Source organism: Pandoraea sp. SD6-2 (assembly GCF_000389825.1).
Lineage (GTDB): Bacteria > Pseudomonadota > Gammaproteobacteria > Burkholderiales > Burkholderiaceae > Pandoraea > Pandoraea communis.
In genome coordinates this window covers 57672-115342 of the sequence record NZ_KB944424.1, presented here as the reverse complement: position 1 = coordinate 115342, position 57671 = coordinate 57672, and the positions used below count along the sequence as shown (strand labels likewise).

Sequence of the window (57671 nt, the reverse complement as noted above, 5' to 3'; positions counted from 1 at the left end):
TAGATCATGATCGTCTCGATCATGTGGATGTAATACGGATTGCCGACGGCCATCGGAAAACCGAACAGCGCGGCGACGCCCACGATTGCCGCCAGCTTCGCGGTCACGCCCAGGCCGCCGAGATCGCCGGCCCTGCGGGCGGTAGAGGTCTGTGCGGTCATGGTCACACCTTCTTGATGGCGGTCTTGCCGAACAGGCCCGCCGGCTTCACGGCAAGCACGAGCAGCAACAGCACGAGACCCGGCACGTCTTTGTAGCCGGTCGAAATGTAGAACGCGGTCGTCGTCTCGGCCACGCCCAGGATCACACCGCCCACGAGCACGCCCATGCCGCTCGACAACCCGCCGATGATCGCCACGGCGAAGGCTTTGAGCCCGAGCACAGCGCCCATCGTGGCGCCGGTAAGCGTCAACGGCGCCACGAGCACACCTGCGAAGGCTGCCGCCATGGACGACAACGCATACGAGAAGGTAATCACCAGACTGGTGTTGATGCCCATGAGTCCGGCGGCGTCGCGGTCGTTGGCCGTGGCCACGACGGCTTTGCCGTAGATCGTGCGGCGGTTGAAGAATTCGACAGCGGCCATCATGAGCAGCGCGCCCGCCACGACAAGCAGTTCCATCGGCAGCACGTTCGCCCCCATCAGGCTGATGGGCGACTCAGGCAGCGGCGACGGGAATTTCAGGTCGTCGCGTCCCCAGACGTTTTCCGCGACGTTACGGAAGATGATGCCCAACGCAATGGTGGACATGATCCAGCCGAACTCCGATTTGATCCGCAAGGCGGGCTTCACGCCGATACGTTCGACGAAGGCGCCCTGCACGAGACCGAACAGGCACACGATGGGGATCATCAGCCAATAGTTCAGACCGAGGGTGTCGACCAGGGTCAGGCCGACCAGTGCGCCAAGCATCAGCGCTTCGCCTTGGCCGAAGTTCAGGGTGCCGGACGTCGCGAACGTCAGTTGGTAACCGAAGGCGATCACGGCGTAGATCATCCCCAGCGCGATACCGCTGTAGATGAGTTGAATCAGGATGGTCATGCGGTCCTCTCTCGCGAGTGCGAGCCTACGAGTGATGCACGGGAGGCATTCGATGCGGGTTGCCTCGCGCCGGTCCCGAGTGCCGGCGTCTGGCCCAGGTGTGGCGACGGCGCGCGTGCTGTGCCCGGACACCCCGTTGCCGGGGGCCGGGGCACCAGCGACGCACGCCGTCGTTCACCTGTCATGGCTGCAAAACGCAACCGGAATGCTGCGTTGGGAGGCAGCGCGGCTTACTTCGCAGGTGCCTTTTCGCGCACCTTGCTGCCGGCCTTCAGATCCGCGTCGTAGCCGTACACGACACGGCCGCCCTTCACTTCGCCGATCACAGGAATGTTGGCGGTGATGGCGTCGTGATCGTCATGCGTGAACGGGTGCTCGTAAGTCGTGACCACGCCTTCCACCGGCGTCTTCAGGTCTTCAAGTGCTGCACGCACCTTCGGGCCGTCCGTGCTGCCGGCCTGCTTGATGGCCGCGGCCAGCAGGTAGATCGAGTCGTAGCCCTGCGCTGCAGAGACCGCCGAGTCGATGCGATTGTTCTTCGGCTTGAACATGGCCAGATAGGCGTCGATGAACGCCTTGCGCTTGGGCGTATTCGGTTCCTGAATGAACGTCTGCGGCATACGGGCGCCCTCGCCGTTCGCGCCCGAGTTGTCGATGTAGTTCGCCATCGCGAGCGTCCAGCTACCGACGATCGGCAGCTTCCATCCGAGCTTGCCCATGCCGTTGGCAATCTGCGCCAGTTCCGGGCCGATACCGTACGTGAGGATTACGTCCGCGCCGGCTTGCTTGGCCTTGAGCAACTGGGCCGTCATGTCGACGTCCTTGATGTTGAACTTCTCGACAGCGACCGGCGTAATGCCCTTCGCCTTGAGTGCCTTTTCCAGGTCCTCGCGGCCGAGCTGGCCATAGTTCGTCGAGTCCGCGAGAATCGCAGGCTTCTTGAAGCCGCGACGCGTGATGGCTTCTTCCACGATCATCGGCGCCTGAATACTATCCTTGGCCGAGTTGCGGAAGACATAGTTGTCGGGATACTGGGGCGGTTTGAACTGTTCGGTAATGACCGTGCCCGTGGCCACGTTATTGAACACCGGAATCTTGGCGTCCTGGTAGAAACGCTGCGAAGCGAGTGCCACACCGGTGTTGATGTAGCCGACGGTGGCAACCACCTTTTCCTTATTGATGAGTTCCTGCGCCACTTGCACGCCGCGTTCGTTCTTGGCTTCTTCGTCGCGCTCGACCAGCAAGATCTGACGGCCCAGCACACCGCCCGACTTGTTGATTTCCGACGCCGCGAGACGCACGCCATCACGCATGGAAACGCCCATCGACGATGAGCCGCCGGTGAATGGGCCAGACACGCCAATCTTGATCGGATCGGCCGCAACGGCCATCGAGGCGGACAGGGCGAACGCGACAGCGCCGGCCATGAGCTTGAATCGGAATTGCATAAGGGTCTCCTTCGGTGCGATGCGTTTCGATATGACGCTTTTGTGCTGCGATTTCCTGATGCCGCAGGCCCTGCCGTGGAATGCGCGAATCACGAGTTGTCTCTCTCCCGCCGCACCGCCCCGGTCTTGTAATTCGTGTCAGGGCGATACCGTAAAGCACGCTTCGAACGACTAACCTAGCGCGCCGATTATGTGATCGCTGAGTTTCGCCCGCAAAGGCGGGAATACCCCTACGGGGGCGCGGGTTTGCGCCCCGTTATCGCCATTTGACGCGGGTTTTCAAGGGGTTTTGCGGCGCGCGCCATGTATGGCGCGTGTCGGGACATCGGCACGGAGTGCGAAAGAGTTCGACTCGGGAGACAGGTCGTAAGGCAGATGTAAGCGACGGCGATTAGTCGCCCGGCGCAACCACTTCGCGTGTGCCGTTCCGCCCCATCGGGCTGACCAGTCCAGCGGCCTCCATCTGCTCGATGAGGCGTGCTGCGCGGTTGTAGCCGATGCGCAATTGCCGTTGCACCGCCGAGATCGACGCCCGGCGCGAGTTCAGCACGAATGCCGCCGCCTCGTCGTAGAGCGGGTCGGCCTCGGCATCGCCTGCCGACTCGCCGAACAGGTCGGCCGAGGCCGCATCGCCCGGGTCACCCGCGAGAATCGTTTCGTCATATTCGGGCTCGCCGTACTGCTGCCAATGCTGGACGACACGGTGCACCTCGTCGTCGGCGACGAACGCGCCGTGCACGCGCTGCGGATAGCCCGTGCCCGGCGGCAGGAACAGCATATCGCCCTGCCCCAACAACGATTCCGCCCCCATCTGGTCGAGAATCGTGCGCGAATCGATCTTCGACGACACCTGAAACGCGACACGCGTCGGAATGTTCGCTTTGATGAGGCCCGTAATGACGTCGACCGAAGGCCGCTGGGTAGCGAGAATCAGATGAATTCCCGCCGCCCGCGCCTTCTGCGCAAGCCGGGCGATCAGCTCTTCGATCTTCTTGCCCGCGACCATCATGAGATCCGCCAACTCGTCGATAACCACCACGATGAACGGCAGACGGTCCAGCGGCTCCGGTGCGTCGGGGGTCAGCGAGAACGGATTGCTGACCTTCTTGCCCGCCGCTTGGGCGGCGTCGATTTTCTCGTTGTAGCCGGCCAGATTGCGCACGCCGAGTGCGGACATCAGGCGGTAGCGCTTTTCCATCTCGCCAACGCACCAATTCAGGGCATGCGCAGCCTGCTTCATGTCGGTGACGACCGGGGCGAGCAAATGCGGAATGCCGCCATAGACGGACAGCTCCAGCATCTTCGGGTCGATCATGATGAGCCGCACGTCGTCCGGCGTCGCCTTGTAGAGCAGCGACAGAATCATCGCGTTGACGGCCACCGATTTGCCCGAGCCGGTCGTGCCCGCCACCAGCAGGTGCGGTGCGCGTGCCAGGTCGGCCACGACGGGCTCGCCCGTGATGTCCTTGCCCATGGCAAGCGCAAGGGACGAGCGATGCGTGTCGAACACCGGGGCCGTCAGGATCTCCGACAGGCGAATCATTTGCCGCCGCGCGTTCGGCAGTTCCAGCCCCATGCAGGTCTTGCCCGGAATCGTTTCGACCACACGGATCGAACTCACGCCCAGCGCACGCGCCAGATCCTTCATGAGACCGACCACCTGCGCGCCGCGCACCCCCACCGCCGGTTCGACTTCGAAGCGCGTGATCACCGGCCCCGCCGATGCGCCAACGACCGTCACCGGCACCTTGAATTCGGCCAGCCGCTGCTCGATCAACTGCCCCACTGCGGCGAGTGCCTCGTCGGAGACGACGTTGGCGACGTCCTGCGCAGTCGCAGGCGACAAAAGATCGAGCGATGGCAGATCGTAATCGATGGCAATGCGCGGGGCCGGCAATGCGTACGGCGTATCGGCCGAGAAGCTGGCGGCTGGCGGCTCAGTCGGACGCGTCACGGCGAACGGCGCCGATGCTGCGAACGTCGGGATGGCAGGCACGGCGACGACGGAAGATACGGATGCCGTCGGTGCGAGAGATGCTGCATCGTCGTGCGCTTGTAACGCCTCGTCAGTGCGCGCCCAAGTGCCATCGGCACGCAAGACGTAATGGGGTTTCGACGACGGTTCCAGCGTCTGCGCAGTGGCCGGTGCATCGACGGGCAGAGAGGCGTCCGCCTGATCTGCCGACACCTCGGACGGCTCGGCGACCGGCGCATTGAGCGACGCATGGATCGGCGCATCGGGCACATCGGGCACTTCGACACTCGCCAGAACATCTGCAAAAATAAATGGGCGCGGTGATGCGGCAGCCACCGAGGCAGGCATCGAGATCGGCTCGACGAGTGCCGCACCGGTCGTGTCCGCGAGCCGTGCCGCCGGTTGCAGTTCGTCCGCGATATCCCGTGCAGGCTGTGCCTCGGCAATGGCGACGGGAGCCTCGGCAGGTGCGCTGGCGTCCATCGCTCCGTCCGCAACACGCTTATCGCTCACGGCGGCACCTTCCTGATGATCGGCAGCGGTCGCAGGCATCACCGGTGCCGGCGTGGGGACATTCACCGCATCGGGCGAATCGGAAGCGGACCATAGACGTAAATCGCGCAGCAAGGCTTGCGCCTCGTCGCGCAACGCCGCGAGGGCAGCGATGCGCGCCTGCTCAGCAGCGCGCGCCGCCTCTTGCTGCGCGAGCATTTCCGGCGTCGGACCGGCCGGCAACACTTCCTCAGGCGCGACGTCAACGTCTTTTGCCGACAGATCGACGGGCGAGAATTCAGAGAGTCCGGCGGACAGCGGTGTCGCCGCATCGCTCGCAGACCACAGCGCGGCGCCACGGATCATCGGCGCGTCGGGACTTGCAGCATCGCCCGGCGGCGCGGCAGACGGTGCTGGCGACGTAGGTGCCGCAGGCGGGCTCATCGGTGCGGCAGCGTCGGCAGAGGTGCGATTGACGGCGGACACGTTAGCCCCCTTCGAGGCCGGCACGACAGGTGGAGCGCCACGCGGTGGAATATCTTCGAGCCCGAGTTGCGGCTTGCGGAAGGGGCTATGCACAATCGTGCCGCGCAAATGCGCCGGTGCCATGCCCACGGGACGGCGATAGCCCGTCGCGCCGGGAATCGACGTCGAGTGCAGCGGATCGAGGGGCGCAGCCGACGATGCAGATGTCACCGGAGCCCTGGACGGCATGGGTGCGGGTCGCGGACCCGCCTGCGATGTCCCGCGCGTCTCACGGGACGGCAGGCCCGGCTCGGCACGTACGAACTCGGTCATGCGCAGCGTATCGCCACGGCTCGGACCGGACGCGTAAGCGCCGCGCGGCAAGACAGGGCGTACCCCAGCCGCCGCACTCCCCGCCGCAGTGGCGGCCACCGTCGCGGCGGCGCCCGCACCTGCTCGCCCCACCGAAGTGCCCTTGCCTGCCGGACGACTTCCCGCGCCACTCGCAAACGAGGGCTCCGTGCGCGGTGCACCGCGTGCCGTCAACGGCGGCGGTTGCATGGCATCGAGACGTGCACGTTCCTCGTCCGAGAGCTTCCAGCGCGGTTGCGCCGCGAGACCACGGCGACGCGGCACCGGTTCTTCCGTCAGGCTGCCGACGTTGTGATGCCCTTGCCCAAGCGTGGGCGTGAAGCGCTCGCCGCGTTCGCTCGTGTCCAACGACATCTGTGACAGCCCCCTCGCGGGCTCACGTCCGCCGCCGTCGAAGCGCGATTCGTAGGTGGGCTCGTCAGCATCGTCATCGGCAGGTTTGCCGCGCGAGAACATCCCCCACCAGGTGGTTCCGAAGACCAGCGGAAGCGAAAAGAGGAGAACGACGCCTGCGACGGCCATCGCAAGCGTGCCGCCCAGCGCGACGTGCAGCGCGTGAGAGAGGGATTGGCCGACGCTGCCGCCGGCAGTGATGTTGTCACCCGTCAGCGCGGCAAGCGTGGCGCTCGACACCATCGCGAGCGGCACGCCGAGCAACATACGGAGTGTGCCGGGGCCGAAGATTCGTATCTCACCGCCAAGCAGACCCCGTACGCCAGGCCAGCACAATGCCAGCAACCAAAACGTCGACAGTCCGAACCAGCCAAACCCCATAATCGCTCATGCTTCAGGAAAACCCGGAGTGCGATTGTAGCAGGTAGACCACCGTGTGGCGGGCCTGCCGGCAGGGTCTTTCGCTCCCGGGCGGCGAATCAGGCGTGGCCGTGCGTGCCCGTCGGACGTGGCGCCAGCGACGCCTCGACGACAAGGCTCCCAACAGAGGCTGCCTGCTCGGCGTTGTCCGGCACGACGAGGCTCAGGTTTCGGCGGCGAAGCGAACGCCAGTCGACCTTCTCGAAGATATCGTCGCCCAGCGCGCTGGCGCGCGACAGGTTCTCGACACGCACACCGCGTGCCCGCAAAACCTCGGCCGCATGACGGAACGACGGCTCGATCAGGCTGGCAAACTCGGCATCCAGCCGCGTCGGTGCACGGGTCTGCATCGTCTCGTAAAAGCGCGGTGTCTGCGAAGCGGCACGCAAATCCACACCATGAAGGTACATCTGGGTAAAGCCTAGCCAGGTGGCGACCTGAAGCGCCAAATACGCCACGGTGCCGCCATGGAAAAACCCGTTATCGATGTCGAAGCTGAATCCCATCCGGCTGTTTGCCCCCAGAAATGCAGCGCTGGCGGCGACTCGCGGGTTCGCTCGCAATGCCTCGGGCGTGCTGGCGGCTTCCATTGCGCGCTTGAAGATGTCGTCCACGAGGTAGAACCGGCAGCCGAAAGCCGACATCGGGAACATCTCCAGCAAACGCGCGAGTACCACCGGCGTGACGAACAACACCAGATCGTGCGCCACGATACGACGCGCCAGATCCGGGCGCTGGCGCACGAAACCGGCGTCGAGAATGCAATAGAAGTTGAATTTGACCGGCGCGGCGTCGGCCAGCGCAATGGCGCCGTTCACACCCATGACGTGATGCATCGGCAGCGCGTCGTAATCGATGTCCGCGACCGAAGGCCCGCTGGCGACGATGTGGCAAGGCAACCGGCGCAGGCGCTGCAATTCGGTGCGCCGGGCAAGCGGCACATGACGTCCGCGCCAGGTAAAGCGTTCGATGACACCCATGGCGTCGCGCTCGACACCTGCATGCGGCCACAACCGTTCGTTGTGCCGCCACGTCGCCGTATGGCTGTGACGGTACACGAGTTTGAGAAGCGTCGAAATCATTGTCGTTGTTCTGGTTAGGCTATCTGATTGCGCCGAGCGCACCTTGTGGATACGTGCGGCCCTAACCCCGTTCATGTCGCGTGTCTGTCCTTACCGAGCGCCGGCGAGCTATATCGAACTCCGCGATTTTCCCCAAGACGCGGAAACGACCCACCGGCGAATGGAGGCATGGCTCCATCACGTCGACAAACCAATTCTGCCACCTCGGCTTCGCCAAGGACAGCATTTATTCCAATTGGAATTCTTACGTCGAGTTACGTCTCGATGACGCAAAAAAAGAAAGTGCCTGACGTCGAAACGCCCTATTCATGCGGGTTTCGAGCGCATCGCGCACGGGAAGACAGGGGATGAAACGAAGTCCGGCGAGAAACGAAGCATTGTGGCAAATGCAGACAATGCACAGCCCCGATCGTCGATTGATGTGGCTTTTGCCGGGTCGTTGGCATGCCGCCGTGAACCCGGCCGGCGGTTCAGTGCAGTGCCGAACGACCGCTTGGGGGCGAGTAAAAGGCCTGCCCCAAGTCGACCAGCAACGACGCCAATTGAGGATCACGAACAAAACTTGCCGCGGAATCGGCGGCGAGAATCGCTTCGGGGGTCTGCGGGCGGGCAATCAGGAAACCCTGCACATAATCGACGCCGAGTTCGGACAGCGCTTCGAGCGTCGCGGCATCCTCCACCCACTCCGCCACGCTGCGAATTCCCAGATTCTTCGCCAGCGCCACAATCGCTTCGACGATCGCCAGATTGGCCGGGTGCGCCGCCATGCTCTTGACGAAGGCCCCGTCGATTTTGATCGCATCGACGGCGAGATCTTTCAGATAGGAAAACGAACTGAACCCCGCGCCGAAATCGTCGAGCGCGATGCGCCCGCCCAATTGATGAATCCTGTCGACAAAACGGCGCGTATTGTCGAGATCGTGAAGCGCGACGGTTTCCGTGATTTCGATACACAGCAAACCGACGGCGCGCTCGTGGGCCGCCAGCGTCGCAAAGATATCCCGCACGAAATGCTCATCGTTGAGCGATGCCCCCGAGAGATTCACACACACGAACCGTGTCTTCGAGAGCTGCTCGCGATGCTGATCGATCCAGGTAAGCGTGTTCGTGAGCACCCATTTGTCGATCATGCCGATACTGCCGTTCTCCTCGGCCGCACCGATGATGCGCGAGGCCGGCACGATATTGCCGTCCGAATCCCGCATGCGCACCAGCACCTCGAAGTTGAGCGACTCGCCGGGCGACGCCATCTCCATGATCGGTTGCATTTCGAGGAACAGCGTGTTGGGCGTGAGTCCGGCATCGAGTGCGTCGATGAGCCGCAACTCGGCCAACCGCTCGCGGAATGCCGCAGCGCCGCGCTCATAGACGACCAGTTCGCGGCGGCCCTTCTTCGCTTCGCGGCAGGCGCGGTCGGCGGACGAAATCGCGTCCGGCACCCGCATGTCGGCCGTCAGCTCGATCACCCCGGCCGACGCACGTACCTGAAATGCGCGATCCCCGATCTGGTAAGGCTCACCGGAAATCGCGTCGACCAGCCGGCGCGCCACTGCGGCGGCTTCCTTGATCGTTGCATCGCGAAAGACAACGATGAACTCGTCGCCACCGGTGCGTCCCACGCTCTGATCCGCCGACAGCCGCGCGCGCATGCGATCGCATGCCTGACGCAGCACTTCATCCCCCGCCGCGTGACCGAACAGGTCGTTGACGAGCTTGAAGCGGTCGAGATCCAGATACGCCAGCGCTGCCGGCCGCGCATCGGACAACGTCCGGATCGCCTCGGCGAGCGACTTCTCGATACCACGCCGGTTCGATACCCCCGTAAGCGGGTCGTTCTCCGCCAGATAACGGAGTTGCTCCATCGTGCGAGCCCGCTCGGTGATGTCCTGAAGCGAGCCTTCGATTCGTCCGCTGGCGAAGATCGCCTTCACGAGGTAGCGGCTCGTGCGGCCATCGTCGCGCGGCAGCGAGAGGATTTCGAGTTCCGATTCTTCGCTGTGCTGGGCGACGTCGAGCAGCATGCGCCATGTGTTCTGGCCGAAGAACTGATCCCACCGGAACGCCCGCCCTTCGGTGTTGGGAATGCCCAGCATCGTGTGCAACGCGGCGTTCCCCCGAACGAAAACGCCCTGATCGTTGAGCGTGAAAAGGCCGACAGGCGTCACATCGTAGGCATTGCGAAGTTCAGCCTGCGCTTCGAGTTTGCCCTGATGCTCCACCCGCATCTGCTCGGCAATCGCCAGCGCCGCCATGAGGCTCGAAAACAGCGCCGCCGTCACACTGTTCAGTGCGGACGACAACGCACGCGCATTGAACGCGGCGGCGATCACTTCGGAAAACGTGGCAAATAGAACGATAGCCAACGAGGCGCTATACCAGATGGCGACGCGCGAGCGCGTCAGCACGAGAATGCGAGCGAGCAGCACCAGGACGATTCCGATGCCCAGCGCAGCGACCATCCAGAGCACCGGGATGAAGTGCGCATACGGCAAGGCAATCGCTGCACAGCACAGCACCACACCGGCCCATTGCAGCACCATCACCATCCATCGGAAGCCGACAAGGCGCAGTTCCCGCTTGAATAGCTGAGTGAAAAGCGAATAGGTGAGCACGTAGTAAATGGCGAATGTCGCTTTGCGCACCAGGGCGTCCCAGTCGGTCGGAATGGCGCGTTCCAGCCACTGTGTGTCCGCGCCGAGCGAGTTCGCCGCGAGCCGCAGATTACCGACCAACCATGCTGCAAAGAGCACATAAAGCCATTCTTTATTGATGATGGCGGTGACCAGCACGAATGCCGAGAGCGTGAGCAGGCCGCCTTCGAGCAGGCCATTGCTGCGGTGGAACTCCCTTTCGGAGATGCGCAATTGAGACGCCGGCCAGGCAACCAGCGAAAGATGAGCCGGCCCCGAGAACGTGCCCTCGCAAAGGAGCGTCACGGGCGCGACGAGATGCCCGAGGTCGATGGCAAAGCCCGCCTTCGACACCTGGATCGCCCCGCTGACCCCGCTTCGATCCGCGCGGCCGATGGCCGCTGCGTCGGGATTGCGCCAACAGGCAAGCGTTTGCGCATGACGCGAAGGGAATTCGAGGACGGTGTTCTGCTCGTCGCCCACCTCCGGTACGGTTACACGAAACCAGACCGGCGCCTCGGACAGATGTGTACTGAATTGCTGAACGACCGGCGCACGCTCGAGCGAGCCCTGCACCAGCGGCGGACCGAACGTTGCGGGAACATCCCCCTGCGCCTGGAAGCTCAACGGCGTAGCGCCGCGCACGGCGTACTGGCTCTCCTGGAACATCAGCACGATGCCCGAGAGCAACATGATTGCCGCAGGAACGGCGTACAGGGAAATACTGCGAAAAAGTTCGTCGACTCGCGCAGTAACGCGCCAACGGCGCCGCGTGCCAGTGAGTTCGGCCAATTCATCGCCGAAATCGTTCTTGGTGCGGCCGTGATCGTCACGCTCGTTGCCGAGTTCCCCCGCCATATGACTCTTGTGCCCTTATCTCGTTGGTCGCCCCCGCCTTGATTTCCGGACAAGGCGTGCATTTCGGCTCACCTTGCCGGCCGGGCCGGCCCTGTCCCGTGCGGCCGGTGTTCCGGCCCGCACGGTCAGGTGTCTCTCGCCCGTCCTGCGCGTTACCGCCGTCGCCGCAAAAATCGCTGCCTGCGCACGACGGGATAACGTTAGTTCGAATAACGGCATTACACCGTCAGGCTAAAGCCTGATGCTACGCATCGTACCTCGTCGGCACCAAAAGATAAATCCCGCAGATGCGCGTCAATACTGGCTTCACCCGGCAGTGCACCCCGTATATCCCCCTCATCGCCCGGCCCCCCCAGCCGCAAGTCCGGGTGATGTGTCAGGCACATGTAGGCAAACAGCGGATGCCCCGCCGCCTGCCAGCGCGTGCGGGCCTGCGCCACGTCCAGCGCCAGCACGCGATGCCCGATGCCGCCCACGTGCGCCATCGGAATCAGGTCTTGCCCCGGAAACACGTCGACGAACATCAGTGCTTCGTACTGCCGATGCAATGGCGGCCGCGCCGTAATCACCATCCAGTCGATGTTGGAGAGCACGCAATACTGGTAGAACGCCTTGAACAGCGCCGTCTTGACAACGCGCCCTACCGGCCCGGCCACCACGCCGAGACGTGTCGCCTCAGCCAGCGCCGCGTTGCCCAACCACGACGGCAATGGCGCCGAGTCCTCCAGATGCAGCGACTGATAACGGTTGGTCTGAATGCGCATCGTTCCAAGCACAGCGCCGTCGAGCCTTGCGCGGGCCACGAGCACGATGGAGCCCGGCTCGCGATCGCTGGCCTCCGGCTCGCTCAATGTGGCAGCGAGTTCGGGGAGATGACGTCCGTACGCGGCCTGACGCATGGCCGCCGCGTCGCGTAATGTCGCTTCGTCCCCCGCGATGGTGACGATGAAGGGCAGTCGCTCTTCACGCATCGCACTGAGATCGGAAACCGGCGAGCGCGCGGCGGCCGGCGGCGGCGTACGAACATTACCGGCCGGCCGGTCGGTTCCGGCGATGGAAAGGACATCTGAAGCTTGTGAAAGATCAAACATGATTGACACTCCTTAAGGTCAAAAAAAGGCTGGTGCCACGCTCGGGCAATCTCCCCGATGCATCGCACCATTCCTTTCTTGATCCGCCGAGGCGAAGTGTCAAGTGCTTATTTCTCTTGGCTTTTTGCGGTTTCCTAAGCGTCTCGCGCCCACCCGGCCTCCCGTTGCGCCAACCACCCAGGGAACCCTCGTCACACCGTATAGAACCACCCCTCCCCCGTTTGACCGGCCAGTTGCTGCGGCATGGGTGTCACCTATTTACTACAGTTGCCGCATTAAGAGAGACTCTGGCAAAATACTAAACGTGTTTACTATCTGATACAGCCGGAGCCGCTCAATCGCTGCGCCGGCTTTTTTTGGCTACGACATGTCGAAGATCGATTGGTCGTCCCGTTTCGGCACGCTGGTGCATGACGTCGCGCGCGTTCACTCGCGCCTGTTCGACCGGCGCGCTCGCGGGAACTTCGATCTCACCCGGGCGCAATGCCGCGTGCTGGTGATGCTGCATCGCTATGGCGTGCAGACGCAGGCAGAACTGGCCGAACGCATGGAGTTGACGCCGATGGCACTCGTCAGACTGCTGGACCGGCTCGGGGAAAAGGGCCTCGTACGTCGCGAGCGCGACCCGAACGACAAACGCGCGCACCTGCTTTACCTGACAGAGGCTTCGGAGGCGAAGATCGACACGATCGTCGCGTTCGCCAATGTGGCGGAGCGCGAGGCGCTGGCCGACCTCACACCGGCCGAGCGTGCCGAGTTGTCGCGATTGCTGGGCAAGGTGCTGACGAACCTCACGCGTGCCGAAGCCGAATGTCCGGCCCCGGCGCGCCATTCCGAGGAGGCCGAGCCGGAGTAAGCCGCAGGGTGCAGGAGGCCACGCGTGCGAAGACAGACCCCTTCGCATCGTCATAACGACAAAAACAACGATCGACCAGAGGAATTACCGTGTCATCCCCGCAAAAGGCTGACGATCCGGGCAAGCACCGCGCGCTCGTCAGTGTGTCTGTCATGCTCGCGACGGTCTTGCAGACCCTCGACAGCACCATTGCCAACGTGGCCCTGCCTCATATGCAGGGTAGTCTTTCGGCCTCGCAGGACTCGATTACGTGGGTGCTGACGTCCTATATCGTGGCGGCCGCCATCGCGACGCCGCTCACCGGCACGCTTTGCGCCCGCTTCGGACGCCGGCGTGTCTTCCTGTGGTCGGTCGCGGGCTTCACGATTGCTTCGGCCCTGTGCGGCATGGCGCAATCGCTCACAGAGATCGTGGCGGCGCGTCTGTTCCAGGGAATTTGCGGCGCGGCGCTTGTGCCGCTTTCGCAGGCGACCATGCTCGACATCAACCCGCCGCACAAGCACGGCTCGGCGATGGCGATCTTCGGCATGGGCGTGATGGTCGGGCCGATTCTTGGACCGTCGCTCGGCGGCTGGCTTACAGACAGCTATAACTGGCGCTGGGTGTTTTACATCAACCTGCCCATCGGCCTGATCGCCTTCCTTGGCATTGCCGCCTATCTGAAAGAGCCGCCGGAGCAGAAAGCCGGTAAGTTCGATGTGCTGGGCTTCGTCACCCTGAGTCTGGCCATCGGCCTGTTGCAATTGCTGCTTGACCGGGGCGAGCAACAGGATTGGCTGAACGCCACGGAAATCTGGCTGGAGATGCTCGGCGCCATCGTCTGCTTCGCGTACTTCATCGTCCACACATGGACGGCCGGCGAGCATTCGTTCTTCGACCGGGCATTGCTGCGCGACCGGAATTTCAACACGGGCGTTATCTATATCTTCGTGGTCGGCATCATCCTTTACGCCACGCGCGCTTTGCTACCGCCGATGCTGCAAAGCCTGTTCGGCTACCCCGCGATTCTCACCGGGCTGGTCACCGCGCCCTCCGGCGCAGGCACCATGGCCGCCATGCTGATCGTCGGACGGATGGTCGGCAAGGTCGACGTTCGCTATCTGCTCGGCTTCGGCTTCGCGCTGACCGCCTATTCGCTGTATCTGATGGCCGGGTACTCGCTCACGCTGCGTCCGTCGGATATCGTCTGGCCAGGGGTCATTCAGGGTTTCGGGCTTGGCTTCGTCTTCGTGCCGCTTACCACGGTCACGTTCGCCACACTGCCTGGCACGCTGCGCGCCGACGGCGCGGCCATTTACAGCCTCTCACGCAATATCGGCAGCAGTATCGGCATCTCGGTCGTACAGACGCTGCTCACGCAGAACACACAGGTCAATCACGCCTCGCTCTCCGAGTACATCACACCGTTCACGCAAGGCGTCGAGAGTTATGCGCAGACGTATGGCGCGGCGGCGATGGCCGCGCTCAACGCCGAAGTCACCCGGCAAGCCGCGATGATCGCCTATCTGAACGATTTCAGACTCATGATGGCGCTCACGCTCGTCGTCATGCCACTGCTGCTCTTCATCCGCGTGAAGAAGAAGACGCCCGGCGAAGTAGAGGAGATGGTGCACGTGGCGGCCGACTGATCCTCTATGACGTCTACGGCGCTACGGCTTGACGCGGCGCGCTGGCGCCGCTTGCTTGCCCGGTTGGCGTGGCTTACGAGGCTTGCGTGGCTTCGGCTCCACCCCGATGCGAGGGTCCCCGGCGAGGACGCGCGCCGTCAGATGCCGCGCGACGGACTCGAACTCGGCCTCGCTTTGCGGCAAATACAGCCACTTCCCCAACACCGGGTGCGGGCGCAACACCGGCATTTCGCCCATCAGAGACGCGTGGTGCTCGCGCGACGTGCAAACGAGCAGTCCGTCCCACGGGGCGTCGCGATCAATGACGGCCAGGCATTGCACGCCGTGCACGTAGGCGACATCGGCACCGAACATTTTCCGGGGAATAAATGTTTCGTCGTTCTCCAAGGGTTCAAAAATCCAAAGCAGTGAATTGCTGATAGTCGACGGCACAGTGTTGAATTCTCGCTAAATACAATAACTAAACGCTTCGCGAAAACCATTCTGTTCGCGAAATACATGGCGAGCCCGCATTACCTGCCAAATGCTGTCGCCCATTGAACATATCGTTGTTCAAATTCCTGGAAATTCGTGAAAAACGTCTGGCCATGGGCGTCATGGCATTCAGGCATCGTTACGTTTCAAAAAAACAACATCGAAAATAATATAGCAATGCTCTCAATTGTCTTTTTTAGAAAGTCATTCTAATTTAGCGCCACGGGGATTACCAATCGTCACGGGAGTGTGCCATGCACGCCTCACCGCTCAAGATTGCGTCTCGCCCAGTTCCGATTCATCGCTGCCCGCTTCCTTTGCGGCCGCTGATTCTAGCGGTCTCGCTTTGCGTGCCTGGACTCGCTAAAGCGGCGTGCGACAACACGGCGCCTACCAGTGGTACGACCGTCACTTGCACCGGCAACGACACGAGCGTCACCGCACAGACGGGCAGCACCAACGTGAGTGTGAACGTGACCGGCGGCAGCAATGTTTCGCTGACGCGGACGCTGCCGAACACCGCCACCCTCTCCGTCGACACTTCCAGCACGATCACCAATGCCGGCACCGTCAATCTGACGGGCTCCACGGCGACCGGCCGCGGCGCGGCCATGCTCGGCACCGGCAATGGCAACACCCTCGTGAATACGTCCACAGGGGTGATTACCACCACCGGCGGACAAAACGACGGCATGGCGATCAACGGCAACAATGGCTCGCTGACCAATAACGGCACCATCACGGTGTCCGGCCCCAGCGCTTATGGCATGACGGCCGCGTGGGGGCAAGCGTCGGGGTTGGGCTTGAGCAACACGTTCGTGAACACTGGCACGGTCACCGCCAACGGTTCGGGCAGCCGCGCGATCAGCGTCGTCGGCGGACAAAGCACGGTAACGAACTCAGGCACGCTGATCACGACTGGCGGCGTGGCGTCGAACCGTTCGTTCACCGTCTTCATGCAAGGCAACAACAACAACCTCGTTAACAGCGGCTACATCGAGGCGCGCGGCGTGAACAGCGACGCCGTCGTGTCGAACACCGCCCAGGGGTTCGTATCGTCCATCGTGAATCAGGCGGGCGGGCAGATCATCAGCCGGCAGGGCTTCGGTGTTCGCACCGTCAATGGCACGATCTCCATCACCAATGCCGGCCTGATCCAGAGCGACGCGGGCACTGCCATCGCCATGAACCCGGCAGCACGCGCCAACACGCTCACCCTGCAAACCGGTTCGCAAATCATCGGCACGGCGGATGGCGGCGCAAGCGCAGTCAGCCGGTTGATCCTGCAAGGCACCGGTACGGCGAGCAACGCTTTCGTCAACTTCGGTACGCTGCTCGCGCAGGGAGACAACTGGACGTGGAGCGGCAGCGGCAACTTCACGTCCGCGCAGCTCCAGAGCGGCATCCTCAATCTGACAGGCACCCTCGGCGGCGCAACAACGTCCATCGCTGCCGGCGCAACGCTGGCCGGCACGGGCACCCTCACGGGCAATGTCACCAATCAGGGAACGATTCATCCGGGCGATGGGGCGGGCAACGCAACGCTGACACTCGTTGGCAACTACACGGGCCAGAACGGAACGCTCGCCATCGACACGGTGCTGGGCGGCGACAATTCGCGCGTGGCACCGCTCACGATCACCGGCGGCGCGATAAGCGGCAACACCACCATCGCCGTGAACAATCTGGGCGGGCTCGGCGGATTGACCACTGGAAACGGCATCCCGATGGTGCTGGCCACGGGCGGTGCGACGTCGAGCGCATCGGCCTTCACGCTCAGGGGCCCCGTCAGTGCAGGCGCCTACTCGTATTACCTGTACAAAGGCGGCACGGCGCCGGGCAGCGAGCAGAGCTGGTACCTGCGCTCGACGGTGCCTGCCAGCACGACGGTCGCCACCGTCGACCCGGTCACCGGCGCAACGGTCACAACGATCGAGGCGCCGGTCGCAGCCGCAGGCAGCCCCGCCGTGGCGCCGCCGGGTAGCGACCCGGTGCCGATCTACCGCGTTGAAGTCCCCGTGTATTCGGTCATGCCGGAACTGGCGCGCACCGCCGGTTTCGCTCAACTGGGGACGTTCCACGAACGGCAGGGACAACAAGGATTGCTCAGCGAGCGCGGTTGGCTGACCGACGGTTGGGTACGTATCTGGGGACAAACGGAGCAACTGCGCAGCAAAGGCGATGTAACACCGCAGTTCGACGGCAATATCGGCGGCGTGCAGCTCGGGCACGACGTCTTCGCCGGTCGCTCCGATAGCGGGCACAGCGATCACGTCGGCATTCTGGGCGGCTGGACCCGCGCGTCGGGCGATGTGCAGGGCCTCGCGCTCGGCGTGCGCGATACGCAAGCCGGATCGCTCGGACTCGATATGTATAGCGCCGGCGTCTACTGGACCCACGTGATGCCCGGTGGCGCGTACACCGATGCGGTGGTGCTCGCATCGGCGTTGCAATATCAGACGCGACCCGCCAGCGGCCTGAACCGCGACGTGAATGGCAAGGGGCTGTCTGCCTCGCTCGAGACCGGATGGCCCATTCCCCTCACCTCGACGCTAGCCCTTGAGCCACAGGCGCAGATCATCTGGCAACACCAGTCGATCAACGACCTCAACGACGGCATTTCCAGCGTGACGTTCGGCAAGACCAACAGTTGGCTCGCACGCCTTGGCGCCCGTCTGGAGGGCAACTACGACGGCGCGCGCGGCCTGCTGCGTCCTTATCTGCTGTTCAATCTGCTGCACGCCTTCGGCAGCGATGGCCGTGTCGTCTTCGGCGGCGCAACGCCAATCGTGACGAGTGCGAACAGCACTTCGGCGCAGTTCGGCATCGGCGTGGCGGGACGCTTCAACAAGTCCGCCAGCGTGTACGCGACGCTCGCCTATCTCACACAGCTCGACAGCACGCGTCAGCAGAGTGTCTCCGCGACGCTCGGGCTGCGCTGGACCTGGTAAGCGTCAGCCCGCCTGGCGCTTGCCGCAAACGCCATTGGCTTTTGCGCTCACCTATCAATCGAAAACCGTCAGATTTCAAACAATGAAACATCGTATTTGACGGACTATCGAATTTCGACTTTCGCCCCTCGACGTTCGCACCCGTGCGTGATGCGGCAAAGAGGCGCTCCAGATATGGCGGCCGCCGCAGAATCCGCGGGCTGACAAGACATCCGGGCGCAGCGCGAAGCCTTACCGGACGAAGCAGGTCAGGGCGAGATCGCCTCGCGATCTTTTGCGGCCTGATATCGCCCCTTCAATTGCCTCCCTCGTCCTGCACCTTTGCAAAAGAAAGACACCAACATTCGATAACTCGCGGAGCCACAATGACGATGTGCAATACCTCAATGAAGCAATCACTTCTGTGTCTCGCGGCCGGGGGGCTGCTGGCTTGTATGTCGACGGCAAATGCACAAACGACAGTCGAAGAAGCGAACAAGAGCAACAATCCGCTCAATCTTGCGCCAGCGTTCAACATCCAGAACTTTTACGCGCCGTCGATCTTCGGAACCAATACGCACACGAACGACTTTATCTTGCGCCCGACGATACCTTTCGGACCGAACCGCTTCGTGCCTGTGCCGCAGATCTTTCGCGCGACGGTGCCGATCAGTACGCGCCCCGATCCGGCGGGCGGCTACCAGACCGGACTCGGTGACATCAACCTGTTCGACATCTTCCTGCTGGACGCAGGCGGGGGGACGCAATTCGGCGTCGGCCCGTTGCTGACGATACCAACGGCGACAGACAAATCCCTGGGGACGGGGAAATGGCAGGCAGGTCTTGCCGCCGTCGGCGTGCATTCGAACAAGTCCGGCGTGTTCGGTGCGCTGGTCCAGTGGCAGCATTCGTTCGCCGGTCAGGGAGATCGTCCGACGGTGGAGTCGCTTACGGCCCAGCCTTTCATCATCTACAACCTGACGGACGGCTGGTATCTGCGCTCCACTGCGACCTGGTCCTTCGATCTGCAGCGCGGCAACTACTACATTCCCCTGGGGCTGGGTGCCGGCAAGACGTGGAAGATCGGTACCACGATCGTCAACGCGTTCCTCGAACCGCAATACTCGGTGGTGCACTCTGGCAGCGTGCCCAGATGGCAGATCCTGGGAGGTGTGAGCTTCACGTTCGGCCACTAACGGCATGTGGGCCCGCGCCGCGAACGCGAACGCCGGCCCGATGGTCGAAAGTGCGTCACCCGCCTGCCGCGGCGCGCAATGCCTGCACTTCGGCGCGAGAATCTGTGGCTGGCATGGCCGTCTCCGGCGTGTATCGCACGCAGCGATTCCGGCCAGCCGCCTTGGCCTGATAGAGCGCGCGATCTGCCCGCTGCACCAGCGACGACAATTCCCCGCGTGAGCGCTCGTCGCAGGCGATCCCGATACTCACGGTCGCGGCGACCGTTTCCCCCTGCACCATGCGGCCGGCTCGCTCGAAGGCTTCCCGCACACGTTCGGCGATCGTCTGAGCCTCGGGCGCGCCCACGCCAGGCAGGAATAGCGCGAACTCCTCGCCGCCGTAGCGTCCGAAAATATCGTCCGAGCGCAGTTGTTGCGACGCCGTGCGGGCGAACAGCAACAGCACCGTGTCGCCAAACGGATGCCCGTACGTATCGTTGATGCGTTTGAAGTGGTCCAGATCGAGCAGCAGCAAGGCCACCGGCGCGCGTGCCGCGCTATGCCGGCGCATCTGCTCGCGCGCAAGGCGCGTGAACTCAAGGCGGTTGAACGCCTGCGTCAGGCCATCGCGCGTGGCGGCGCGGTGCAGTGCGATTTCCGAGCGCTCCTTGCCCAGCGAGACCATCAGGAAGCTCGCCACCACGATCAGCACCAGCATTTCCGTCGTCGACACCTGCGGGCCGAACCACATCAGAAACTGCGGATCGCCCGGACCGAGCCACACCAGCGCCACCGCGCGCACCGCATAGAAAGATCCGTGCAACACGGCAACCACCGCCAACACGATGCTGCTCGGCAGCCGTAATCCCGAGGCCTGCCAGAACTCCTTCGCCGCCATCAGGCTGTAGAACGCCAGCAGGGAGAAGAACAGTACACCGCCGCTCCAGGCATCGAGCGGCCGGGCGAACAACCATGTCCCCCACAACAGCACCGCCGGACCGCCAAACACCGTAACCCATTGCACGCTGCGCGCATAGAAACGTCGCGCACCGCTCCATACCATCGCGAACGCGAGCGTCGCCACGGCATTGCCCAGCGGATAGAGCACCGCGAGCCGGGGGCTTCGTGCAGCAAGCAAATAGAGAATGGGCGAGAACGTCGCGAGCAGGAAAGCCAGACTCCACCAGCGCGGAGACTCGGCTTCGTCGCGACGCAAAGCGTCGAGCATGAACAGGATGCCTGTCGCAATGCTCAACAGGAAAGTCACGAACTGTAATGTCGGCAGATCCAGCGTCGGCAATGACAAACCAAGAGCCATGGCTCCGTCTCCCGTACGCGCCACAAATCCTCGGGCATGACCGCCCGGAACGCGATGCGCAATTTGAAGTACGGGGAAATGAAACCGGTCTGAGAGATCAACGGTTCGATATTCGGGTTGGAAAGTCTGGCAGCGGCTTGCGCACCGTATGCGGCGCACCGTCTGGCCGCCCCGGTCCGGCCATCGGTTTCTCAGAGAGATATCCGGCACATCGTGCCTGATCACGCGTCGTCCCTACGGCACTGTGGGTTGCGTGCCGCTACGCGCGATGCCGGAATTCCCGGAACTCAGCCTTGCTCCATACCCATGGGGCGGGATTTTAGCACGCCATTTTGAGAGGGCAACCGGCCGTCTGGCCGACCACCTGCCGGCGCGCCCGCTTCCCTTACATTTCCTGTCGACGCCGCGCCGACAACGCGCCCGCCGTCTGAATCACGAGATCGGCAAAGCGCCGCTCGTCGCGCTCGGCATTCCAGCGCACGCGGGGCACCGCAATGTTGATCGCCCCGATGGCCCTGCCGTCCTGATTCACTACGGCAGCCGCCGTCGAAATGTCGCCCATGAAGAACTCGTCTTCCGTATGCGAATACCCCTGCTTGCGAATGCGTGCGAGCCGCTCCTTGATTCTGCGCGGCTGCGTCAGGGTGACGGGGGTGAACTGTACGAGATTGGTGCGCGCCAGAATGTCGTCGATCTCGGCATCGTCGAGCGTGGCGAGCATCGCCAGCCCCGGCGCCGTGCAATACGCAGGCAGGCGCGAGCCGACAATGACGTTCGCGTTGAATACGCTGCGGCTCACGATACGCAGAACGAAAACGATGTCCGTATCCAGCCGCACCGTCAGGTTCGTGGCCTCTTCCGTCTCTGCCGCCAATTGCTGAAGATAGGGCGCTGCGCGGCTCACCAGTTCGTTCGAGACGAGATAGTGATACGTGAAATCCAGCAGCTTCGGCGAGAGTTCGTACTTCTTGCTCTGCGGGTCTTTGAGCAGATAGCCCAGCGCCGACAGCGTAAAGGTGAAGCGCTGCGCCGCACTAATGTCCAGGCCCGTGGCCACGGCAATTTCGGAGAGCGAAAGATGGCGCTTCGAGCCGTCGAACGCAGTCAGCACCTTCATCGCCTTTTCGACGGACTGAACGTAGAGTGTGGAGTCGGCTGACGGTGTGCTCGCGGCAGCCGGCGTTTCGGAGGCGCCGGCCGCTTTCGCGCGGGTGCGGGGAGTTTTGGTGGTGGCCACGATCGTTATGGAATGAGGCAGGCAGAGGGCGATTATCTCATAAAAATAACTTTATATCTTATACCGATAACCGATGAATCACCGTCATTGCCTCATCGACGGCACCGCTACCCTGCCCCGCCCCCATCACTTTGTCGCCGTCGTCTCCCACGCATCGCGGGTATCGCGTGAGAGCAGATGCTTGCGAATGCGCTCCGACGGCGTGGTTTCGAAGTGCGCGGTCTCGCGATAGTAGCGTGGCCGCTGGTAGCTGGCGAGTTTATCGGCAGCCCATTGCGAGAGCACCGTCCAGTCGACGGCCTGAGCGTCGCGGAACTGCACGTACAGCATGACATCCTGCTCGCCGATGTCGCTCGCGATACCGATGGCGGCACATGCGGCCACCGCCGGATGCCGCGCGAACACACGCTCGATCTCCCAGGCAGATACGTTCTCGCCGCGTACCCGCATGCTGTCCGTGCGACGGCCGATGAAGACCAGACTGCCGTCAGCACTGCGGCGTGCGCTGTCCCCCGTGAAGAGCTTGCCGTCGCGCAATGCCTTCGACGTGGCTTCGGGATTGTCGAGATAGCCCGGTAAAAATGCCCCTTCCACCTCGCTCGACAGGACGATTTCCCCCGGTTCACCGTCCGCCACCGGCCGTCCCTCGTCGTCGAGCAGTTCCAGCGTCAGCCACGGCAAGGCATGGCCGATGGAACCCGGCATGTCCGCGTCGTTGAGCGTGGCGAAGCTCGAACACTCCGTCATACCGTAGCACTCGCGCAACGTGCATTGCAGACGCGCTTGCGTCGCCTGCCATGCGCTGGCAGACACGCCCGCGCCCCATGCCACGCGCAGGGAATTCTGCGCCGGCTGTGCTTCGCGCGGCAGTTGCATGAGGATATCGAGGATACCGCCGAGGTAATGCAGATGCGTTGCCTGCGCGGCCGCACATTGCTGCCAGAAGCGGCTTGCGGAGAATCGCTCCACGACATGCATCTCGACATCGGCGAGAAACGGCAGCAACAACATTTGTGCGCCGCCGATGTGGCACAACGGCTCCCACAGGAACAGCCGGTCGCCATCGCGAACCTCTGCGACGCGCAGCGCGGCCTCACTGGCGATGCGCATCATGCGGTGCGTGAACAGCACGCCCTTGGGCGCGCCCGTCGTGCCCGACGTGTAGATGATGCACAGCACCGACGCGGGTGTGACGTGTGCAGCCACCGGTCTGGCACCGGCATAAGCGGCGGCTTGTGCGGTCACCTCGGCCAGCAGGCGGCGCACAACGCGCGTCCCGTGATGATCCGGCTGCTGTGCGGCAAGCGCCACACCGGCGTCCAGCACCTCGGCGAAGGCCGGTTCCGCGATGAGCAGCTTCGGCTTGGCATGGCCGAGCAGATATTCGATCCCATCGCCCTTCAGACGCGTATTGACCGGCACCCACACCAGCCCGGACAGCATGAGCGCGTAGATCAGCGCCACCTGCGCCGCGCTGTTGCCCAGCATGACGGCGACCCGGTCGCCCGGCACGAGGCCCTGCGCCGCGAACCACGCCTGAAAGGCACCGACGCGTGCTGCCATCTGCGCACGGCCGATGGCTTCGCCCTCGAACACGACGACGGGTTTGGCCGATGCTCCCTGAAGGCCCGCCATCAGCAGCGGCACGACATCGAGCCGGTCGCCCTCGGCCCGCTGGGGAAAGTACCGCGTATATGGATGCGACGGCGAAGGATGTGAAGACGACTGCGCATTCACCGGCGCAACTCGGGCAACGTTGGACATGGACATACGGAAATCCGCGGATATCAATAGCTCTTGCGTTTGAAGATCGAAGACAGCCAGACGATGAACACCATCAGGAACACCAGCGAGGTCGCGACAGCCGCCAGCGTCGGCGTGACGGCCAACTGGATGTCGTCCCACATCTGCTTGGGCAGCGTGGTGTTGATACCGCCAGAGACGAAGATGGCAATCGTCAGGTCGTCGAACGACACGATGAAAGCAAACAGGAAGGCCGAGCCCAGACTTGCGGCCATCAGCGGCAGCAACACAGTGCGCACGCGCGTGAAGGCCGAAGCGCCGAGCATCTTGGCGGCATCGTCAAGTCGCCAGTCGAAGCGCTTGAAGCTCGCCGACAGCGTGACCACGACATACGGGATCGCGAGCACGGTATGGCCGATGACCAGGCCAGCGTTGGTGCCCGCCAGTTCCCAGCGCGCAAACAGATACAGCAGACCGACGGCTACCACGATGCGCGGCACGATCAGCGGCGCGATGAACACGGCGAACAACGGCTTGCGCCAGCGCGACGGCAACCGCACAAGCGCCAGACTTGCACCGAAACCGAGAACCAGTGCCAGAGCTGCAGTGGCAAAGCCCACCCCGAGCGAGCGCAACAGCGCTGCCTGCCACACGCTCGATTCGAGGAACGCCACGAACCATTTCATCGTGAAGAGCTCAGGCGGAAATGCCACGAACGACTGCTTGGTGAAGGCCAGCGGCACCACGAAGGCGATCGGCAGCACCAGGGCAAGCACGACCGCCCACGTATAGGTCTTCAGGCCAAACCCGCCCTCCACGCGCTCGCGCCCCCACGACAGCTTGCCCGCGAGGCGTCCGATGGCGATGAGCGCGGGCAGCATGCGCCCGCCCGACCCTGCGCGGCGCTCCGGCGCCTCGCCGGCCAGCGACGACAACCCCACGACCCGGTCGTACACGTAGAACACGACAATCGAGCACAGCAGCAGCACGCTCGAGAGCGCGCCGGCGAAGCGCAGGTCGAACAGTTCCAGCACGGATGAGATGACGAGTTGCGCGACCATCGACTCACGCGGCGAACCCAGCAGCGCAGGTACGATGAAAAAGCCCAGGCTCGAGATGAAGACCAGCAATCCGGCCGCAGCGGCGCCTGCCCCCGACAGCGGCAGAAAAACGGTGAAAAAGCCGGTCGCGCGGTCGGCCCCGAGGGTCTGCGCCGCCTGCACGAGTTGCATGTTGATGCCGCGCATGATCGGCAGCATGGTCATGACCGCGAGCGGCAGCATGGCGTGCACCATGCCGATCAGCACACCGGTGAGCGACGGCGCCAGTGTGCTCGTGCTGTCGATCAGACCGAGATGCGTCGCCACGACCGTCAGCAAACCTGTCTTGGAGAGCAGCAGCATCCACGCATACGTCTTGACGAGATAACTCGTCCAGAACGGCAGCACGATCCACAGCAACCAGCGCTCGCGCGAGCGCGCCGGCAGACGCGCCAACAGGTACGCCACCGGATAGCCGAGCAAGACGGAGAGTGCTGCTGTGAGAAAAGCGATCCAGAATGTCGAGGCCAGCACTTTGACGTACACGGCCGAATGCGTCATACGGGCAAACTGCGCGACCGAGAGCACGCCGTCGCCATCGTACAGGCCGCCTTGCAGAATCTCGACGACCGGCACGATGAAGAACACTGCGAGGAACAGTAACGCGGGCAAGGCCGGCAGCCACCGGGCCAGATGCTGCGGCCAGGCAATACGGGGCCCCGCCTGAGGCAGGCGTTGAACAAGCCACATGGCAAATACTCCTGAAGCGGATGACTTGGGCGTCGGGTAAAAGACTCAGCGCGTGAGCAGCGTCGCGCGGCCGTGATCCCACGCCAGACCGACGCGCTCGCCGACACTCGGCGTGAGATCGCGCGGGCAGCGCACGGTGAAGTCGGCACCATCATCGCGCTCGGCCCCCTGCCCCAGCGACACGATCGCGCGCGTGTCCGCCCCCAGGAACACGACTTCGCGTATCGTGCCGGCGAGCGCGCCGTCTTCGGGCGAGGTCAGCCGCGCCGCTTCCGGACGCACCAGCAGACTGGCGGCCCCCGCTGCCGGCAGGTCCGGACCCGGGCCGACGGGTACCAGACGGTCGCCCACACGCAAGGCAACGCGGCCGTCGGCCACACGTTCGACCACGCCGTCGAGCAAGTTGGAATGACCGAGGAAATCCGCCGCAAAGCGTGTCGCCGGACGGTCGTACAACTGTGCCGGAGTGCCGATCTGCTCGATACGTGCCTGATTCATCAGACAGATCCGGTCGGACAGCGTGAGCGCCTCGTCCTGATCGTGGGTGACGTAGATGAATGTCGCCCCCAATTCCTGATGCAGACGCCGGATCTCCATCTGCATGTGTTCGCGCAGCTTTTTGTCGAGCGCGCCAAGCGGCTCGTCGAGCAGGATGATCGAGGGACGGAAGGCGAAGCAGCGCGCAAGCGCGATGCGCTGCTGCTGCCCGCCCGACAACTCCGACGGCAGACGCTGCGCAAAGGCCTGCATCTTGACCATTGCCAATGCGGCGTCCACGGCCGGCGCCAGCTCGGCGCGCGGCAGTTTGCGCATGCGCAACCCGTATGCCACGTTGTCCCAGACGGTCATGTGCGGAAAGAGCGCGTAACTCTGGAACACCATCCCGATGCCGCGTTTGCCCGGCGCGTCGTGCGTGGCGTCGCGCCCGTCGATGAGAAGTTGCCCGGCGCTGGGCTCGACCAGCCCCGAAATCATCTGCAACAGCGTGGTCTTGCCCGAGCCCGACGGCCCGAGCAAGGTGAGAAATTCTCCTGCCGCGACCCGAAGGTCGGTCGGCAGAAGCGCGGGGGTCTCGCGGTACGTCTTGGCAAGACCGATGGTTTCCAGTTTGGTACTCATGTTCGTCTCATCCGGCTCCGATGCCTCTCGCCCCTTACGACAACAGCCACGCGTTGAAACGCTCGGTGGCCTTCGTGCGGTTCTCGGCCCACCACTGCGGACTCGGCAGACGCATCCCCTTCAAATTGGCCGGTGCCGTCGGCAACAGCAGTGCGCGATCCTTCTGGATGGCGTCGAACGCCTTGAGGTTGGTCGGGCCATACGCGAGATCCTGCGTAATGAGCGACTGACGGGCCGGATCGCCGCAGAACCGCACGAACTGCTTGGCGAACTCGGCGCGCGGCGTGCCCTTCGGAATCCCCCACCCTTCGATGGAATACAGCCCCTGATTCCAGACGATCTTCACCGGTGCCTTGTTGTCGATGGCGGCCTGCGCGCGGCCGTTCCACGTCGACATCATGTCGACGTCGCCGCTCTGAATCGCCTGCATGGCTTGTGCGCCGGACGTCCACCACAGATTGATGTGCGGCTTGATCTTGTCGAGCGACTTGAACGCACGGTCGAGATCGAGCGGATACAGCTTATCGATGGGCACGCCGTCGGCCATGAGCGCTTGTTCCAGCGTGTCGAGCGGGCTGCGGCGCAGCGAGCGGCGGCCAGGGAAGCGCTTCACGTCCCAGAAGTCTGCCCACGTCTGCGGCGCTTCTTTCTGGAACTTGTCGGTGCGATAGGCCAGCACGGTCGAATACACGTCGACGCCCAGCCAGTCGGCCGTCACCGCCTCGGGCATGATGCCGGGGAAGTCGCCGGCCTTCATGCCGATGGGCTCGAGAAAGCCTTTCGACTCGAGATAGGGAATATCGGCCGAGAGTGTGAGCGTCGTCACATCCCACACGTAGTTCTTGGTCTGCACCATGGCCGCGAACTGCGCCACCGGCTGCGACTCGCGCGCCACACTCACGACCTTGATGCCAGTGGCCTTCTCGAACGGGTCGTAGAACGCACGGCGGTAGGCTACGGTGTATGGCCCCCCCGGATCGGAGACGATCAATTGGCGTGCCTGTGCGTACGCCGTACGCGATGCAGCCAACGGCAAGGCGCTTGCCAGCGCGGCAGTACCGGCCATTTGCATGAGGCGGCGACGGGACGGGTTTTGCGGGTCGTGCGAGTGAGACATGGAAAACTCCGCTAGCGTGTGGACAGACGCAACGCGCATGTCCTGTGATGTTCACCACCCGGCAGCAATGCGCGCGAGGCCGGGCGGCGGGACGTCGTTCGACGGCGACCGGTATCGCTCAGGCCTTTGCCGCCTCGGCCTTGGCAGCGCGCTTGGCAAAGAACGCGGCCATCATGCGCGCCGGCTCTCCCGATTCGTACGATTCGCGCTGAATGCGCATGCCGGCTTCGATGGCGTCCTGGAACGTGCCTTCGGTCATCTCGCGAAAACGTTGCTTGTCCAGACGCATGGCCACCGGCGGCTTCTCGGCCAGATCGGACGCAATCTCCAGCGCCTTCTCGAACACCTTCTCTTCCGGCACGAGGTGATGGATCAGCCCCAGACGATGGCACTCTTCGGCTTCCATCAAGCGGCCCGTGAGCGTGAGTTCGATAGTGCGCGACAGGCCCAGCATGTGATTCATGATCCACGGACCGGTCGTGCTCGCGATCCCGGCATTGATCTCCGGCTGGCCCATGCGCACGCCGGGGTGGCCGACACGAATGTCGCCCAGCAGCGACACCTGGAAGGCCGAACCGGCCGCCGTGCCGTTCAGCGCCATGACCAACGGCTTCTTCAGGCTGCGGATCACGTCGTAGTAATGCTCCCAGCCCTTGATCCACTCGATGGCGGTGTCGCCGTCGAAGTGCTTCGCTTCGGCCAGATCCTGCCCGGCCGAGAAGGCGCGGCCTGCGCCGGTCATGATCACGGCTGCCACGGACTCGTCGGCATTGAAGCGCTCGAGCGCTTCGATGATCAGTTCGCGCATGGCGATGGTCCAGGCGTTGAGCGCCTGCGGGCGGTTCAACGTAATCACCGCAACGCGGCCGATCTGCGTGAAGAGAACTTCCTGTTCCGTTTGCTTTGCTGTCTCGCTCATTTGAACTCCAGGGACACCGACGCGTGAGATCACGCGTGCATTGAGAGGGCGACAAGCCGACTATCGCATTTTTCATAAACAGTTATTTCAGTGCAATAACTGTTATTTGAAAGAAATATAGTGATTTCAAAAAAATGACGCAAGCCGAATCGACTCGGGGTTTACCTCAGGCGGTTGCACCTCTCGATTGGGGGAGCGAAGGCGAAAAAAAAGGCAGTCCATGAGGACTGCCTGTCTTGCTTGTTGATGCCTGAGTGCGTTGGCGTGGTGCCGGAGGTGATGCGCTCGGCGTGAGTGGCGGCTTGCCCGCTCAGCGAGTTTCCTTCTGCCTGCGCATGCGCCGGATCGCCTGCAATTGCGCCACGGCCTCGGTCAGTTCGGCCTGCGCCTTGGCGTAATCGATATCGCTCGCCTGCGTCTCGAGCAGCGCCTTGGCTTCCTCGCGGGCTCGCTGAGCGCGAGCCTCGTCAAGGCTTTCGGCACGTATGGCGGTATCGGCCAGAACCGTTACCCGATCGGGCTGAATCTCCACGAAGCCGCCCGCGATGTACAAAAACGTATCCGTGCCGTCACCCGCTTCGATTCTGACGGTACCGGGGCGCACCGCCGTGAGCAACGGCGTGTGTCCGGGAAGTACGCCCAGCTCGCCCGATGTTCCGGGCACCGCGACAAAGCGCGCCTCACCCGAAAATATCGCCCGCTCGGTGCTTACCACGTCGACCTTGAGTAATGCCATGCCTTTCATTTCTCCCTGCAATGCCACAGGCATCGCCCAATTCCAAGCTTCTTCGTATTGCCATCGTCGCACAAAGGGAACATTGCAGATATACGGCCCCTGTTCGCCCCGGCTTACAACGTACGCGGCGCAGGGACGTCAAGCTCCGCAGCCATCTTCATCAACGACTCCCAAATCTGGGGCGTCAGTTCGATGCGATCATGATGCTTCTTGCGGTTCTGCGCCTCATACTCGCCCGGATACTGCACCCGGTCGAAGCCCGGTTGCGGCGGGCACGACGTCAGATAGTCGATGAACGCCTCGACCTCATGCGAGCGCCATGTCGCCGAAAAATCGACCTGAGGATTGAGCACGATCGCAAACATATTGTTCGTCGCCACACCGGCACGCGGGTGTTCCGGCTGAATCGTGCCACCGCCCGAAAGCACACCGGCAAGCAATTCCGTCACAACCCCCAACGCGTAGCCCTTGTGGCCGCCGAACGGCAGCAGTGCCCCGAACGGCTCGGTAAAGAGTGTGTTCGGATCGGTCGACGGGTTCCCGTAGCCATCGATCAGCGAGCCTGGCGGCGCCTGCTTGCCTTCGGCTGCCAGCACACGCGCCTTGTTGATCGCCATGGCGCTGGTGGCCATGTCCACCACGAGCGGCGGGCGGTTGTTCGGCAACGGTCCGGCAAAACACAGCGGGTTGGTCGTCAGGCGCGGCTCGCGGCCACCGTACGGGGCCACCATCGGCATGCGGTTCGTCACGTTGGTGAACGCCATGAAGATCAGCCCCTGATGGGCCACCATCTCGCCATACTGCCCCATCCGGCCCAGATGGTGGCTGTTGCGCAGCGTGAGGATGCACACGCCCTTGTCGAAGGCGCGCGCAATGGCATGCTCGACCACGAACTTGCCCACGTGCTGACCGAACCCGCCATTGCCTTCATACAGCAGCAGATTGCCGTGATCGGTGAGCACGGTCGGGCGTCCGTTCGGGTTGACCTGTCCGTCTTCGAGCACCTTGCGGTACGTCGGCAGAATCGAGAGCCCGTGGCTCGCATAACCGACACGGTCCGACTCGACCAGATGATGCGCGACGTCAAGCGCAATATCGTCGGGCACGCCTTGGGCGAGCAGCAGTTGCTTGCCGAAGTCGATGGCGTCCCTCAAGGGAATTCGCATATTGAATCCTTGTTCGGTCTGCGCGGCTTAGAGCCAGCCCAACCAGCGCCAGTACGTCGCGGCGAAGAGCAACAGTAGCGCATACCCCACGAGAGTGATCACGATACCGACTCTCGCGAACTGCTTTGCCGTGAAGGTGTCGGTACCCAGACACACCATGTTCTGCGGCGCATTGATCGGCAGGATGAAACCGAAGCTCACCGTGAAACCGAGCAACATGGCGATACCCAGCCGGTTAAAGTCACCCGGCAACGTTTGCAGCACGGCGATCAGAATCGGCAGCATGGCCGAGGTGAGCGCGGTGGCGCTGGCGAAGCCCAGGTGAATCAGGATCAGGAATGCCGCCAGAATCGCGAAGACCCACAGTGTCGGGAGCGAATCAAGGCCGGTTGCGGCGACCACATGATTGCCCAGCCATTGGCCGGCCTGCGTCGTCAGCAGCGCGGTACCGAGACTGATACCCACACCGAACACGATCACCGTGCCCCAGGGAATACGCGACTGCACATCTTTCCAGGTCATTACGCCGAAGCGCGGCAGCATCAGCACCACCAGGCCGACGTAGGTCACCGACGTGGTGTCGAAGTGATGCAGCTTGCCCTCCGTCGCCCAGAACAGCAACAGGCCGATCGACACGGCGAGCAGACGCTTCTGCGCGCTCGTCATCGGCCCCATTTCACGCAGTTGCGCTTCCACGGCTTCCTTGCCGCCAGCGATGGCGTCGGCTTCGGGCGGCATCATCTTGAGCACGAGCACCACGAGGATCACCGACATGATGACGGCCCACGGCGCACCCGCGACCAGCCACTCGGCCCACGTAATCCGATCGCCGAGCATCTTGTCCATGAAGCCCACGGTCAGCAGGTTCTGTGCAGCCGCTGTCTGAATACCGACGTTCCAGATGCTTGTCGCCTGCGCCACGATGATCATGATCCCGGCCGCGATGTTCGAGCGCTTATCGACACCGAAGGCGGCGATCACGCCCATCATGATCGGCACCACGCAGGCACTGCGAGCCGTGGCGCTCGGCACCACGAGCGAGAGCAGGATCGTCACGGCGATCGCACCAACCATCACGCGGCGTGTGCTGGTGCCGATCTTCGAGAGCGTGACGAGTGCGATGCGCCGGTCGAGTCCGGTCAGCGTCATGGCTGCGGCAATGAACAATGCGCCGGCCACGAGCGCAAGCGCCGAATTCGAAAAGCCGGCAAGCGCCATGCTGATGGCGTTCGATGTGCCGTACTCGACACTGGGGTTCTGCACCGTGGGCGCGGTCCCCACGAGGAAGGCCATCAACGAAGTGATGATGATGGCACTCGCTTCGTACGACACCGCTTCGCTAATCCACACCACCACGGCGAAGGCAAGAATTGCCAGCATGCGGTGACCCGCGACCGGCAGATCGTTGGGCATGGGAACCAGGAGCACGGCGATCATGACGATCACGCCGACCATCAATCCGATGGGAAACGCTTTCTTCTGGGGAGGACTTTGCACAGAGACTTCGGGCGTGCTCATTAGAGGGCTCCAGAACGGAATGGCATGCCGGCAGTCGGCATGTCTTGAGGCAATGCCACGCTTGAACCGCGGGTTAATCCTAACCGCATTGATCTTGGCGAGGCAAGCGCGAGAGAAAGGTTCATGCGGCGGGCGACGTGTCCGAGATGCAGAGCGGACGCGGGCTTCGCCGGCATGAGGGATAGCGTATGACGACGGTTCCGGCACACACGATGCATCGGAAGACGATCAACGTCGAGGTGAGTCGGGCATGCGCTTCGAATGGGTCGCGCGAGACGTGCAAGCGTGTCCCGCCGCAATGCCCATCGGCTTAGAAATGCAGTCCGAAGTATTCGGGAGACCCGGCGAAGAGCTGAGCGCTCAGCACAGGGTTGGAGAGCGCACGATGCCAGACGGTTTGATACAGCCCCGTCAGCCCGGCACGAGGCCCGGTGACCAAGCCTTCCGCCCCCTTCGTCAACCCGGCATTGCCGAGCGTGCCGCCCAGGGTCTGACCGCTCACGATGATCGGATCGGACGCCCAGGCGCCCGCCTGAGCGAACACGTCGTTCCACGGCGCCGGTGCCACGCCGGCAAGTGCCGGTGGCGGTGAACCCGGCGGCAGGAAAGCCGGCGCTCGGGCCGCACGCTTCGCGCGCGCGGCCCGCGACGGCCGGGTGCCATGCCGGGTGCTGGCGGTTGCGGCCTTCTCGCTTGCCACGGCGCCCGAATAACTCGCGGTGCCCGGCGGACTCGCGGCATGTGCCGATGCCGCTATCCAGAAGCCACACAACCATGCCAACGCCATCGTGGCGCCCATGAGGCGAGAGAGCGACTTTGTCATGACATCCTCTTATGCCGGCGGTGAATCCCGCCTGTATTGGCAGAGTCAGAGCAAATTTCGCGCCACAAGCGATAACCGTTTGATTCTTATGCACTTCCATTCCCACCATTCGCGTAATGCCAAGACAATCCCGATGAAGTGTTTCATTTCAGAAACATCCGGCAGCCGCGATTGCTTCTTCGGCGAAACGTCTGCGACACCTCGTGGGTCAGCCGCCACGCGCACCGTTCAAGCATTGATCGACTTTCGATGCCTTCGATTGTCGTCCCGCGCTTCACCCGGCGCATTGATGCGAATCAATGGAAATGCACGACCGTACGAAAACCCGGATTGACGGGCGATGCGCCGTATGCCGAATTGGCACAGGATGGTGGCTGAAACTGGCTCGGATGCGTCTGAAAGCGCGGGGGACACGCCGACGTCATGCACGGGTCTCTGGCACAATCGCTCAACGCGAGAAGCGATGGCCGTCGCGACGCTGTCCGAATCATTCCGGCAGCGCGATGTGCCGCATGACAAATAGGAGTTAGCAATGCCCCAGTTCGATGTGGATCTTTTCGTGATCGGTGCCGGCTCCGGCGGTGTGCGTGCCGCGCGCGTCGCGGCGCAGTATGGCGCACGCGTGAAGGTGGCCGAGGAGTTTCGCGTCGGTGGCACCTGCGTGATTCGCGGGTGCGTCCCGAAAAAGCTGCTCGTCTATGCGAGCCGCTTCGCCGATGAGTTCGAAGATGCAGCAGGTTTCGGATGGCAAGTGCCGCCGCCCAAGTTCGACTGGAAGACACTCATCGCACGCAAAGACAGCGAGATCGCCCGGCTCGAGGGCATCTACCGCACCAACCTCGAACGCGCGGGTGCCGAACTGATCGCGGCGCGTGCCGTGGTTGAAGGGCCGCACACGGTTGTGCTGCCCGCGACAGGCGAGCGCATCACCGCCCGCCACATTCTGATTGCCACGGGCGGTAAACCGGCAGATCAGCCCCATTTCATCGGTCGCGAGCATGCCATCTCGTCGAACGAAGTGTTTCATCTCGCGTCGCTCCCCGAGCGCGTCACGATCATCGGCGGCGGCTACATCGCTCTGGAGTTCGCAGGGGTATTTGCCGGACTCGGCTCGAAAGTCACGCTCGTGCATCGCGGCCCGCATCTGTTGCGCGGCTTTGACGAAGAGGTACGCACCGCCCTCGAAGCCGCCTATCGCGAGCGCGGCATCGAGGTGCTGCTGGAGCGCAAAGTGGAACGCGCGGACAAGGTGCAGGACCGCTTACGCATCACGCTGTCCGACGGAAGTACACACGAAGCCGACGTGCTGTTGAGCGCAGCCGGACGTGTGCCATACACGCAGGGCCTCGGCCTTGCCGCAAGCGGCGTGGCGCTCGACGACAAGGGTGCCGTGATCGTCGATGAATTCTCTCGCACCAATGTGCCGTCGATCTTTGCCGTGGGGGACGTCACCGACCGCGTCAATCTCACGCCGATGGCCATTCGCGAAGGTCAGGCGTTCGCCGACACGGTGTTCGGCGAGCGCACGACGCGCGTCGACCACAAGCTGATTCCGACGGCCGTGTTCAGTACGCCCGAGATCGGTGTCGTGGGCCTGACCGAAAGCGACGCGCGCGTGCAGTATTCACAGCTCAAGGTCTACAAGGCGTCGTTCCGTCCGCTCAAGGCGACGTTATCCGGTCGTCAGGAGAAGATTCTGATGAAGCTGCTTGTGGACGGCGCGACCGACAAAATCGTCGGCGCGCACATGGTGGGCGATCACGCGGGCGAGCAGGTGCAGTTGCTCGGCGTGGCGTTATCGATGGGCGCAACGAAGGCCGACTTCGACCGCACACTCGCGGTGCACCCCACGGCCGCAGAAGAGTGGGTGACGATGAGAACACCGGTGGCGTAATCGGCGGCTATCGGCGGCTGATTGACTGCCGATGTCCTCTCGCAACGTTCACGCCGATCCGGCGGTTCATCTATTCAGATTGACTGGCGGTTCGCTGTGCGCTGGCATCGCGACAATACCGGACAGGCGTGATGGCCCGTCCGGCCTCACCTCAGAGACTCTGATACCAGACGCCGAAGATCGCGACGGGCGTGAGAACGAGCAGTAGCGCGCGCCACACGGGTACAAACCACTGCCCGCGTGTGCCCTCAAGTACGGTGCGTGCCGACGGCCAGATGCACGCACCGACAAAGAGCGCCACACACAATCCACCCGCCGGCATCAGCAGATTGACGGTCACGTAATCCATCAGATCGAAGATCGTCCGGTCGAAGAGCCGCACATCCGACCACACGCCGAAAGACAGCGCGGCAGGTGCGCCAAAGAGAAATGTCGTCACCAGCACGGCCACCACGGCCGGCCCGCGACGCCATTGGTATTCATCGATGAGAAACGCTGTGACCGGCTCGAACAGCGAGACTGCCGACGTCAGCGCTGCGAACAGCAACAACAGGAAGAAGGCCACCGCCACGAGATGACCGAACGGCATCTGCGCGAATATCGCGGGCATCGTGATGAAGGTCAGCCCCGGCCCGGCGTTGGGCGCCACACCGAAGGCGAACACGGCGGGCAGAATCATCAGCCCGGCGAGAAAGCAGGCAAGCGTGGCGAGCGTTGCTACCCAGACGGCTGAGCCGGCCAGCTTCGCGTCCTTGGGCAGGTATGAGCCATAGACCACGATCATGCCGGCACCGAGCGACAGCGAGAAGAACGCCAGCCCCAACGCTTCAAGCAAGGTACTGCCCGAAATGACGGAGAAGTCTGGCGTGAGAAACCACGCGACACCGGCCATGGCCCCCGGCAGCGTAAGCGCGCGCGCAATGACCAGCAGCATCAGCAGGAACAGCGCAGGCATGAGCCACTTGCCGGCGCGCTCGATGCCCTTCTGCACCCCTGCGGCAACGATGATGCACGTCAGCCCCAGAAACACCCCCATGCTCACAAGTGACGCGGCCGGGTCCGCGATGAACGCGGAGAATTCGCTGACCAGACGTTCCGTGTCGACGGCCAGTACGTCACCCGTGATCGCCCGCTTCAGATACGCTACCGTCCAGCCGCCGACCACAACGTAAAACGACAGAATCGCAAAGGCGTTGAATGTGGCGATGCGCCCAACCCACGCCCAACGGCGTCCGCCCAGCTCACGCAACGCCGTCGTCATAGACTTGCCCGTCAACCGGCCGATAGTCATCTCGGCAAGCAACAGGGCAACGCCAAGCGTCAGCACGCAGCCGAGATACAGGACAAGAAACGCACCGCCACCGTGCGCGCCCACCACGTAAGGAAACTTCCAGACGGCGCCGAGCCCCACGGCGGAACCCGACGCCGCCAGAACGAACCCCAACCGGGAGCCCCAGGTGGCACGGCCAGCGGCAACGGACGCATCGGGCACCGCCGGCGAGGCAGCGGGTGGTGCTGAGGGTGAAATGGGCGAATGGGACACGTATCTCCTCCGGAAGAGGCCGCGCGCGTCCCGCGCAACGACGTCCGCAGGAGCGACACGACACTTGTGATGGCATGGCGTCAGCCAGATTACTGGCGCAGCACAGCATCGCCTTCCCAGCAATAGAGGGCACCTGCGCCAGCATGTGAGGCCATAAGGGTGGCCGGAGAGTCTACGCGGGAAAAGGTGCCCGTCGCTTTAGGAAAGCACCCAAAAAACCGAGGTGGCACCGGGGATAGCCATCCCCGGCAGCCGCAATGTCAGTGGCCGAGCGCCACTTCGCCGGCCGATGCCGAGCGCGTGCCCGGCGTTGGCGGATTGCTCTCACCGCGATACGCAAACACCACGGAGAACTTCGTGGTATCGCCCTCGTTACGGCCAGCGGCATGGAACAGGCCGCTGTGGAACAGCACGACATCGCCTTGTGCCAGTTCCACCTGTTGGCCACGGGCAACGAGCGGTTGATTGTCCGGCTCGTCGGGGCGCAGGAAGTCGAGCGAATCGAGTTGGTGCGGCTTGTGTTGCTCGCGATGCGAGCCCGGGATGAAACGCAACGCGCCATTGCTACGGGTTTCCGGCCCAAGCGCAAGCCACACGGAAATCAGCGAATTCTGCAGGAACGACCAGTAACGGATATCGCGATGCCAGCCGGTGGCGGTGCCGAAGTGCGGGTGCTTGGTCATCACGCAATTGTGATGCGCCAGCGTGAGCACCACGTCCTCCCCGAAGATCTGCGCGAGCGACTCGACGAGATCGGGGCGGGTTGCCCAACGGCGCAGCGCCTCGCCACGGTCGTAAGCCTTGAGCAGACGACGGACGGTCTGACCACCCTCCGCGTCACGCGACTCCGGCGCTCCTTCGTAACCCACATCGGCTTCGAACTCCAGCGGCGGCGTTGCTGCCGCCAACTGCGCTCGCGCATCGGCCAGAATCGCCTCGCAGTCGGCCTGCGCCACATAGCGCGGAAGGATCAGATAACCGTCGTTACGGAAGGTTTCGAGTTGCGATGCGGTAAGCGCCATGATGGTCGGCGAAGCGGGCAGAAAACTGAATGTTGAGGGAGATTCGGTAACGTTACAGGGTAAATCGGTAGGGACTGGAGCGATATTGGCAGGACATTGTTGTCACGGCAACAGCACTCAGGCGGCGCGTTTGCGTCGTCGTGGCGGCAATTCGGCGGTGGAATTGTGTTCGAGCTTGGCCTCAGGCTGCTGCACGTCGGTACCGGGCAATGACGCTTGCGGATTCCCTGCGGGGCGCGGCGTATCGACCACACTGCGCAAACGATCGAGTTCGCGCGTGAGCTTCGCCAATTGGTACTCGAGCTGGCAATTACGGCGGTACAACGTGCGCATTTTTTGGCTGAGCGCCTGCGTCTGTGTCCAGTATTCCGGATACATGACGAAACGCCCATCGGGGCGCTCGACGACGCCAAGCCCGCTCTGCCCCATCACATCGATGGTTTCCAGCGCGTAGCGTCGAACTTTTTTTACCGTACCTGCCGCCATTTATTTCCTACAGTCCCAGCCTGAGAGAGTCAGGCGCGGCATTTTGCCACGAATTCGCCCCGGCCGGGCGTCAAACCCATGCCGAGGCGGAGATTTATTTTCGGCCGGCGGCCCCATCAGACGGGGCTGTGCGGCGAACAGACCGGATTGGTACACAATCCACCGGCATTGCGCCGCAAACCTACCGCAACCCCACCGGGAACATTACGGTTTCGGCGTCTTGCCGGTATCGATCGACGCAGGGGCACGCTTCGGTTTGTCGACTCCGATGGAAACAGGGTCGCTCGCCGGAAAGGTCTCTTCGAGTGCCTCGTCGAGGTCGTGCTCCACTGCGTCCTCCTTGAGAGGAGGCTGTGGGCTGGGCTTGCGCGTGCGGGTATCGTTCATCGAGTCCTCCGCTAGTGTGAGGCCGCGCGAGTGCGCGACCGTTTCTTCTACTATACCGCGAGCTGCGTACGCTCGCGTCGCACAGGCCTCAGCTTGATGGAACTAGTTTGATGGCATCAGCCGTTCGCGATGACGGGTTAGCGCATCACGCAGGAGCGAGTGCATCCCCGCGGCGGCGGGCGTGTCGGCCAGCGCCAGAATCTGGGTACGCATGCGCGGGTCCCAGAACTTGTGCAGATGCGTGGCGACTTCGCCCAGCGCTTCCTCCCGATCAGGCAACGATTCGAAGAAGTCTGCGATGCGATTGGCCATGCGCACGAGGTTGTTACCGTCCATCAGATGTCTCCCGCTCCATCGTTGCCGTCAGACACCGGCGTCGAGCGCCGCCCCGCCCGTGTAGATGACACACTGCTCCCCCCGCACGAAACCCACCAGCGCGACACCTGCGGCCTGCGCCGTTCGCACCGCGAGCGCTGTGGCCGCAGAGACTGCCGCAACCATCGGAATGCCGACCTGCGCGGCCTTTTGTACGATTTCGACGCTCGCACGACTCGTCATCAACAAAAATCCGCTATCGAACGCCTGTCCGTCGCGCGCGAGTGCGCCAATCAATTTGTCGAGCGCGTTGTGCCGGCCGACGTCTTCGCGCAGGCAAAGCACCTCGCCTTGCGGCGAACACCAGGCCGCGCCGTGCACCGCGCCGGTCACCCCGTTCAACGGCTGATGCTGCGCCAGTCCGGCATAGGCTGCGGCCAGCGCGGCATGCGACACGCGCAACGCCGGGCCCGCCGCCGGCAACGGCCGCAGCACCTGATCCAGGCTTTCCGTGCCGCACAGCCCGCATCCGGTACGGCCCGTGAGATTACGGCGACGCTCCTTGAGCCCGGCGAACGCCCGCGACGAGACTTCGAGATGCGCGGTAATCCCCAACGGCGTCGCCGTCACGTCAACGCCATAGCACTCGCGCCGGTCGTTCAGAATGCCCTCGGACAGGGCAAAACCCAGCGCAAAGTCTTCGATATCGGCCGGGGTCGCGAGCATCACGACATGGGAGATACCGTTGAACTCCAGCGCAACCGGCACCTCCTCGGCCAACTCGTCGCTCGCCTGCTGCCATGTGCCCCGGCGAAAGCGCCGCACGGCGAACGTCGCGTGCGGCGTCAGCGCCTGCGGATCGATCGCAGCGGGCGCCACGTTGCAGACCGGTGCGGCAATGGCTGGTGCGTCTTCGTCGCGCAATTCGCGGGCGGACTGTCTGTCGTCACGCTCACCTAAAGGGTTGGACATCGTCAAACGCTGGCTCCACTTCAATTCACTGATCGCCGTCTACTTCGCCGGTATCGGCTCGGAGGACGTGCGGGCCGCATCGAGCAGTTCGAGCTGCGTGCGGTTGAACGTCGAATAACTGGCTTGCCATGCCGAAGGCTGCGCCACAGGCAGCACCTGCACGGCCGTCACCTTGTACTCGGGACAATTGGTCGCCCAGTCGGAATTGTCGGTCGTGATGACGTTCGCCCCCGACTCGGGGAAATGGAACGTCGTATACACCACGCCCGGCTGCATACGCTCACTGAGCACCGCGCGCAACACCGTCTCGCCCGCCCGGCTGCGAATACCGACCCAGTCTCGATCCTTGATGCCCCGCTCTTGCGCGTCGTGCGGATGGATTTCGAGCCGGTCTTCATCGTGCCAGTGAACGTTGTGCGTACGGCGTGTCTGCGCGCCAACATTGTATTGCGAGAGGATACGCCCCGTGGTAAGCAGCAGCGGATAACGCGGCGTGACCTTTTCGTCGGTCGGCACGTAGCGCGTCATGATGAAGCGCCCCTTCCCACGCACGAATGTGTCGACGTGCATGATCGGCGTGCCGTCCGGGGCGTCGTCGTTGCACGGCCATTGCAGGCTGCCCGCGTCGTCCAGACGTGCGTAGCTCACCCCATGGAACGTCGGCGTGAGCCGGGCGATCTCGTCCATGATCTGCGACGGATGCGAGTACGGCATCTCGTAGCCCAGCCGCTTCGCGAGCGCAATCGTCACTTCCCAGTCGGCCATGCCCGGCAGCGGCGCCATGACACGGCGCACGCGCGAGATGCGGCGCTCGGCGTTCGTGAACGTCCCGTCCTTTTCGAGGAACGTCGTGCCGGGCAGCAGAACATGCGCGTACTTGGCGGTCTCGTTCAGGAAGATGTCCTGCACGACGATGCACTCCATCGCCTCCATGGCCGCCGCAACGTGCTGAGTGTTCGGGTCGGACTGCACGATGTCCTCGCCCTGGCAATACAGCCCCTTGAAGCTGCCGTGAATCGCGGCGTCGAACATGTTGGGGATGCGCAGCCCCGGCTCGGCCTGCAGCGTGACACCCCACGCGGCCTCGAACTGCTCGCGCACCAACGTATCGGAGACGTGCCGATAGCCGGGCAACTCGTGGGGGAACGACCCCATGTCGCACGACCCCTGCACATTGTTCTGCCCGCGCAACGGGTTCACGCCCACGCCCTCACGCCCGACGTTACCCGTGGCCATCGCCAGATTCGCAATGCCCATGACGGTGGTCGACCCTTGCGCGTGCTCGGTTACCCCCAGTCCGTAATAAATCGCAGCATTGCCGCCCGTGGCGTACAACCGGGCTGCGCCGCGAATCTGCTCGGCAGGCACGCCGGTGACGACCGACACCGCCTCGGGCGAATTCTCCGGCAGCGCCACGAAATCGCGCCACTGCGCGAACGCCCGGTCCTCGCATCGCTCGGCGATGAATGCGTCGGCCAGAAGCCCCTCGGTCACGATGACATGGGCGAGTGCATTCACCATGGCGACATTGGTCCCTGGACGCAATGGCAAGTGATATGCCGCCTTCACATGCGGCCCGTCGACGATATCGATGCGGCGCGGATCGATCACGATCAGCTTCGCCCCCTCGCGCACCCGGCGCTTGAGCCGCGACGCAAAGACCGGATGGCCGTCGGTCGGGTTGGCGCCCATCACCAGAATGACGTCGGCGTGCTCGATCGATTTGAACGTCTGCGTGCCGGCAGACTCGCCAAGCGTCTGCTTCAGGCCGTAGCCCGTTGGCGAGTGACACACCCGCGCACAGGTGTCGACGTTGTTATTGCCGAACGCTGCGCGCACGAGCTTCTGCACGAGATACGTTTCCTCGTTCGTGCAACGCGACGAGGTGATGCCGCCGATGGCATCGCGCCCGTACTTCGCCTGAATCCGCCGGAACTCCGAGGCCGCGTAGTCCAGCGCCTCGTCCCACGACACTTCGCGCCACGGGTCCGTGATCTTGCTGCGGATCATCGGCTTGGTGATGCGCTCCTTGTGCGTGGCATATCCCCAGGCAAAGCGCCCCTTCACGCAGGCATGCCCTTCGTTGGCCAGACCGTCCTTGTAGGGCGTCATGCGCACGACTTCCCCGCCCTTCATTTCCGCCTTGAACGCACAGCCGACGCCGCAGTACGCACATGTCGTCACCACCGCGTGCTCGGGCTGCCCCATCTCGATGACGCTTTTTTCCTGCAGCGTGGCCGTCGGGCAGGCCGCCACGCAGGCGCCGCACGACACGCACTCCGAATCCATGAACGGCTGGTCCTGCCCGGCCGAGATGCGCGCCTCGAAACCGCGGCCGGAGATCGTCAGCGCAAAGGTGCCCTGCGTTTCCTCGCACGCCCTCACACAGCGATTGCAGACGATGCATTTCGACGGGTCATACGTGAAATACGGATTCGACTCGTCCTTTGCGCTCTGGATGTGGTTCTCGCCATCGAAGCCGTAGCGCACCTCGCGCAGCCCGGTCACGCCCGCCATGTCCTGCAACTCGCAATCGCCGTTGGCCGCACAGGTCAGGCAGTCGAGCGGGTGATCGGAGATGTAAAGCTCCATCACGTTGCGACGCAGATCCTGCAACTTGGGCGACTGCGTACGCACCTTCATGCCCGGCTCGACGGGTGTCGTGCACGAGGCAGGAAACCCGCGCCGCCCCTCGATCTCGACGAGACACAACCGGCAGGACCCGAAGGGCTCGAGCGAATCCGTCGCGCATAGCTTGGGGATGTTGACGTCGTTACCCGCGGCGGCACGCATGATCGATGTGCCGGCCGGTACGGTCACGGTCTGGCCGTCGATCTCGAGCGTGACATCCACCTCGCTTTCGCGCCGTGGCGTGCCCATATCCGGACCGTGGCCCGGCGTGACTTGTGCGTTCGGATGGATCATAGATTGTCCTCCCTGCCCGGCGCTCGCGCGTCAGGCAGCTTCGGCGCCCCCGGCGCCATCGGGCAGACCGAAGTCCGCCGGGAAATGTTCGAGCGCGGAGCGCACCGGATACGGCGTCATACCGCCCATCGCACACAGCGAGCCCGCCACCATCGTGTCGCAGAGATCGTGCAGCAATTGCACCTGCCGCACGGACGCATCCCCACGCCGGATACGCTCGATGACTTCGACACCGCGCGTCGACCCGATACGGCACGGTGTGCACTTGCCGCATGACTCGTGTGCGCAGAATTGCATCGCGTAACTCGCCAGCGCCGCCAGGTCTGCGGTGTCGTCGTGAACGACCACGCCACCGTGACCGACGACTGCGCCCAGCGCGGCATATGCCTCGTAATCCATCGGCACGTCCCACTGTGCGCTCGGCAGATAGGCCCCCAGCGGGCCACCGACCTGAATGGCCTTAGCGGGACGCCCGCTCGCCGTGCCGCCGCCAAAGTCGTCGAGCAGTGTGCGCAACGTCACACCGAACGCAAGTTCCACGAGTCCGCCGCGACGGATGTTGCCCGCGAGTTGCACCGGCAGCGTGCCTTGCGAGCGGCCCATGCCGAACTCGCGATAGACCGCAGCGCCGTGCGCAAAGATGAACGGCACGCTCGCCAGCGTAATCACGTTGTTGATGAGTGTCGGCTGCCCGAAGAGCCCGGCAAGCGCCGGGATCGGCGGCTTCGCCCGCACTACGCCGCGCTTGCCCTCGAGGCTTTCGAGCAACGCCGTCTCCTCGCCGCAGATGTAGGCCCCGGCGGCCTTGGCGACACGCAACTCGCATGCCCGTCCGGAACCCAGCACATTCGTGCCGAGCCAGCCTTCCCGGCGCGCCACGGCAATGGCGGCCTCAAGCGTCGCGATCGCATGCGGGTATTCGCTGCGCACGTAGACGATGCCCTCGCTCGCCCCTACGGACAGTGCGGCGATGAGCATCCCCTCGATGAGCACAAAGGGATCGCTCTCCATGATGAGCCGGTCGGCAAACGTGCCCGAGTCGCCTTCATCGGCGTTGCAGACGACGTATTTGCAGGCCGATTGCGCGCGGCTGACGGTGCGCCACTTGATGCCTGCCGGAAAAGCCGCGCCGCCGCGACCGCGCAGTCCCGAGTCGAGCACGGTCTGACACGCGGCCTCGGCATCCTGCGCGAGACAGGCGCGTAAGCCCGCCAGACCACCGTGCGCCTCATAGTCCGCAGGATCGAGCGGATCGGTCACGCCTACGCGTGCGAACGTCAGGCGCTGCTGGCGCGCGAGATACGGAATCTTATCCACCAGCCCGACACAGGAGGGCATTGACGCTTCCCAACTGCCGTCGGGGTTTTCGGTGGAAGGTTCTCGCCCGGCGTCTTGCGTGGCGCACGCAGGCCACCCGCTATCGAACAGCGCAGCGACCTGCGCCGCCTGCACGTTGCTATAACCCGCGCGCCCGGCAGGTGTCTCCACTTCAACGAGCGGCTCGAGCCAGAACAACCCGCGCGAGCCGTTCCGAACCATCTCGACGGCAACGCCTCGCCGGACGGCTTCCGTCGCCACGGCAGCCGCCAGCCGATCCGCGCCTAACGCGAGCGCAGCGGAGTCGCGCGGAATGAAAATGCGATACGGAGCGCGCTTCGAAGACTCAGACATGACGCCCCCCCCTGCGCTCCGGCACCAAGGCCAGCAAAGCGTCGAACCGCGCCGGACTCACGCGCGCATGCAGGTCGCCGTTGATCGTCACCGCCGGAGACAACGCGCATTGCCCCAGGCAATACACCGACTCGACGCCAACGCCGTGACACGGCTCACCATCGATACGCGCGCCCGTACTCGCCTCGGCATGGGCAACGAGCGCTTCTCCGCCGCGGCTGCGGCACGCTTCCGCACGGCAAATCTGCACCACGGTGGGTGGTGGCGGCGCACTGCGGAAATGGTGATAGAAAGTGATGACGCCATGGACTTCGGCGCGGGAAAGATTCAGGGCGTCGGCAATCGCCGGCACGTGCGCCGGGTCGACGTAGCCGTCGCGGTCCTGCAAAGCATGCAGCAGCGGCAACAACTCGTGTGCGCGGCCGGCGTGGCGAGCCAGCAACGGCGCAAGCGCTGCATGAGGTGTGGGCACCATCTCGAATGTCTCCTGAGGCAAAACGGCGTCTCATATGTTCTAAATTGCATATGATGACCACACGTTTCTGGGGGCTCGGTATCTAGGACATTAGTGCAAATGCCCCGCGCCAACAAGCCTCGTGGAAACACCGATGGTTCAGTTTCGCGTTATTCGCTGCACAGCAACATGCCGCTCGGCCTAGAGCCGCACCGGCCGGGCGTCTGCCGCTGCCGATCGTCGCGCATTACATATGCAAATAAATGCATATAAATCATCCCAGCGAAGGGAACGCCTCGGCCAGCGGCGTGACACGCCCCGTTGCCGCCTCGCTGTAACCGGGAATGGCACGAACCGTCTGCCGGTACTCCCCGCTTTGCAGAATCTCCAGCAATCCTTGCAGATGTGGAGAATCGCTGCCGCTTTCCGGGAACATCAGGCAGTAGCGTTCGGTCAGGATCGGCAGGAAGTCGAGCCCGAACTGACTCGCTGCGGCTTCGATGGCCAGCCCCGCGTCGGCGCGCCCGCTCGCGATGTAGGCGGCCACGGCGGCGTGAGTGAACTCGATGTTCTCTGCCCCCGCGATGGCGGAAGGATCGATGCCTTCGCGCGCGAGCAGGAGATCGAAGATGATGCGCGTGCCCGACCCGCGCTCCCGGTTGGCGAACCGTGCGCCGGTACGAGGCAAGTCGGCCAGCGAGCGGATGCCGAGCGGGTTGCCTCGCGCGACGATCAGCCCGAGGCGGCGAGACGCGACATCGGCCACCCGGTACGACTTGCCCTTGAGCAACGGGCCATAGTGATCGAGCACAGGCTCCGCGAGCGCGCCGATCGGCACATGAAAGCTCGCGACCTCGCATTCGTGCTTCGCCAGCGCGGCAATGGCTTCGATACTGCCGCGATAGCTCACGTCGATGGGCAGGCCGGCACGCCCCGCGAAATCGACCAGCGCAGCGACAGCCAATCCGTGACTCGCGAAAAGCCGGAGTTGATCGCTCTCCTGTAACAGCAGATCGTCAAGCTCGGTCTGCAACTCCGACGCCATTGTCTCCAGCAGCGGCCCCAGGCGTGCCTGCAAACGCTTTTGCCCCCACAGAAGCCGTTGCGCGAGCGGTGTCAACACCGCGCCACGTCCGCGTGCCATGGTCAGCAGCGGTGCACCCATGAGCGACTCGACTTCCTTCACGTGGCCCCAAGCCCCTCGGTACGACTGCCCGAGCACTTGGCTGGCGGCCTGCAAGTTGCCGTGCGCCTGCACTTCCGTGAGCAGCGACAACACCTTGTCGAGCGGGAAATCGTTGCCGTCATGGCGAAAACGGAGTTGCGGGGCAATGGAGATTCGCTTCATTGACTCACCATATATGCTATTCATTGCATAAATAAATCTATGCAAAATCCTGATAAGATGCCTGAAAACGTCGAATTAACAGGGGATTTCGCATCGACATCCTTACAGGACAATCGTTACGAAGCACCTGAATTATGCATTAATTTTCCTATTTTACGTTAATGTTTGTCCTTGGCCGAGGCGTTCCCTTCATGTCGATGCACCGTGCCAGCCACCCATGCCCGAACCCGCGTCATGCCTGCCCCGAAAATAGCTCCATACGATCGTCCCGCTGGTGGTTGGGGCGCGCTCAAGAACGTCGCCATCCAACTCGTCACTCAAGGCATTCCCCTCAAGGGCGCCCGAACGCTGCTCAGCGCGAACCAGCCCAGCGGCTTCGACTGCCCAGGCTGTGCGTGGCCGGACCGCGAGCACGCCTCGACGTTCGAGTTCTGTGAAAACGGGGCCAAGGCGGTGGCCGCCGAGGCCACCAATCGACGTGTCACCCCCGCGTTTTTTGCCGAGCATAGCGTGACCGGCCTGCTCGCCCTCGACGACTACACACTCGAAGGTTATGGCCGCCTCACGCATCCCATGCGTTACGACGCCGCCACGGACCACTACATGCCCATCGCGTGGGACGACGCCTTCGCAATGATCGGCGAACACCTGCGCGCCCTGCCCGATCCCGATCAGGCAGCGTTCTATACCTCGGGGCGCACGAGCAACGAAGCCGCGTTTCTCTATCAACTCTTCGTTCGCCAGTACGGCACGAACAATTTCCCCGACTGCTCGAACATGTGCCACGAGCCAACGAGCGTAGGCTTGCCTCCGGTCGTGGGATTGGGCAAGGGCACGGTCACGCTCGAAGACTTCGAACTGGCCGATACGCTGCTGCTGTTCGGCCAGAACCCCGGCACCAATCACCCGCGAATGCTTGGCGAACTGCGCGAGGCCGCCCGGCGCGGCGCCACCATCGTGTCGGTCAATCTGCTGCACGAACGCGGGCTGGAGCGCTTCGCCGACCCGCAAAGTCCTGCCGAGATGCTGAGCATGGGAGGCACCGCGATCAGCGGCCATTACGTCACACCCGCGAGCGGTGGCGATTTTGCGTTCGTGAAAGGCGTCATCAAGCATGTGCTGGAGCGCGACAGCGAAGCACGCGCCATTGGCGAGCCCCCCTTGCTCGACGATGCCTTCATCGCCGAACACACGCATGGTTTCGAAGATTTCGCGGCCGACGCGCGAGCCGAGCGCTGGGACGATCTCGAGCGCGCGTCCGGCGTCTCACAAGCGCAGATGTGCCAGATTGCCGACGTCTATCTACGTGGCGAGCGCGTTATCGCGACGTGGGGCATGGGCATCACCCAGCACAAGCAAGCCGTGGCGACGATTCAGATGATCGTCAACCTGATGCTTCTGCGCGGCAACATCGGGCGCCCGGGCGCGGGCCTGTGTCCCGTGCGTGGCCACAGCAATGTGCAAGGCGACCGCACCGTCGGCATCAATGAAAAACCATCGGCCGCATTCCTCGACCGGCTCGGCAAGGTGTTCGATTTCGCGCCGCCGCAACGCGAAGGGCTCGGTGTCGTCGACACGATCTCGGCCATGCTCGACGGACGCATCAAAGTTTTCATCGGCATGGGCGGCAACTTCGCGATGGCCACGCCCGACACGCCGCGCACCTGGGAAGGCCTGCGCCAGTGCGACCTGACCGTGCATGTGGCAACCAAACTCAACCGCAGCCATCTCGTTCATGGCCGCGACGCCCTGATTCTGCCGTGCCTGGGTCGCACCGAAATCGACATGCAGAACGGCATCGTGCAAGGCGTGACAGTCGAAGATTCGATGAGCATGGTGCATCTGTCGTATGGCATCAATGCCCCGGCCTCGGAGCATCTGCGCTCGGAGCCGGCTATCGTGGCGGGGATGGCGCAGGCAACGATGGGCCGCGCCCTCGCCGGCCACGGCGACTGGCACTGGTACGTGCAAGACTACGATCGCATTCGCGACGCCATCGCAGCAACCTTCGACGACTTCGCGGATTTCAACCGTCGCGTGCGGCATCCGGGCGGGTTCCGGCTGGCCGTACCGCCTTCGGAACGTCAGTGGCTGACCGCCAACGGACGCGCCAACTTCACCGCACATACGCTGCCGCTCGAGTTGCCGATCGACGCGGCCCGCCGCCAGGCGGGCGCGCGCGGTGCCGACGTGCTGCAACTCGCGACGATTCGCTCGCACGATCAATACAACACCACGATTTACGGCCTGAACGACCGGTATCGCGGCGTGTTCGGACAACGCCGCGTGGTCTTCGCGAACATCGAGGATCTGGATGCCCAAGGCTTGCGCGCAGGCGAACGCGTCGATGTCGTGGGCGTCTGGAATGACGGCATTGCGCGGCGTGCCGACGACTTCCTGCTGGTCGCCTACGACATTCCACGCGGCTGTATCGCGGCCTACTACCCCGAGACCAACGGACTGGTGCCGCTCGATGCCGTCGCCGACGGGGCAGGCACCCCCACGTCGAAGTCGATTCCGGTGCTGCTGGAGCGCCGTCATGGTGGATGAGGCCGCCGGCGTCGACGCCAGCCTCGCGCAGGCCGAGCAGGATCTGGCGCGCTTGCTCGCGACGTTGGCCGACGGCCGCCGCGAAGGCCGCGAGTCGTTGTCGCTGGCACGCCTTGCGAAGCGCAGCGCGTTGCCCATGAGCACGCTGCTGCGTTATCTCGGTGTGCTCACCAGCGCCGGCTGGATCTCGCTCGAAGACGGCGAGCGGGGACTGCGGCTTGTACGCCTCACCGACGCTGGCATCACGCAATGCGACAGCCTGAGGTGAACCACCGGAAAAGCCACGGAAGTCAGGCGCTGCAACACGACTGACATATTTCCATCCCGACACACGACGTACACTCTCCGCCACCGCGCCTGGCCATACCCTATTTGCGTATGCTGTCGTCCAGCGCACGGCCCTAACGTCACGGAGACCCCATGGAGAATGTCGTTGCGCGTCCGGCAGAGATCGACACCGCCACGTCCGCCGCTGTTTCTGTTGCTCCTGAATCACTTGAACTTCCCCTCTTCCTTGCCACTGAGACGAATGCGTCTCCCGCCTTGTGGCGTCATGCCCGCCCGTCGCGATGGAATCCGTGGCTCATCGGTCTGACAGGGCTCACCGGCCTCTGGCAATGGCTGGGACTAGGCTGGGCGCTGCGCCACTGGGGAGAGATCGCCGCATGGTCGCTGGTTCCCGTGCTGCTGCTCACCCCGATGCACTGGGGCCTGATTCACGAATCGATCCACGGCCAGTTGCGCCTGAAGGCTCGCGCTAACGAGCGCACCGGCCGCGCGCTCTCTGCACTGCTCGGGCTGCCGTTCGAGATCATGCGCTTCGGACATCTGATGCATCATCGCTTCACGCGTCAGCCCTTCGACCGCCCGGATATTTCGACACTGTCCGACACCGCGCCGCTGCCCCTTCGCGCACAAAAGTGGCTCGGCTATCAGTCGCGGCTGTTGGGGGGAATGTGGCTCACGGAAGTCTTTGCCCCCGTCATCGCGTGGCTGCCCGTACGGCGTTTGCCCGCACTCGCCGTGAGCGCCCTTGGCGGCGATCCGGAAGATGACGACGTGCGCCGCCGCGTCATCATGTTTGCCTCCGATCCGGTTCGTCGCCGTCGCATTCGACGCGACTTTCTTGTTTTGCTCGTCGCTCTGGCGGTGGCCCTATGGGCATACGGACCCTGGTGGCCCGTGTTTCTGGCGACGTTTGCCGCGCGCGGCGTCTGGCTGTCGATCGCAGACAACTTGCCGCACTACGGTGTGGCGATAGACGAGCCGGCGCGCGCACGCAATTTCCGGGCCCCGGTGTCGGGCCGCGCGCTGCTGCTCAACCAGCACCTGCATCGCGTGCATCACCAGTACCCGACCGCCCCCTGGCACTTGCTGCCGGAAATCGACGCCGCCCAACCCACCGGCGGGCCTGTGATTCCGTACTGGCGCGCCGTCTTTCGTCAATTTGCGGGGCCACTGCCGGCCGGCACGCTTGCCGGCGCAGCAGACACACATTGAGCCCAGGCACCTCGCTCACACACCGCCAATACCCTCCCGCCAGACAACGGCGCGCTGCGTGCCGTTGTCTCGTTGCCACGTAACACGCCAACGCTCAACGCCGTCAACTCAGATCATTTTGGGATTTTTCCGAATCATGATATAAATGCGAATCGTTTGCGTTAACGTTCGCATCTTAACGCAAATAAGTGAGGTGACCGAAACGTCCTGCGGGAACCGTTCGTGGATTTGCTTCGCTAGCCGCGTCGCCGCCAAGGGCGGCGTTTTTGCTTGCTGAGCCTGATTATTTTTGATTCCCAAGCATGTTGATTGCATTGGCCATTGCACTGGCATGGCTGGCAGGTGGTGCCAGCTATCTCACATCGGAACACCAGCGCTTGCGAGTGTGTCGTCTGCCGGCGCAACCCGCGCGAGGGCTGTCGGTCGCCGCGGCCATCGCATGCCTCGTGTGCTGGTGGCTGGCCGCCGGTCCGTCGGCGGGCATCGCAGCGGCTTTCATGTCGCTTTGCTTCGGCCTGCTCTTCTGGCCGTACGCGGCTGGCGGCTGGCACTGGCTGCGCGGAGACACCCATGTGGAGTAGAACCTTCGCGGGCCTCGTGCTCGGATGCTTCGCCGCGATGGCGTTATGTGGCGCCATCGCCTACATGACGCCCGCCGGCTGGCAGACCGCGATCATCCCGGTCATCGCCCTCTTCCCGCTCGTGTGGCTCGGCCTGTTTGCCGTTGTCTACGCAAGCCGCACCGCCACACGCGCGTGGGTTGGCCTTGGCGCCACGACCGCCGTCGCCTGGGCCGCGCTGCTGCTGGCGCGCGCTGTTTGGTAAGGAGCTCCGGATGCGTGCCCAAACCCTGCGTCAATACCTCAGTGTCCATACCTGGGCCGGTATCGTTGCCGGCTTCGCGCTGTTCATCGCCATGCTCGGCGGCGCCCTGACCGTGTTTCACCACGAGATCGAACGTTGGGAGCAACCGGCTACGCGTCATGCGCCGCTCTCGCTCGCGCAGACGGAACAGCTCGCCGAGCGCGTTCGCGCGAAATTCCCGGCCGCGCGCGAGCAGATGGGTGTGGTACTGCCCAATCACTCCCCCACCCCGTTCGCCTACTGGCAGGAGCCGAACGGCGAATGGATGCAGGCACGCCTGAGCCCGAACGCCGCAAGCGCTGCCGATGCCGCATCATCGCTGGTCATTGGCGACGCGCGCCCCGGTCTGTCGAGCACGATCAACGCGTTGCATTACTCGCTGTCTATCCCGACGTATGGCCTGTACCTGATGGGCGTGGTGGCGCTGTTCTACGGCATGGCGCTCATCTCCGGCGTCATCGTGCACTTGCCGCGCATGACGCGCGACATCTTCGCGCTGCGGCCGGGGCGCAACCTCAAACGATTTTGGCAGGACGCCCACAACGCCATCGGCGTGCTGAGTCTGCCGTTTCACATCGTCTTCGCCCTCACGGGTGCGCTGTTGTGTCTGAGCCTGCCGCTGATGATGGCGTTCAACGTGGTGACGTTCGAAAGCAAGTTGATGTCGCAAATCCCGCAAGTCACGGGTTCCGTGCCCGCCAGGATTGCCCCGGTCGACGGCAAGCCACTCGACTTGCAGACAGTGCTCGCGCGGGCCGAACAGGCAGCGCCCGGCATGGAGACGACCGCCGTGGCATGGACGGGTTACGGCAAGCCGAATGCGGTGGCCGAAGTCTACGGCGAGGCCAAGGATTCTCTGGGCGTCTTCGCCGCCGTGGCCGTGCGCCTGAACGACGGGGAAATCGTCGGCCAGCACAGTCCGGGGGGGCGGGATACGAACCACGCCGTGATGAGCATGATCTACGGCGCGCACTTCGGCAACTTCGCGGGTGACGCCGTGCGCTGGGTGTACTTCGTGCTCGGGTTGATGGGCGCCGTGCTGGTCTATAGCGGCAACCTGCTCTGGCTCGAATCGCGTCGCAAACGCAACGCCGCCATTCAGCCCACTCATTTGCGCTGGATGGCCAAGGCCACGGCCGGCGTATTCCTGGGGACTTGTCTGGGCATCGCTGCGGCCTTCGTCGGTGCGGTTGTCGCCCCCGGCACGACGGCGCTCTCGATCTTCGTCGCCACGCTCGCCGCCTCTGCCATTTTCGCTGCGCTCACGGCGCCGGCCGTGGCAGCCACGGGACTGCTCGTGGCCACTGCGCTCGTCTGCCTCGCCGTCCCGGTCGCCGATGCCACGCTCACGTCCGACAATCTCGCGCGCTCGCTGGCCTCGGGCGACTGGGTGCTTGCCGGTGTCGATCTGGTCGCCATCGTCTGTGCGGCAATCTTCGCGCTGTTCGCCCGCGCAACGTGGCGGCGCGCCCGTCGTGGCGATCCGAACAGCGTCTGGGCGCGACCTGCTGCGACCAGAGGGCGGACGTCACGCGACAGTGGCACGGCTCGCATACCGGAGCGCACTGCCGTTGCCAGTCAAGGCACCACCAACATAACGACAACGCTGCCCGAGCGGCCGGACCCGGCGCGAACCTGACGGCGCGTGCGCGAGCAAGTTCACGCACTCCACACAAGACGATCAATTTCGAGACGTACCCGTCGGCACACGACGCATCACAAATTTGGAGATTCACACCGATGTTGCATCACCGCCCGCTCGCAGGGCGCGGTTTCGCTCGCACACGCACCGCGCATGATCTGACGTTCCCCCACGCTTCACCGCTCTCGCCCTCCTCGGTGTCACGCGCCGTGGCTGGTGTGTTCGCGATTTGTGCCGCGTCGCTGACGCTGGCTTCTGGCAGCGTCTACGCCCAGCAAGCATCGCAACCGTCCGCCCCGCAACCGGCGGCGAATGCCTCGCAAGGCACTGCCGTGCTGCCCGCCACCACCGTATCGGCCGGCCGCGACGATGACATCAAGGTCGAGCGAGTGTCGAGCGGTGCGCTGGGCACACGGCGCGCGGTGGACACGCCGTTCTCGGTGGTTGCCGTCAACAGCGAGCAGATCAAGAACCAGATGGCCCAGACCGCGACTGACGCGTTCAAGTACGATCCGGCCGTCACCACGCTTTCGGAAAACAAGCGCAACGAGAACTCGTATTTCGCCGTGCGCGGCATGCGCGTGGACATGCTCGACGGCACCAAGGTCGACGGTCAGAACTTCGTCTCGTGGCAGGCAGACATTCCGCTCGAGCCGTTCGAACAAGTGGAACTGCTCAAGGGCCTGTCTGGCTTCATGTATGGCTTCGGCGCGCCCGGCGGGATCGTGAATTACGTGCTCAAGCGGCCGACGGACGAACCGCTGCGTCAATTCTCGGTCGGCTATGAAGCCAGCAATGTGTGGAGCGAAAAGCTCGACCTCGGCGGACGCTTCGGTCCCGACAATCGCTTCGGCTATCGCCTGAACATCGTGAACGAGGAAGGCAACACCGCCGAGCCGAACAACCACGTGCGTCGCAAGACGATCTCGCTTGCCACGGACTGGCGCATCACGCCGGACCTCACATGGACGGCAGACGTGGCGTATTGGAAGCGCCAGACGACCGGCACGCTGTTCGGCATGAACTTCGCCGGTGCGGGGGCAGTCCCCGACGCGAACAAGGTCGCCCGCAATGTGGCCCAGCCGTTCACCTATTACGAAACCGATTCGCTGACGGCAGGCACGTCGCTCGACTATCGCATCAACGATCAGTGGAAGGCAAACTTCAAATATCGCTTCGCACGCCTGAATCGTCTTAACGGCGACAGCTTCCTCTCCGTGCTCAACGCTGCGGGCGACTATGCCGACACGCAATACAAGTGGAAGACGGCCTATTACTACCAGGCTTGGGACGCCATGATGCAGGGCAAGTTCACCACCGGTCCGCTCAAGCATGACGTGGTGTTCGGCGTGGCGTATCAGAGCCAGGTCAAGCTCAACGACAATGGCGATGGGGGTAACGGCATTTCGCTCGGCACGAGCAACATTTACAACCCGTCGCTGCTGCCGAATCAGGACTTCGGCCTGAACTACCAGCCGTACCGCAGCGAGAAGATCTCGCAGCGTGCGATCTATGCCAGCGACACGATTGGCATCACCTCGCGTATCTCGTTGCTGGCCGGCCTGCGCTACGCCCAGTTCAACGACGATCTGTACGACATCTCAGGGCAGACTGGCGCGTCCTACCGCGCGAAACCCGTCTCGCCGACGGTCGCGCTCATGTACAAGACCGACAACGATTCGACCGCGTACGTCAGCTACGTCGAGTCGCTGGAGCCGGGGGGCTCGGCGAGCATCACGAACGTCAACTTCCCGCAGACCTTCGGGCCGCTCACCAGCAAACAGTACGAGGTGGGCTGGAAAGCGGACAAGCAGACGTGGGGGGCGAATCTCGCGCTGTTCCGCGTCGAGCGCGGCTATGGCTACACCAATCAGGCGAACTACTACGTGCAGGACGGCACGCAACGCTTCCAGGGGCTGGATGCCAGCGGTTGGGTGCGTCTCGCCCGCGACTGGCGCGTGATGGGCGGCGTGCTGCTGCTCAACACGAAGGCCGTGGACGTTGACGACCCGAGCGTGGCGGGCAAGCGCATCTTTGCCGCACCGCGCTACGTCGTGACAGGACGTGTCGAGTACGACACCCCGTTCGTGCGCGGCCTGACGCTCGCGGCCGGCGTCAAGGTCACGGGCGAGCAGGAGGTCGATGCCGCCAACACGTTGTCGATTCCCGCGTACACCACGATCGACCTGTCGGTCAGGTACGCCACGCGAATCGCCGGCAAGTCAGTCGTGCTGCGCGCCGCCATCAACAACCTGACGGATAAGCACTACTGGACGACGACGTACAACGGCTTCGTGCTGCCGGGTTCCACCCGTACCTTCCTCGCCAGCGCCACGATGGACTTCTGATCGGCATCTGCGCCGGACACGCACACGCGCTGACGCCCTCGCGTCAGCGCGATCCCGGCAGCCGCTACCGTTGCACTGCCGGGAACCCGCGAAGTCTGGCCATCCACACGACAATCAGCGTGGCCGTCAGCAACGCAAGCAATGCCGGCGAAAACGCGGCCACGCCGAGGCGATCGAGCAAGACACCGCCCACGATGCCACCCCCGGCAATCGCCATGTTCCAGACCGTCACCAACATCGACTGCGCCACGTCAGCCGCATCTGCCGCCGCATTGGCGATCGCCATTTGAAACAGCGTTGCCGCGCCGCCGAACGCGAGTCCCCATACGGCCACCGATGCATACACCACGACCGGGGTATCGCCGCGCATACCCAGTGCCAGCGCAGACAGACCGAACAGCACCGTGCTGGCAAGCGTGAGTGCGCGCAGATGGCGATCGATCAGGGTGCCGACGATCCAGATGCCGATCAACGACATGGCGCCGAACACCAGCAACACGGCGTCGATACGCTGTGCCATGTTCGCTCGCGCCAGAAACGGCGCGATATAGGTGTAAAGGATGTTGTGCGCGAGCACGAAAGCCAGTACGACGAACAACACCGGACGGACGCCCGGCACAATGAAGACGCCCGCCAGCGACAATCGCTTGCCTGCGGGTTGTCCGTCAAAATCGGGCACCTTCACGCGCATCCACACCGCGAGCGCCAGTGCCAGCAAGCTCATGATGCCGAAGCACATCCGCCACCCCGTCCAGTGCTCAAGGAATGTGCCGGCCGGCACACCGAGCGAGAGCGCCAGCGGCGTTCCGACCATGGCGACGGCGATGGCGCGTCCCTTTTGATTCTCAGGCACCAGGCGTGCCGCGTATCCTGCCAACAGCGCCCACAGCAGTCCGGACGACACGCCTGCCAGAAAGCGCGCCGCCATCGTCAACCCATAGCTCGGCGACAGCGCGGTCACCCCGTTGGCGATCGCGAAGCCGATCATGACGCTCAACAGCAGCGTACGCCGTCGCACTCCCTGCGTCATCACGGTCAACGGAATGGCCGCCACCAGTGCTCCGATGGCGTAAATCGAGATCGTCTGACCGACCCATGCCTCCGAGACGACGAGACCTTGTGCCATTTGCGGCAGCAAGCCAGCGGGCAACACTTCCGTCAGGAGGGTGACGAATGCCGCCATGGAAAGCGACAGTAACGAAGTCAACGGTAGGCGCTCTTGCGCTCGGGCGTTCATCGTTGCACCTCGATCGCCTCGTAGACGGCATCGCGAAGATCGGTCACCAGGCGACCGGACATGCCTTCCAGTGCAGTGTTCGTGAACGCCACCACACTGAGTTCGCGTACGGGATCGACGAACCACGAATGCCCGTAGGTTCCCCCCATGCGCCAGGTGCCGACCGATTCGGGCGACTGCGCTTCGGCGGGGTCTTTCAGGATCGTAATGCCGAGGCCGAATCCTCGCCCTGGCCAAAATGGCATCGGCAACCCGCCGATCTGATCGGTGGCGAACTCGCGCACGAGCGATTCGGGCAACAGCGGTGCGCCGCCTTTACGCAGCTTTTCCAGCAATCGCAAGAAATCCCCTGCGGAGCCCACCATACCGGCGCCGCCTGAAGGATAGGCATCGGCGTTCAGCGCACGCCCCGGTGACAACCGGAAACCGGCAGTCCCGTCGACGAACGGCACGAAGTCAGGCTCCACCAGACGCCGCGGCACGGGACTGCCGTCGGCATAGGCAGTCGTCAGACGGCGCGCGTCCACGGCAGCAAATGACGTATCGCGCATGCCAAGCGGCGCCGTCACCAGTTCCTCGACGGCCTTATCCAGCGGCAACCCCGTGACGGCTTCAATGACGGCGCCAAGCACGTCCGTCGCTATCGAGTATCTCCACTCGGTGCCGGGCGGATACAGCAACGGCACGCTGGCAATACGCCGAATGTTCTCGAGTAGACTCGTGCGGCTGTCGTCCATGCCGTCGGAGACGCCCGCACGCGCATAGGTGCCATCCGGCACCTGAAAGAACCCATAGGTCAGCCCCGCCGTATGCGTCATCAGATGACGAATCGTCAGCCGCGAGATCGTCCCGTCGGCCAGCATGGGCGAGAACTCGGGCAACCATCGCGTGACCTCGTCGCAGAGCTGTAACCGCCCCTGTGCGATCAAAACCAGCGCGGCGGTGGTGACGATTGGCTTGGTCACGGACGCCAAGCGAAAGAGCGCATCGAGCGCCATCGGCACAGCCTGTTCGCGGTCGGCAAAACCCGCCGCTTCTTGATGGATCAGTTCGCCATTGCGGGCCACCAGCACCACAGCCCCCACCAATCGCCCGTCGTCAAGCGCATCGGCGACGGCGGCCTGAATCGGCGCGACCTGAGGCGTGGGCATCGCCTCTGCGGGTGCCGGAAATGCAGAGATCGTCATAGGAAAGTCCTTTCATTCGTTAACCGTCCCACACGATAGAAAGTCCGCAATTAAAGAAAAAGTGGGCTAGAGTTCCCTTTTATACGGACATTTATGTCCGCAATCACACGGTAATCAGGAGTGAACGTGGAAAGCCTGAGCGGTTTCGTGGTTTTCGTGCAGGTGGCGGAGACACGCAGCTTTGTCGCTGCCGGCCGCCTGCTGGGCATCTCGGCATCGGCGGTCGGCAAAAGCGTGGTGAGGCTGGAAGAGAAGCTGGGCGTGCGTCTGTTTCATCGCAGCACACGCAGCGTGACGCTGACCGCCGAGGGTGCGCTATTTCTGGAGCGCAGCCGTCGTATTCTCGCGGAGATCGAAGCAGCAGAACTGGAGCTATCGCAGGCCAGCACGGCACCGCGCGGACGGCTGCGCGTGAGCTTGCCGATGGTCAGCGCCCTGGTCCTGCCAGTGCTCGGCGACTTCATGCGCCACTACCCGGAGATCGAGCTGGATCTGGACTTTACCGACCG

44 protein-coding genes (2 of these 44 cut by a window edge) are annotated in these 57671 nt (G+C 63.6%); 13 read left to right on the top strand and 31 right to left on the bottom strand.

From position 1 onward, the window contains the following. From C266_RS03210 to C266_RS03180, 7 genes are all read right to left on the bottom strand, one after another. Positions 1-53, bottom strand: partial view of an ATP-binding cassette domain-containing protein gene (locus C266_RS03210; RefSeq protein ID WP_051126121.1) — the start only. 1828 nt of this gene lie to the left of the window's left edge; only the first 53 of its 1881 coding nucleotides appear in the window; its start codon is at positions 51-53; the stop codon falls past the left edge of the window. A gap of 110 nt (positions 54-163) precedes the next feature. Further along, positions 164-1042 (bottom strand): branched-chain amino acid ABC transporter permease, encoded by an 879-nt coding sequence (locus C266_RS03205; RefSeq protein WP_010807853.1) that lies wholly within the window; start codon positions 1040-1042, stop codon positions 164-166. Positions 1043-1272: 230 nt separating this feature from the next. Further along, positions 1273-2490 (bottom strand): ABC transporter substrate-binding protein, encoded by a 1218-nt coding sequence (locus C266_RS03200; RefSeq protein WP_010807852.1) that lies wholly within the window; start codon positions 2488-2490, stop codon positions 1273-1275. A gap of 391 nt (positions 2491-2881) precedes the next feature. Then, positions 2882-6568, bottom strand: a complete 3687-nt coding sequence (locus tag C266_RS03195; protein ID WP_010807851.1) for a DNA translocase FtsK — start codon at positions 6566-6568, stop codon at positions 2882-2884. Positions 6569-6666: 98 nt separating this feature from the next. After that, positions 6667-7689: a hypothetical protein gene (locus C266_RS03190; RefSeq protein WP_010807850.1), complete on the bottom strand. Its 1023-nt coding sequence runs from the start codon at positions 7687-7689 to the stop codon at positions 6667-6669. Positions 7690-8159: 470 nt separating this feature from the next. Continuing rightward, positions 8160-11177, bottom strand: a complete 3018-nt coding sequence (locus C266_RS03185) for a bifunctional diguanylate cyclase/phosphodiesterase (RefSeq protein WP_010807849.1) — start codon at positions 11175-11177, stop codon at positions 8160-8162. A 218-nt stretch (positions 11178-11395) separates the two neighbouring features. After that, positions 11396-12268, bottom strand: coding sequence for a hypothetical protein (locus tag C266_RS03180; protein WP_010807848.1), 873 nt, complete (start codon positions 12266-12268; stop codon positions 11396-11398). Between the two features lie 367 nt (positions 12269-12635). Between C266_RS03180 and C266_RS03175 the strand changes: the two genes are divergently transcribed. Next, entirely contained in the window at positions 12636-13124 is a 489-nt protein-coding gene (locus C266_RS03175; protein ID WP_010807847.1) for a MarR family winged helix-turn-helix transcriptional regulator, read from the top strand. A gap of 83 nt (positions 13125-13207) precedes the next feature. Then, a complete protein-coding gene (locus tag C266_RS03170) occupies positions 13208-14752 on the top strand; it encodes an MDR family MFS transporter (RefSeq protein ID WP_036661240.1) in 1545 nt (514 codons plus the stop codon). A 21-nt stretch (positions 14753-14773) separates the two neighbouring features. Here C266_RS03170 and C266_RS03165 read toward each other — a convergent pair whose 3' ends face one another. After that, positions 14774-15184 (bottom strand): hypothetical protein, encoded by a 411-nt coding sequence (locus tag C266_RS03165; RefSeq protein WP_051126113.1) that lies wholly within the window; start codon positions 15182-15184, stop codon positions 14774-14776. A 392-nt stretch (positions 15185-15576) separates the two neighbouring features. Here C266_RS03165 and C266_RS03160 point away from each other — a divergent pair, with 392 nt between their 5' ends. Both C266_RS03160 and C266_RS03155 read left to right on the top strand, forming a co-directional pair. Then, positions 15577-18177, top strand: a complete 2601-nt coding sequence (locus tag C266_RS03160; RefSeq protein ID WP_246831130.1) for an autotransporter outer membrane beta-barrel domain-containing protein — start codon at positions 15577-15579, stop codon at positions 18175-18177. Between the two features lie 386 nt (positions 18178-18563). Next, a complete protein-coding gene (locus C266_RS03155) occupies positions 18564-19352 on the top strand; it encodes a hypothetical protein (RefSeq protein ID WP_010807843.1) in 789 nt (262 codons plus the stop codon). A 55-nt stretch (positions 19353-19407) separates the two neighbouring features. Here the strand turns inward: C266_RS03155 and C266_RS03150 are convergent, their stop codons facing one another. The 11 genes from C266_RS03150 to C266_RS03100 form a co-directional block, all read right to left on the bottom strand. Then, the gene (locus tag C266_RS03150) at positions 19408-20649 is read right to left on the bottom strand and encodes a GGDEF domain-containing protein (protein ID WP_010807842.1); all 1242 of its coding nucleotides are present in this window, start codon (positions 20647-20649) and stop codon (positions 19408-19410) included. Positions 20650-21034: 385 nt separating this feature from the next. Beyond that, a complete protein-coding gene (locus C266_RS03145) occupies positions 21035-21886 on the bottom strand; it encodes an IclR family transcriptional regulator (RefSeq protein ID WP_144265690.1) in 852 nt (283 codons plus the stop codon). Positions 21887-22012: 126 nt separating this feature from the next. Then, positions 22013-23656: an AMP-binding protein gene (locus C266_RS03140; protein WP_010807840.1), complete on the bottom strand. Its 1644-nt coding sequence runs from the start codon at positions 23654-23656 to the stop codon at positions 22013-22015. Between the two features lie 17 nt (positions 23657-23673). Further along, on the bottom strand, positions 23674-25419 hold the full coding sequence (locus C266_RS03135; RefSeq protein WP_010807839.1) for an ABC transporter permease subunit: 1746 nt from the start codon (positions 25417-25419) through the stop codon (positions 23674-23676). Between the two features lie 45 nt (positions 25420-25464). Continuing rightward, positions 25465-26538 (bottom strand): ABC transporter ATP-binding protein, encoded by a 1074-nt coding sequence (locus tag C266_RS03130; protein ID WP_010807838.1) that lies wholly within the window; start codon positions 26536-26538, stop codon positions 25465-25467. 34 nt (positions 26539-26572) lie between these two features. After that, positions 26573-27655 (bottom strand): ABC transporter substrate-binding protein, encoded by a 1083-nt coding sequence (locus tag C266_RS03125; RefSeq protein ID WP_010807837.1) that lies wholly within the window; start codon positions 27653-27655, stop codon positions 26573-26575. A gap of 118 nt (positions 27656-27773) precedes the next feature. After that, complete coding sequence (locus C266_RS03120) at positions 27774-28574, bottom strand: enoyl-CoA hydratase/isomerase family protein (RefSeq protein ID WP_010807836.1); 801 nt, start codon at positions 28572-28574, stop codon at positions 27774-27776. A gap of 310 nt (positions 28575-28884) precedes the next feature. Next, positions 28885-29310 carry a F0F1 ATP synthase subunit epsilon gene (locus tag C266_RS03115; protein ID WP_010807835.1) on the bottom strand — a complete coding sequence of 142 codons (426 nt, stop codon included), beginning with the start codon at positions 29308-29310 and terminating at the stop codon, positions 28885-28887. Between the two features lie 113 nt (positions 29311-29423). Continuing rightward, positions 29424-30476, bottom strand: coding sequence for an Ldh family oxidoreductase (locus tag C266_RS03110; RefSeq protein WP_010807834.1), 1053 nt, complete (start codon positions 30474-30476; stop codon positions 29424-29426). 27 nt (positions 30477-30503) lie between these two features. Continuing rightward, entirely contained in the window at positions 30504-31994 is a 1491-nt protein-coding gene (locus C266_RS03105) for a DASS family sodium-coupled anion symporter (RefSeq protein ID WP_010807833.1), read from the bottom strand. Positions 31995-32304: 310 nt separating this feature from the next. Beyond that, positions 32305-32817: a hypothetical protein gene (locus C266_RS03100; protein WP_010807832.1), complete on the bottom strand. Its 513-nt coding sequence runs from the start codon at positions 32815-32817 to the stop codon at positions 32305-32307. 532 nt (positions 32818-33349) lie between these two features. On the opposite strand from C266_RS03100, the gene gor reads away from it, so the two are divergent. Beyond that, positions 33350-34711: a glutathione-disulfide reductase gene (gene gor, locus C266_RS03095; RefSeq protein ID WP_010807831.1), complete on the top strand. Its 1362-nt coding sequence runs from the start codon at positions 33350-33352 to the stop codon at positions 34709-34711. Between the two features lie 151 nt (positions 34712-34862). Here the strand turns inward: gor and C266_RS03090 are convergent, their stop codons facing one another. The 10 genes from C266_RS03090 to C266_RS03045 all read right to left on the bottom strand — a co-directional run bounded on the left by C266_RS03090 (position 34863) and on the right by C266_RS03045 (position 45834). Beyond that, positions 34863-36254, bottom strand: coding sequence for a sodium-dependent transporter (locus C266_RS03090; RefSeq protein WP_081636134.1), 1392 nt, complete (start codon positions 36252-36254; stop codon positions 34863-34865). Positions 36255-36514: 260 nt separating this feature from the next. Next, a complete protein-coding gene (locus C266_RS03085; RefSeq protein ID WP_010807829.1) occupies positions 36515-37276 on the bottom strand; it encodes a phytanoyl-CoA dioxygenase family protein in 762 nt (253 codons plus the stop codon). Between the two features lie 117 nt (positions 37277-37393). Next, positions 37394-37762 carry a hypothetical protein gene (locus C266_RS03080; protein WP_010807828.1) on the bottom strand — a complete coding sequence of 123 codons (369 nt, stop codon included), beginning with the start codon at positions 37760-37762 and terminating at the stop codon, positions 37394-37396. 204 nt (positions 37763-37966) lie between these two features. After that, complete coding sequence (locus C266_RS03075; RefSeq protein ID WP_010807827.1) at positions 37967-38149, bottom strand: hypothetical protein; 183 nt, start codon at positions 38147-38149, stop codon at positions 37967-37969. Positions 38150-38251: 102 nt separating this feature from the next. Further along, positions 38252-38485, bottom strand: a complete 234-nt coding sequence (locus C266_RS03070) for a formate dehydrogenase subunit delta (protein WP_010807826.1) — start codon at positions 38483-38485, stop codon at positions 38252-38254. Positions 38486-38512: 27 nt separating this feature from the next. Then, positions 38513-39442, bottom strand: a complete 930-nt coding sequence (gene fdhD, locus C266_RS03065) for a formate dehydrogenase accessory sulfurtransferase FdhD (RefSeq protein WP_081636133.1) — start codon at positions 39440-39442, stop codon at positions 38513-38515. A gap of 33 nt (positions 39443-39475) precedes the next feature. After that, positions 39476-42361 carry a formate dehydrogenase subunit alpha gene (gene fdhF / locus C266_RS03060; protein WP_010807824.1) on the bottom strand — a complete coding sequence of 962 codons (2886 nt, stop codon included), beginning with the start codon at positions 42359-42361 and terminating at the stop codon, positions 39476-39478. A 30-nt stretch (positions 42362-42391) separates the two neighbouring features. Next, positions 42392-44032: an NADH-quinone oxidoreductase subunit NuoF gene (locus tag C266_RS03055; protein ID WP_010807823.1), complete on the bottom strand. Its 1641-nt coding sequence runs from the start codon at positions 44030-44032 to the stop codon at positions 42392-42394. Beyond that, the gene (locus tag C266_RS03050; protein WP_010807822.1) at positions 44025-44507 is read right to left on the bottom strand and encodes an NAD(P)H-dependent oxidoreductase subunit E; all 483 of its coding nucleotides are present in this window, start codon (positions 44505-44507) and stop codon (positions 44025-44027) included. The genes C266_RS03055 and C266_RS03050 overlap by 8 nt, the downstream gene beginning before the upstream one ends. Before the next feature lie 253 nt (positions 44508-44760). Then, entirely contained in the window at positions 44761-45834 is a 1074-nt protein-coding gene (locus C266_RS03045; protein ID WP_010807821.1) for a substrate-binding domain-containing protein, read from the bottom strand. A 234-nt stretch (positions 45835-46068) separates the two neighbouring features. Here C266_RS03045 and C266_RS03040 point away from each other — a divergent pair, with 234 nt between their 5' ends. From C266_RS03040 to C266_RS03010, 7 genes are all read left to right on the top strand, one after another. Next, positions 46069-48384 carry an FdhF/YdeP family oxidoreductase gene (locus C266_RS03040; protein ID WP_010807820.1) on the top strand — a complete coding sequence of 772 codons (2316 nt, stop codon included), beginning with the start codon at positions 46069-46071 and terminating at the stop codon, positions 48382-48384. Next, entirely contained in the window at positions 48374-48652 is a 279-nt protein-coding gene (locus tag C266_RS03035) for a helix-turn-helix domain-containing protein (RefSeq protein WP_010807819.1), read from the top strand. Before C266_RS03040 ends, C266_RS03035 begins: the two co-directional genes overlap by 11 nt. A 152-nt stretch (positions 48653-48804) precedes the next feature. Continuing rightward, the gene (locus C266_RS03030; RefSeq protein ID WP_010807818.1) at positions 48805-49884 is read left to right on the top strand and encodes a fatty acid desaturase; all 1080 of its coding nucleotides are present in this window, start codon (positions 48805-48807) and stop codon (positions 49882-49884) included. A gap of 302 nt (positions 49885-50186) precedes the next feature. Next, positions 50187-50465: a hypothetical protein gene (locus C266_RS03025; protein ID WP_010807817.1), complete on the top strand. Its 279-nt coding sequence runs from the start codon at positions 50187-50189 to the stop codon at positions 50463-50465. Further along, a complete protein-coding gene (locus C266_RS03020) occupies positions 50455-50709 on the top strand; it encodes a hypothetical protein (RefSeq protein WP_010807816.1) in 255 nt (84 codons plus the stop codon). The genes C266_RS03025 and C266_RS03020 overlap by 11 nt, the downstream gene beginning before the upstream one ends. Before the next feature lie 10 nt (positions 50710-50719). Beyond that, on the top strand, positions 50720-52387 hold the full coding sequence (locus tag C266_RS03015; protein ID WP_010807815.1) for a PepSY domain-containing protein: 1668 nt from the start codon (positions 50720-50722) through the stop codon (positions 52385-52387). Positions 52388-52488: 101 nt separating this feature from the next. Then, the gene (locus tag C266_RS03010) at positions 52489-54738 is read left to right on the top strand and encodes a TonB-dependent siderophore receptor (protein WP_010807814.1); all 2250 of its coding nucleotides are present in this window, start codon (positions 52489-52491) and stop codon (positions 54736-54738) included. Between the two features lie 64 nt (positions 54739-54802). Here C266_RS03010 and C266_RS03005 read toward each other — a convergent pair whose 3' ends face one another. Both C266_RS03005 and C266_RS03000 read right to left on the bottom strand, forming a co-directional pair. Continuing rightward, positions 54803-55975 (bottom strand): MFS transporter, encoded by a 1173-nt coding sequence (locus C266_RS03005; RefSeq protein WP_010807813.1) that lies wholly within the window; start codon positions 55973-55975, stop codon positions 54803-54805. Then, positions 55972-57162 (bottom strand): serine hydrolase, encoded by a 1191-nt coding sequence (locus C266_RS03000; RefSeq protein WP_010807812.1) that lies wholly within the window; start codon positions 57160-57162, stop codon positions 55972-55974. The genes C266_RS03005 and C266_RS03000 overlap by 4 nt, the downstream gene beginning before the upstream one ends. Before the next feature lie 126 nt (positions 57163-57288). Here C266_RS03000 and C266_RS02995 point away from each other — a divergent pair, with 126 nt between their 5' ends. Continuing rightward, positions 57289-57671: the beginning of a LysR family transcriptional regulator gene (locus C266_RS02995; RefSeq protein WP_010807811.1), read on the top strand. It continues 514 nt past the right edge of the window; the window shows 383 of its 897 coding nt (coding positions 1-383); it begins with the start codon at positions 57289-57291; its stop codon lies beyond the right edge, outside the window.

Excerpts from the sequence above, each read along its gene's own strand:
- C266_RS03100 (WP_010807832.1), bottom strand. The coding sequence starts at position 32,817 with ATGACAAAGTCGCTCTCTCGCCTCATGGGCGCCACGATGGCGTTGGCA.
- C266_RS03055 (WP_010807823.1), bottom strand. The coding sequence starts at position 44,032 with ATGTCTGAGTCTTCGAAGCGCGCTCCGTATCGCATTTTCATTCCGCGC.
- C266_RS03005 (WP_010807813.1), bottom strand. The coding sequence starts at position 55,975 with ATGAACGCCCGAGCGCAAGAGCGCCTACCGTTGACTTCGTTACTGTCG.
- C266_RS03140 (WP_010807840.1), bottom strand. The coding sequence starts at position 23,656 with ATGTCCATGTCCAACGTTGCCCGAGTTGCGCCGGTGAATGCGCAGTCG.
- C266_RS03200 (WP_010807852.1), bottom strand. The coding sequence starts at position 2,490 with ATGCAATTCCGATTCAAGCTCATGGCCGGCGCTGTCGCGTTCGCCCTG.
- C266_RS03180 (WP_010807848.1), bottom strand. The coding sequence starts at position 12,268 with ATGTTTGATCTTTCACAAGCTTCAGATGTCCTTTCCATCGCCGGAACC.
- C266_RS03150 (WP_010807842.1), bottom strand. The coding sequence starts at position 20,649 with ATGGCTCTTGGTTTGTCATTGCCGACGCTGGATCTGCCGACATTACAG.
- C266_RS03040 (WP_010807820.1), top strand. The coding sequence starts at position 46,069 with ATGCCTGCCCCGAAAATAGCTCCATACGATCGTCCCGCTGGTGGTTGG.
- C266_RS03085 (WP_010807829.1), bottom strand. The coding sequence starts at position 37,276 with ATGGCGCTTACCGCATCGCAACTCGAAACCTTCCGTAACGACGGTTAT.
- C266_RS03070 (WP_010807826.1), bottom strand. The coding sequence starts at position 38,485 with ATGGACGGTAACAACCTCGTGCGCATGGCCAATCGCATCGCAGACTTC.
- C266_RS03010 (WP_010807814.1), top strand. The coding sequence starts at position 52,489 with ATGTTGCATCACCGCCCGCTCGCAGGGCGCGGTTTCGCTCGCACACGC.
- C266_RS03025 (WP_010807817.1), top strand. The coding sequence starts at position 50,187 with ATGTTGATTGCATTGGCCATTGCACTGGCATGGCTGGCAGGTGGTGCC.
- C266_RS03195 (WP_010807851.1), bottom strand. The coding sequence starts at position 6,568 with ATGGGGTTTGGCTGGTTCGGACTGTCGACGTTTTGGTTGCTGGCATTG.
- C266_RS03105 (WP_010807833.1), bottom strand. The coding sequence starts at position 31,994 with ATGAGCACGCCCGAAGTCTCTGTGCAAAGTCCTCCCCAGAAGAAAGCG.
- C266_RS03155 (WP_010807843.1), top strand. The coding sequence starts at position 18,564 with ATGAAGCAATCACTTCTGTGTCTCGCGGCCGGGGGGCTGCTGGCTTGT.
- C266_RS03205 (WP_010807853.1), bottom strand. The coding sequence starts at position 1,042 with ATGACCATCCTGATTCAACTCATCTACAGCGGTATCGCGCTGGGGATG.
- C266_RS03030 (WP_010807818.1), top strand. The coding sequence starts at position 48,805 with ATGGAGAATGTCGTTGCGCGTCCGGCAGAGATCGACACCGCCACGTCC.
- C266_RS03135 (WP_010807839.1), bottom strand. The coding sequence starts at position 25,419 with ATGTGGCTTGTTCAACGCCTGCCTCAGGCGGGGCCCCGTATTGCCTGG.
- C266_RS03075 (WP_010807827.1), bottom strand. The coding sequence starts at position 38,149 with ATGAACGATACCCGCACGCGCAAGCCCAGCCCACAGCCTCCTCTCAAG.
- C266_RS03190 (WP_010807850.1), bottom strand. The coding sequence starts at position 7,689 with ATGATTTCGACGCTTCTCAAACTCGTGTACCGTCACAGCCATACGGCG.
- C266_RS03115 (WP_010807835.1), bottom strand. The coding sequence starts at position 29,310 with ATGGCATTACTCAAGGTCGACGTGGTAAGCACCGAGCGGGCGATATTT.
- C266_RS03045 (WP_010807821.1), bottom strand. The coding sequence starts at position 45,834 with ATGAAGCGAATCTCCATTGCCCCGCAACTCCGTTTTCGCCATGACGGC.
- gor (WP_010807831.1), top strand. The coding sequence starts at position 33,350 with ATGCCCCAGTTCGATGTGGATCTTTTCGTGATCGGTGCCGGCTCCGGC.
- fdhF (WP_010807824.1), bottom strand. The coding sequence starts at position 42,361 with ATGATCCATCCGAACGCACAAGTCACGCCGGGCCACGGTCCGGATATG.
- C266_RS03125 (WP_010807837.1), bottom strand. The coding sequence starts at position 27,655 with ATGTCTCACTCGCACGACCCGCAAAACCCGTCCCGTCGCCGCCTCATG.
- C266_RS03015 (WP_010807815.1), top strand. The coding sequence starts at position 50,720 with ATGCGTGCCCAAACCCTGCGTCAATACCTCAGTGTCCATACCTGGGCC.
- C266_RS03000 (WP_010807812.1), bottom strand. The coding sequence starts at position 57,162 with ATGACGATCTCTGCATTTCCGGCACCCGCAGAGGCGATGCCCACGCCT.
- C266_RS03035 (WP_010807819.1), top strand. The coding sequence starts at position 48,374 with ATGGTGGATGAGGCCGCCGGCGTCGACGCCAGCCTCGCGCAGGCCGAG.
- C266_RS03020 (WP_010807816.1), top strand. The coding sequence starts at position 50,455 with ATGTGGAGTAGAACCTTCGCGGGCCTCGTGCTCGGATGCTTCGCCGCG.
- C266_RS03120 (WP_010807836.1), bottom strand. The coding sequence starts at position 28,574 with ATGAGCGAGACAGCAAAGCAAACGGAACAGGAAGTTCTCTTCACGCAG.
- C266_RS03050 (WP_010807822.1), bottom strand. The coding sequence starts at position 44,507 with ATGGTGCCCACACCTCATGCAGCGCTTGCGCCGTTGCTGGCTCGCCAC.
- C266_RS03185 (WP_010807849.1), bottom strand. The coding sequence starts at position 11,177 with ATGGCGGGGGAACTCGGCAACGAGCGTGACGATCACGGCCGCACCAAG.
- C266_RS03110 (WP_010807834.1), bottom strand. The coding sequence starts at position 30,476 with ATGCGAATTCCCTTGAGGGACGCCATCGACTTCGGCAAGCAACTGCTG.
- C266_RS03175 (WP_010807847.1), top strand. The coding sequence starts at position 12,636 with ATGTCGAAGATCGATTGGTCGTCCCGTTTCGGCACGCTGGTGCATGAC.
- C266_RS03130 (WP_010807838.1), bottom strand. The coding sequence starts at position 26,538 with ATGAGTACCAAACTGGAAACCATCGGTCTTGCCAAGACGTACCGCGAG.
- C266_RS03080 (WP_010807828.1), bottom strand. The coding sequence starts at position 37,762 with ATGGCGGCAGGTACGGTAAAAAAAGTTCGACGCTACGCGCTGGAAACC.